Source organism: Sphingobacterium chungjuense (assembly GCF_011316935.1).
GTDB lineage: Bacteria > Bacteroidota > Bacteroidia > Sphingobacteriales > Sphingobacteriaceae > Sphingobacterium > Sphingobacterium chungjuense.
In genome coordinates, this window is sequence record NZ_WLYS01000002.1 from 634,387 (window position 1) to 692,057 (window position 57,671).

47 protein-coding genes (2 of these 47 only partly in view) are annotated in these 57,671 nt (G+C 42.4%); 30 read left to right on the forward strand and 17 right to left on the reverse strand.

Translation table 11 applies throughout. The annotated features are described in order from the left end of the window. The 6 genes from GKO22_RS07475 to GKO22_RS07500 all read left to right on the forward strand — a co-directional run. Nucleotides 1-118: the 3' end of a methylated-DNA--[protein]-cysteine S-methyltransferase gene (locus tag GKO22_RS07475; RefSeq protein WP_166333722.1), read on the forward strand. The gene continues 725 nt to the left of window position 1, outside the view; only the last 118 of its 843 coding nucleotides appear in the window; its start codon lies beyond the left edge, outside the window; the stop codon is at nucleotides 116-118. Then, on the forward strand, nucleotides 94-693 hold the full coding sequence (locus tag GKO22_RS07480) for an alpha-ketoglutarate-dependent dioxygenase AlkB family protein (protein ID WP_166333723.1): 600 nt from the start codon (nucleotides 94-96) through the stop codon (nucleotides 691-693). The genes GKO22_RS07475 and GKO22_RS07480 overlap by 25 nt, the downstream gene beginning before the upstream one ends. 87 nt (nucleotides 694-780) lie before the next feature. Then, nucleotides 781-2,628, forward strand: coding sequence for a mechanosensitive ion channel family protein (locus GKO22_RS07485; protein ID WP_166333725.1), 1,848 nt, complete (start codon nucleotides 781-783; stop codon nucleotides 2,626-2,628). Nucleotides 2,629-2,639: 11 nt separating this feature from the next. Beyond that, on the forward strand, nucleotides 2,640-3,203 hold the full coding sequence (locus tag GKO22_RS07490; protein ID WP_166333727.1) for a Crp/Fnr family transcriptional regulator: 564 nt from the start codon (nucleotides 2,640-2,642) through the stop codon (nucleotides 3,201-3,203). Nucleotides 3,204-3,308: 105 nt separating this feature from the next. After that, on the forward strand, nucleotides 3,309-3,941 hold the full coding sequence (locus GKO22_RS07495; protein ID WP_166333876.1) for a superoxide dismutase: 633 nt from the start codon (nucleotides 3,309-3,311) through the stop codon (nucleotides 3,939-3,941). 438 nt (nucleotides 3,942-4,379) lie between these two features. Beyond that, the gene (locus tag GKO22_RS07500; RefSeq protein ID WP_166333729.1) at nucleotides 4,380-5,372 is read left to right on the forward strand and encodes a beta-ketoacyl-ACP synthase III; all 993 of its coding nucleotides are present in this window, start codon (nucleotides 4,380-4,382) and stop codon (nucleotides 5,370-5,372) included. Between the two features lie 85 nt (nucleotides 5,373-5,457). On the opposite strand, the gene GKO22_RS07505 is transcribed toward GKO22_RS07500, so the two are convergent. Continuing rightward, nucleotides 5,458-6,288: a M12 family metallopeptidase gene (locus GKO22_RS07505; protein ID WP_166333731.1), complete on the reverse strand. Its 831-nt coding sequence runs from the start codon at nucleotides 6,286-6,288 to the stop codon at nucleotides 5,458-5,460. Nucleotides 6,289-7,334: 1,046 nt separating this feature from the next. Between GKO22_RS07505 and GKO22_RS07510 the strand changes: the two genes are divergently transcribed. Together GKO22_RS07510 and GKO22_RS07515 are read left to right on the forward strand one after the other, a co-directional pair. Further along, nucleotides 7,335-8,480 carry a metallophosphoesterase family protein gene (locus GKO22_RS07510; RefSeq protein WP_166333733.1) on the forward strand — a complete coding sequence of 382 codons (1,146 nt, stop codon included), beginning with the start codon at nucleotides 7,335-7,337 and terminating at the stop codon, nucleotides 8,478-8,480. Between the two features lie 689 nt (nucleotides 8,481-9,169). Then, nucleotides 9,170-9,847, forward strand: coding sequence for a YiiX/YebB-like N1pC/P60 family cysteine hydrolase (locus tag GKO22_RS07515; protein ID WP_166333735.1), 678 nt, complete (start codon nucleotides 9,170-9,172; stop codon nucleotides 9,845-9,847). A gap of 26 nt (nucleotides 9,848-9,873) precedes the next feature. Here GKO22_RS07515 and GKO22_RS07520 read toward each other — a convergent pair whose 3' ends face one another. After that, complete coding sequence (locus GKO22_RS07520; protein ID WP_166333737.1) at nucleotides 9,874-10,776, reverse strand: TIGR01777 family oxidoreductase; 903 nt, start codon at nucleotides 10,774-10,776, stop codon at nucleotides 9,874-9,876. Nucleotides 10,777-10,937: 161 nt separating this feature from the next. Continuing rightward, on the reverse strand, nucleotides 10,938-13,208 hold the full coding sequence (gene katG, locus GKO22_RS07525; RefSeq protein ID WP_166333739.1) for a catalase/peroxidase HPI: 2,271 nt from the start codon (nucleotides 13,206-13,208) through the stop codon (nucleotides 10,938-10,940). Nucleotides 13,209-13,414: 206 nt separating this feature from the next. Between katG and GKO22_RS07530 the strand changes: the two genes are divergently transcribed. The 3 genes from GKO22_RS07530 (at nucleotide 13,415) to GKO22_RS07540 (ending at nucleotide 16,219) form a co-directional block, all read left to right on the forward strand. Then, a complete protein-coding gene (locus GKO22_RS07530; protein ID WP_166333742.1) occupies nucleotides 13,415-14,548 on the forward strand; it encodes an NYN domain-containing protein in 1,134 nt (377 codons plus the stop codon). A 431-nt stretch (nucleotides 14,549-14,979) separates the two neighbouring features. Further along, on the forward strand, nucleotides 14,980-15,783 hold the full coding sequence (locus tag GKO22_RS07535) for a response regulator transcription factor (RefSeq protein ID WP_206367838.1): 804 nt from the start codon (nucleotides 14,980-14,982) through the stop codon (nucleotides 15,781-15,783). Between the two features lie 67 nt (nucleotides 15,784-15,850). Further along, nucleotides 15,851-16,219, forward strand: coding sequence for a diacylglycerol kinase (locus GKO22_RS07540; protein ID WP_166333744.1), 369 nt, complete (start codon nucleotides 15,851-15,853; stop codon nucleotides 16,217-16,219). A gap of 100 nt (nucleotides 16,220-16,319) precedes the next feature. Here the strand turns inward: GKO22_RS07540 and GKO22_RS07545 are convergent, their stop codons facing one another. Together GKO22_RS07545 and GKO22_RS07550 are read right to left on the reverse strand one after the other, a co-directional pair. Beyond that, a complete protein-coding gene (locus GKO22_RS07545) occupies nucleotides 16,320-16,823 on the reverse strand; it encodes a glutathione peroxidase (protein WP_166333746.1) in 504 nt (167 codons plus the stop codon). Nucleotides 16,824-16,908: 85 nt separating this feature from the next. Beyond that, nucleotides 16,909-17,415 carry a pyridoxamine 5'-phosphate oxidase family protein gene (locus GKO22_RS07550; protein WP_166333748.1) on the reverse strand — a complete coding sequence of 169 codons (507 nt, stop codon included), beginning with the start codon at nucleotides 17,413-17,415 and terminating at the stop codon, nucleotides 16,909-16,911. Nucleotides 17,416-17,534: 119 nt separating this feature from the next. Between GKO22_RS07550 and GKO22_RS07555 the strand changes: the two genes are divergently transcribed. Next, nucleotides 17,535-17,822, forward strand: coding sequence for a hypothetical protein (locus GKO22_RS07555; RefSeq protein WP_166333750.1), 288 nt, complete (start codon nucleotides 17,535-17,537; stop codon nucleotides 17,820-17,822). 58 nt (nucleotides 17,823-17,880) lie between these two features. Here GKO22_RS07555 and GKO22_RS07560 read toward each other — a convergent pair whose 3' ends face one another. Together GKO22_RS07560 and GKO22_RS07565 are read right to left on the reverse strand one after the other, a co-directional pair. Next, nucleotides 17,881-18,360 (reverse strand): copper resistance protein NlpE, encoded by a 480-nt coding sequence (locus tag GKO22_RS07560; protein WP_166333752.1) that lies wholly within the window; start codon nucleotides 18,358-18,360, stop codon nucleotides 17,881-17,883. A gap of 124 nt (nucleotides 18,361-18,484) precedes the next feature. Next, nucleotides 18,485-19,153, reverse strand: coding sequence for a metal-dependent transcriptional regulator (locus GKO22_RS07565; RefSeq protein WP_166333754.1), 669 nt, complete (start codon nucleotides 19,151-19,153; stop codon nucleotides 18,485-18,487). 205 nt (nucleotides 19,154-19,358) lie between these two features. Between GKO22_RS07565 and GKO22_RS07570 the strand changes: the two genes are divergently transcribed. From GKO22_RS07570 to GKO22_RS07580, 3 genes are read left to right on the forward strand one after another with little or no spacing between them, the layout of a single operon-like run. Then, nucleotides 19,359-20,558 carry a di-heme oxidoredictase family protein gene (locus tag GKO22_RS07570; protein WP_206367840.1) on the forward strand — a complete coding sequence of 400 codons (1,200 nt, stop codon included), beginning with the start codon at nucleotides 19,359-19,361 and terminating at the stop codon, nucleotides 20,556-20,558. Nucleotide 20,559: 1 nt separating this feature from the next. Continuing rightward, nucleotides 20,560-21,006 carry a QcrA and Rieske domain-containing protein gene (locus tag GKO22_RS07575; protein WP_166333756.1) on the forward strand — a complete coding sequence of 149 codons (447 nt, stop codon included), beginning with the start codon at nucleotides 20,560-20,562 and terminating at the stop codon, nucleotides 21,004-21,006. Further along, nucleotides 20,999-22,234 (forward strand): hypothetical protein, encoded by a 1,236-nt coding sequence (locus GKO22_RS07580; protein WP_166333758.1) that lies wholly within the window; start codon nucleotides 20,999-21,001, stop codon nucleotides 22,232-22,234. Before GKO22_RS07575 ends, GKO22_RS07580 begins: the two co-directional genes overlap by 8 nt. A 45-nt stretch (nucleotides 22,235-22,279) precedes the next feature. Here the strand turns inward: GKO22_RS07580 and GKO22_RS07585 are convergent, their stop codons facing one another. Then, nucleotides 22,280-23,563, reverse strand: a complete 1,284-nt coding sequence (locus tag GKO22_RS07585) for a sensor histidine kinase (protein ID WP_166333760.1) — start codon at nucleotides 23,561-23,563, stop codon at nucleotides 22,280-22,282. Between the two features lie 168 nt (nucleotides 23,564-23,731). Between GKO22_RS07585 and GKO22_RS07590 the strand changes: the two genes are divergently transcribed. Then, nucleotides 23,732-24,037, forward strand: coding sequence for a hypothetical protein (locus GKO22_RS07590; protein ID WP_166333762.1), 306 nt, complete (start codon nucleotides 23,732-23,734; stop codon nucleotides 24,035-24,037). An 85-nt stretch (nucleotides 24,038-24,122) separates the two neighbouring features. On the opposite strand, the gene GKO22_RS07595 is transcribed toward GKO22_RS07590, so the two are convergent. From GKO22_RS07595 to glmM, 3 genes are all read right to left on the reverse strand, one after another. Continuing rightward, nucleotides 24,123-25,550, reverse strand: a complete 1,428-nt coding sequence (locus GKO22_RS07595) for a RagB/SusD family nutrient uptake outer membrane protein (protein ID WP_240920185.1) — start codon at nucleotides 25,548-25,550, stop codon at nucleotides 24,123-24,125. 23 nt (nucleotides 25,551-25,573) lie between these two features. Next, nucleotides 25,574-29,053, reverse strand: coding sequence for a SusC/RagA family TonB-linked outer membrane protein (locus GKO22_RS07600; RefSeq protein WP_240920186.1), 3,480 nt, complete (start codon nucleotides 29,051-29,053; stop codon nucleotides 25,574-25,576). Nucleotides 29,054-29,314: 261 nt separating this feature from the next. Next, the gene (gene glmM / locus GKO22_RS07605; RefSeq protein WP_166333764.1) at nucleotides 29,315-30,697 is read right to left on the reverse strand and encodes a phosphoglucosamine mutase; all 1,383 of its coding nucleotides are present in this window, start codon (nucleotides 30,695-30,697) and stop codon (nucleotides 29,315-29,317) included. A gap of 198 nt (nucleotides 30,698-30,895) precedes the next feature. Between glmM and GKO22_RS07610 the strand changes: the two genes are divergently transcribed. Continuing rightward, nucleotides 30,896-31,498, forward strand: a complete 603-nt coding sequence (locus GKO22_RS07610; RefSeq protein ID WP_166333766.1) for a phosphatase PAP2 family protein — start codon at nucleotides 30,896-30,898, stop codon at nucleotides 31,496-31,498. Further along, on the forward strand, nucleotides 31,495-32,346 hold the full coding sequence (locus tag GKO22_RS07615) for a ZIP family metal transporter (protein WP_166333768.1): 852 nt from the start codon (nucleotides 31,495-31,497) through the stop codon (nucleotides 32,344-32,346). Before GKO22_RS07610 ends, GKO22_RS07615 begins: the two co-directional genes overlap by 4 nt. Here GKO22_RS07615 and GKO22_RS07620 read toward each other — a convergent pair. Next, nucleotides 32,343-32,807: a MarR family winged helix-turn-helix transcriptional regulator gene (locus tag GKO22_RS07620; protein ID WP_166333770.1), complete on the reverse strand. Its 465-nt coding sequence runs from the start codon at nucleotides 32,805-32,807 to the stop codon at nucleotides 32,343-32,345. The genes GKO22_RS07615 and GKO22_RS07620 overlap by 4 nt on opposite strands. Before the next feature lie 99 nt (nucleotides 32,808-32,906). Here GKO22_RS07620 and GKO22_RS07625 point away from each other — a divergent pair, with 99 nt between their 5' ends. Genes GKO22_RS07625 through GKO22_RS07640 form a run of 4 tightly spaced genes read left to right on the forward strand, consistent with a single transcriptional unit; the run spans nucleotide 32,907 to nucleotide 36,841 of the window. Then, nucleotides 32,907-33,146 (forward strand): FeoA family protein, encoded by a 240-nt coding sequence (locus GKO22_RS07625; protein ID WP_166333772.1) that lies wholly within the window; start codon nucleotides 32,907-32,909, stop codon nucleotides 33,144-33,146. Further along, nucleotides 33,146-35,248: a ferrous iron transport protein B gene (gene feoB, locus GKO22_RS07630; protein WP_166333774.1), complete on the forward strand. Its 2,103-nt coding sequence runs from the start codon at nucleotides 33,146-33,148 to the stop codon at nucleotides 35,246-35,248. Before GKO22_RS07625 ends, feoB begins: the two co-directional genes overlap by 1 nt. A gap of 16 nt (nucleotides 35,249-35,264) precedes the next feature. After that, the gene (locus GKO22_RS16865) at nucleotides 35,265-35,405 is read left to right on the forward strand and encodes a FeoB-associated Cys-rich membrane protein (RefSeq protein ID WP_116774358.1); all 141 of its coding nucleotides are present in this window, start codon (nucleotides 35,265-35,267) and stop codon (nucleotides 35,403-35,405) included. 11 nt (nucleotides 35,406-35,416) lie between these two features. Further along, nucleotides 35,417-36,841, forward strand: coding sequence for an amino acid permease (locus GKO22_RS07640; RefSeq protein ID WP_166333776.1), 1,425 nt, complete (start codon nucleotides 35,417-35,419; stop codon nucleotides 36,839-36,841). Between the two features lie 130 nt (nucleotides 36,842-36,971). On the opposite strand, the gene GKO22_RS07645 is transcribed toward GKO22_RS07640, so the two are convergent. Then, complete coding sequence (locus GKO22_RS07645; protein ID WP_166333778.1) at nucleotides 36,972-37,610, reverse strand: tetratricopeptide repeat protein; 639 nt, start codon at nucleotides 37,608-37,610, stop codon at nucleotides 36,972-36,974. Nucleotides 37,611-37,939: 329 nt separating this feature from the next. Between GKO22_RS07645 and lon the strand changes: the two genes are divergently transcribed. After that, nucleotides 37,940-40,417 carry an endopeptidase La gene (gene lon, locus GKO22_RS07650; RefSeq protein ID WP_166333884.1) on the forward strand — a complete coding sequence of 826 codons (2,478 nt, stop codon included), beginning with the start codon at nucleotides 37,940-37,942 and terminating at the stop codon, nucleotides 40,415-40,417. Between the two features lie 111 nt (nucleotides 40,418-40,528). After that, the gene (locus GKO22_RS07655; RefSeq protein WP_166333780.1) at nucleotides 40,529-42,034 is read left to right on the forward strand and encodes a cryptochrome/photolyase family protein; all 1,506 of its coding nucleotides are present in this window, start codon (nucleotides 40,529-40,531) and stop codon (nucleotides 42,032-42,034) included. 24 nt (nucleotides 42,035-42,058) lie between these two features. On the opposite strand, the gene GKO22_RS07660 is transcribed toward GKO22_RS07655, so the two are convergent. The 3 genes from GKO22_RS07660 to GKO22_RS07670 all read right to left on the reverse strand — a co-directional run bounded on the left by GKO22_RS07660 (nucleotide 42,059) and on the right by GKO22_RS07670 (nucleotide 44,029). Further along, a complete protein-coding gene (locus GKO22_RS07660) occupies nucleotides 42,059-42,556 on the reverse strand; it encodes a GNAT family N-acetyltransferase (RefSeq protein WP_166333782.1) in 498 nt (165 codons plus the stop codon). A gap of 86 nt (nucleotides 42,557-42,642) precedes the next feature. Further along, nucleotides 42,643-43,494, reverse strand: coding sequence for an alpha/beta hydrolase (locus tag GKO22_RS07665; protein ID WP_166333784.1), 852 nt, complete (start codon nucleotides 43,492-43,494; stop codon nucleotides 42,643-42,645). Further along, complete coding sequence (locus tag GKO22_RS07670; RefSeq protein WP_166333786.1) at nucleotides 43,484-44,029, reverse strand: hypothetical protein; 546 nt, start codon at nucleotides 44,027-44,029, stop codon at nucleotides 43,484-43,486. The genes GKO22_RS07665 and GKO22_RS07670 overlap by 11 nt, the downstream gene beginning before the upstream one ends. A gap of 349 nt (nucleotides 44,030-44,378) precedes the next feature. On the opposite strand from GKO22_RS07670, the gene GKO22_RS07675 reads away from it, so the two are divergent. The 5 genes from GKO22_RS07675 (at nucleotide 44,379) to GKO22_RS07695 (ending at nucleotide 55,766) form a co-directional block, all read left to right on the forward strand. Continuing rightward, nucleotides 44,379-45,647 (forward strand): Gfo/Idh/MocA family oxidoreductase, encoded by a 1,269-nt coding sequence (locus GKO22_RS07675; protein ID WP_166333788.1) that lies wholly within the window; start codon nucleotides 44,379-44,381, stop codon nucleotides 45,645-45,647. A gap of 9 nt (nucleotides 45,648-45,656) precedes the next feature. After that, nucleotides 45,657-49,049: a DUF1080 domain-containing protein gene (locus GKO22_RS07680; RefSeq protein WP_166333790.1), complete on the forward strand. Its 3,393-nt coding sequence runs from the start codon at nucleotides 45,657-45,659 to the stop codon at nucleotides 49,047-49,049. 491 nt (nucleotides 49,050-49,540) lie between these two features. Then, nucleotides 49,541-50,680 carry an ROK family protein gene (locus tag GKO22_RS07685; RefSeq protein WP_166333792.1) on the forward strand — a complete coding sequence of 380 codons (1,140 nt, stop codon included), beginning with the start codon at nucleotides 49,541-49,543 and terminating at the stop codon, nucleotides 50,678-50,680. A gap of 75 nt (nucleotides 50,681-50,755) precedes the next feature. Beyond that, nucleotides 50,756-53,827 carry a SusC/RagA family TonB-linked outer membrane protein gene (locus GKO22_RS07690; RefSeq protein WP_240920187.1) on the forward strand — a complete coding sequence of 1,024 codons (3,072 nt, stop codon included), beginning with the start codon at nucleotides 50,756-50,758 and terminating at the stop codon, nucleotides 53,825-53,827. A gap of 19 nt (nucleotides 53,828-53,846) precedes the next feature. Then, nucleotides 53,847-55,766, forward strand: coding sequence for a SusD/RagB family nutrient-binding outer membrane lipoprotein (locus GKO22_RS07695; protein ID WP_206367841.1), 1,920 nt, complete (start codon nucleotides 53,847-53,849; stop codon nucleotides 55,764-55,766). Nucleotides 55,767-55,841: 75 nt separating this feature from the next. Here GKO22_RS07695 and GKO22_RS07700 read toward each other — a convergent pair whose 3' ends face one another. Next, a complete protein-coding gene (locus tag GKO22_RS07700) occupies nucleotides 55,842-56,447 on the reverse strand; it encodes a DapH/DapD/GlmU-related protein (RefSeq protein ID WP_166333796.1) in 606 nt (201 codons plus the stop codon). 351 nt (nucleotides 56,448-56,798) lie between these two features. Between GKO22_RS07700 and GKO22_RS07705 the strand changes: the two genes are divergently transcribed. Beyond that, nucleotides 56,799-57,671, forward strand: partial view of a SusC/RagA family TonB-linked outer membrane protein gene (locus GKO22_RS07705; protein ID WP_166333797.1) — the start only. 2,241 nt of this gene lie beyond the right edge of the window; 873 of the gene's 3,114 nt are visible here — the first part of the coding sequence; the start codon lies at nucleotides 56,799-56,801; its stop codon lies off the right edge, out of view.

Consider the following 57,671-nt stretch of genomic DNA (forward strand, 5'->3'; position numbering starts at 1 on the left):
TGCATTTTTAATACCTTGCCACCGCGTCATTCAGACCACAGGCGGCATTGGCGGATACATGTGGGGAACAAACAGAAAAAAAGCAATCATCGGATGGGAAGCAGCACAAAGCCAATAGAATATTTACCGAAGGACGGTAGCAGCGTATATTATGGCATGATCTGCACGCAACAAGAAGCGGACAACTTTTTGAAAGAGCTCCTTGCGAATATCGAATGGAAAAACGACGAGGCTGTGATCTTTGGTAAACATATCGTCACGAAGAGAAAAGTAGCTTGGTATGGCGATCAGGCCTTCGACTACACTTATTCGAATACCACCAAACGCGCCCTAGCCTGGACGCCAGCACTATTAAAGATCAAAGACCAGATAGAACAACGTACCGGCGAAACATTTAATTCCTGCCTATTAAATCTGTATCATGATGGTAGCGAAGGCATGGCTTGGCATAGCGATGGCGAATCGGAATTGAAGAAGCACGGAGCTATTGCATCCGTAAGTTTTGGCGCGCAGCGCAAATTCTGCTTCAAGCACAAAGAATCCAAAGAAAAGATCGACATTCAGCTAGAACATGGTAGTTTGCTCGTGATGTCTGGCACGACACAGCAGTATTGGCTACACCGACTTCCACCCATCAAAAAAGTAAATAGTCCGCGTGTAAATCTGACTTTCCGAACCATGATAAAGCGATAAACAAATAAGTACAGGTTTACGCTGAATGTTTGAAATGTTGTACTTTTACGGCAGAATCCAGCGTTCACCATTCGGCATATACCTTATATGACAACTATTACCAAAATTTTCATTGCCCTTCTTTTCTTTTTTTGCGTTGCGATCGCATACGGATTTCAGCAGCCGAGTCAAGATACGTTGCAATCACGTGCCGATACCGTCACGGCGATCAACCAACGTTCTGTGGATCTGATGCAGCTGATGGAACAACAGCGACGCGACTCGGTAAAACGATTGGCACTCGAAAATCAGTTGCTCAGTTTGCAACTAAACGATCGGCAAGAAAACCAGCGTTTGGTAGCAGAGTTGCGCGTGCTGCAAAGTCGGGATTCCATTTTATTGGCTCGCAGAAAGCAAAAGGTGGATTCGCTCAAGCTCCTGAACGATGGCGTACCGGTTATACCATTTAGAGATACTATTTTTAGAATATACACCAGCTTGGGTAGTTACACCGCCAAAGATCGCGCTATGGCGATTGAAGAACGCATTCGAAATCTTGCCGCCAATCTCGATTTTCAAGTCGATTCACTGCGCGCTTGGGAAAATGAAAACAATTGGATCATTGCCTGGAATGACCAAATGATTATTAGCTTCAATGATCAAGATGCATTGTGGACGAATATTGATATCGCTTCGTTAGCGGCGATGAAATTGCAAGAAATCAAAGCCACCATCACTAAGCACCGGGAAGAGACGAGTCTAAAAAATCTGCTGATCTCCTTATCACGAGCCGCGCTAATCATTACGGTATTGTCGTTACTCGTGATCGGCATGAGCCGACTAGCGACCTGGACACGACGGAAGCTAATCGTGAATCGTGGGAAAAGACTACAGGGTGTTCAAGTCCGCGGTTATCAGCTGATATCTCCCGCAAGGCAAGTCCGCATTCTGTGGATCATCATCACGGCTGTGAAATGGATTTTAATTCTTACGGTGATCTATTTGGCCCTGCCAATGATGCTCAATTTATTTCCGAGCACGCGCGGTTACACGCCGGTATTGCTCGGTTATTTTCTGAATCCACTGCGTGATATGGGCGCATCGATTGTAGCATATTTCCCCAATCTCATTACGATTATCGTGATATGCGTGGTATTTCGCTATGCGCTCAAAGTATTGAAATTCTTTGCTGGCGAATTGCGTACCGGTGCACTGCATATTCCTGGTTTTTTTCCAGATTGGGCATTGCCTACCTACCATATTTTACGCGTATTGCTATTAGCTTTTCTGATGATTGTGATTTTCCCTTATTTACCAGGATCAGATTCTTCCATTTTCAAGGGCGTATCGGTTTTTATCGGTGTGCTTTTTACATTCAGCTCCGCTGGTGCATTAGGAAACATTGTAGCCGGATTGGTGCTTACCTATATGCGATCATTTTCGCTGGGCGATCGTGTAAAAATTGGCGATCTTAGTGGTGATATCATCGAAAAATCGTTACTTGTCACGCGTATTCGCACGACCAAAAATGAGGTTATTTCTGTACCAAATTCACAGGTGATGAATAGCCACACCATCAATTATAGTGCAGATTCGCAAGAAAAGGGCTTGATTATACATACCAACTTGACGATGTCTTACGAAACACGTTGGCAGACTGTGCATCAATTAGCTATCAAAGCCGCACTAAGAGTAGAATTTATCGAGGCCGAGCCCGCTCCATTTGTCTTGCAAAATAGTTTGGATGATTTTTACATTACGTACCAAATTAATGCCTACACCAAACATCCGAACAAACAAGCGCAAATCTATTCGGAATTGCATAAAAGTTTGATGGATGTATTTCACGAAGCCGATATTGAGTTGCTTTCACCGCATTACAACGCGATAAGAGACGGGAATAAGCGCGATCTACCGGACGCTTTTGGCACAAAATCTGACGATAAGCTTCACTAAGTAATATCCACATGAGTAGTCTGACGCTTTTATTAGAAAAGATCCATCCTTTGCCGCCCGATTCTGTCGCAGGACTAGAAGAGAAGATCAGTTTAATCACGCTCAAAAAGGGACATATACTGATGCGAGCAGACCGACAAGAGCCTTTTCTCTATTTAATCAAACACGGAGTGGTGCGCGCATATGCCGAAACTGAAAAGGGCGAGATTACGTTCTGGTTTGGTCAGGAGGGCGAAGCGGTACTATCGATGGCAAGCTATGTGATGGATATACCTAGCTATGAAAGCATCGCGCTGATCGAAGATTGCGAGCTCTATCAAATTGCCAAGGCAGATTTAAAGGCTCTTTACAATCAGGACATACACTGGGCCAACTGGGGCCGAAAGCTAGCAGAATACGAATTACTGAAAGCCGAGCGTCGTGCGATATCAAGAGAACTTCTCTCTGCTACTCAACGGTATAACGCCTTGCTAGCCGAACACCCGAAACTAATCCAACGCATTCCGTTGAAATTTATCGCTTCTTATTTAGGCGTTACGCAGGTAAGTTTGAGCAGAATTCGTAAAGGAAATTAGGGATCTTCTATAAAACTATCCCTATCTTTATTTGTTTAAATAACGAACAAAAACTAGAACATCATGAAATTTTTTAAAGCGACATTTTTACTATCGGCCTTGGTGATGGGCCAAGCAGCCATAGCACAATTCCAACAAGCACCACTTCCGTATGCTTACAATGCATTGGAGCGTGCTGTAGATGCGGAGACCATGGAAATCCATTACTCGAAACATGGCGCAGCATATACCACCAACTTAAATAAAGCTGTAGCAGGCACTGCCATGGAGAAAGAAAGTCTCGAAAAAATTCTTGCCAAAGTGTCGTCTGGTTCTGCTGCGCTTCGCAATAATGCAGGTGGACATTACAACCACGAGTTGTTTTGGACGATCTTGACACCAAATAAAGATACCAAACCAACCGCAGCATTGGCAGCAGCCATCAATAAGGACTTTGGATCAATTGACAAATTGAAAGAGCAATTAAACAAAGAGGGTGCTGATCGTTTTGGATCGGGCTGGGCTTGGTTGGCTGTAGATAGCAAAGGCAAATTATTCGTTTCTTCTACTGCAAACCAAGATAATCCTTTAATGGATATCGCGGAGCAAAAAGGTACTCCAATTTTAGGGATCGACGTATGGGAGCATGCTTATTACTTGAAATATCAAAATAAAAGAGCAGATTATTTAGGCGCATTTTGGACTATTGTGAACTGGCCTGAGGTGAGTCGTCGTTACGAAGCAGCAATTAAGAAATAATTTTTGCGACCTTATAACTACTCGTAAATAAATATAAGGCTTGTTTTCTCATGTCGAAAACAAGCCTTATTATTTTAAACCAGTTGGCGAACAGCAGGTCTGTTTATCCAAACAATATCTGTGGCTAATTCGTCAATTTGCGGTAATAGTTCGTACAGGTTTGATAACTGAATACCGTTATCTACCATACAAAATAACTGCAAAACAGTGGTAAACAGGTCATAATATTAGATATAACCTCGTTTGACATAGATAAAAATAACTTACGATTTACAATAACTTTTCACGATATTTGCATGTATTTTTGCACAGGCAAGTAAGTATGCACTTCCTTATAGTTGAGATGATAACGCATACTGGACAATCGAAGAAATTTGCGTCACAAAAATCGATAACTATACAGAATAAACGTTTACAGGAGAGATACAGTTGCAGAGCATGTACAATAGACAATACGCTTCGATCACAGCGATAGGTGGTTACCTTCCCCAACAAGTAAGAACAAATCATGATTTGGAGCAAGCGTGTGCTACCTCCGACGAGTGGATTGTAAAACGTACTGGAATCAAAGAACGACGCATCTTAGAGAAAGATCTAGCTACTTCGGATATGGCTGTGGCTGCTATACGTAATATGGTGACAGAGTATAAGCGCAATATCTCTGATATTGATGCGATATTGGTTGCTACCTCAACACCCGATATGTTGATGCCCGCAACCGCTAACTTAATTGCTGAAAAATTAGGGCTTACAAATATCTGGGCATTCGACGTGAATGCAGCCTGTTCTGGCTTTCTCTATGCTTTAGATTTAGGTGCTTCACTCGTTGAAACGAATCGCTATCGCAATGTCGTCGTTGTGGGTGCTGATAATATCAGTTCTTTCGTAAATATTGAAGATAGATCTACTAATATACTTTTTGGAGATGGGGCTGGTGTCGTTTGGCTAGAACCTACGCAAGAAGAAGGCATTATGGATGCGTTCTTGCAAAGCAATGGTATCGGCAAAGAGTACTTAAACATTGAAGCTGGTGGATCATTGTATCCATTTAATGGCGATGTAATCGTTGAAAACGAAAGAAAATACATTCGTCAAGACGGCAAAGTAGTATTTAAGCAAGCGATTCAGTCCATGAGCGATGCCTGCAAGCATGTGTTGAGCAGAAATAATCTAACGGTGGAAGATGTGCGCTGGTTAGTGCCACACCAAGCCAATAAACGCATTATCGACGCGGTTGGTAAAGAAATCAACATGGAAGAGGGTAAAACACTTTCTAACATCGAATATTTAGGAAATACCATTGCGGCTACTATTCCATTGTGTATTTGGGAAAACGTAAAAAAATTGAATAAAGGTGATTTAGTGATGCTAACTGCTTTCGGAGCTGGATTCTCTTGGGGGGCAAGCTTACTTCGCTGGATGATTGAATAGTGCAGCACGAGTGAGAAACTAGAGATATTAAATACAGGAACGGTGTAAGTCAAAACTTACACCGTTTTTTTAATTCTAAATCTATTTAGAATGGATACAGGATACCTGCCAACTCCTTATCACCCTCTGATAACGTCGTGTTATTAGGCGTATTTGTCGATTGGTTGATCAGTCTACCTAAGATCGCGTAATGCATAATAGAATACTGATCGTAATCATTAAAGGTGGTTTGCGCAACACTGTATCTATTTAATAGATTTATATCTACCTGTTGTCTATTCCAAAAATTGGGTGCACCTGCGTAATATTCGTATACAAAATCTCGATCCCAATCTAAGTTTGCTTCCGGATGTTGTTGTTCGTGTATTAATCCTAGGGCATGGCCAAACTCATGAATGGTGGTACGGCTAAATTCTTGTTCTGGCGTATTGTTAGTAAACCATCCGAAATTCATTGTCTCTTGGTTTTGAGCAATACGTAATGCATCTGTGCCTACATAAGAATAGGATCCCGCACCTTCTACAAATGAAACACGTAATGTACCCGCGTTACCTGATATAAAATTGAACTTAATATTCGCATGTTCTTCCCATTTTTTGGCGTAAAATATGACGCGCTCTCGCACAAAATCACTACCACCGATAAAGCTAACGGTAATAACTTGTCCTCGAGGCCAAACTTTCGACGTTAAGGCGGCACCTCTTGGATCCGTATTATTATCCACTGTTAATACTCGACATGCTTCTGCGCGCTTATCGCCACTGTATTTGCTATAGTCAACTACCGCACGATTAGCCATGTCATCATTAAGCAGTTCAGACCCTTCGTTTGACACTTCTTTCTGGCATGAGATAGCAAAAATAGACGAAAGCGCTATCACTCCCGACCATCTCAAAATACTCGATTTTTTAGTCATGATATTATTAGTTAGTGTGTGAAATTGCATAGATTATTTCCATGCGTTTAACAATATACACTTAAAAAATAACAATCATTATTTTTAAGCTATAAATTTATCAATATTGCCCAAAAAATTTACTTAAAATACTCCTTGATGATATTGAATTTGTATCACTACCGGTTGGCTAAACCGATATTTTATTGGCAGAAGCACGGCTAGAATATCTAATATAAATATCTCCATTAATTGTCTCAAAATCCGGACATGTGCCTAATAAAAATATTGCTGACATCTTCGGAGGCAGATCGATCCATTTTCATACCGCTATTAGTTAAGACCAATACCCAAATACTCGTTGATGATTTACAAACTAATAATCGCTTTAAAGAAATGTACGTACGTTCCTTTACTATGCAGGAACGGTGCAAAGATTAACATCTTTACACCGTCTTTTTATCTAAGAGAATTCATTAAAATGGATATAAGATACCTGCCAATCCCATAGCGTCATCAAACATCGAATTTTCGATGATCGCACTTCGATCTTGGGTAATCATCCCGCCCCATGTAGGACGATACAAACTATAACATTTATCGTAGGCAGTGTAGGTTTCTTTAGAAGTTTATCATTTGCAATAGCAACACGTTTAATCTGGATTTCTTTATTTATTTACACAAATTGACATATAGTGGAAAATCAAATAATCACGTTTACATCTACGAAGCTAGAAATAATTAATTAATAAAATATCTTAAAAGTGAATTTATTAATCAATTAAATCATTCGCTTAACGATGGTTATCATTTCATTTTAAGAGTTTTACACTTAAAAAGTTGCTTTATTGATCTTAAACTGGCACTTTGATGGGAATTTTTGTCTGATGATTATTTCACAATTATTTAACACGAGAAGGCCAAGCACATAGATCTATGTAACGTATATTTGTACTATCAAAATTTAGGTTTATAATTGGTTAGTAAAGATTTTCATTCTCCCCGTTTGAAAATCTTTCTTTTTTCCAATGTATTATATACCTTAAACCATAGAACAAATTGGTAACATGTCGAACTCAGAAAAATATAGCATACCCGTCCAATTAAACAGCGCGGTAAATGATGCACACAATTTCAAAGTCTTACCTCAACCTACGGGAATCTACCCTTACAAGCTGGAATTAAGCAAGCTACTTCCTCACGAAAAAATTGAAAAACTGCGAGAGTCGATGACATTTCATCTAGTTGGAGACACAGGAAGTGCAAGACATTCTCCTTTCCAGTCTGTACTAGCGGCAAGTATCAATACTCATCGTATCGATAGCGAGGATTCACCTGCTTTCCTTTATCATTTAGGCGATGTGGTGTACAATCATGGCGAAGCTTCCGAATATTTCAGTCAATTCTTATCGCATTACGATCACTATGATGCGCCTATTTTCGCTATACCCGGAAACCACGATGGAGATATCAATCCACTAGTAGAACCTTATGAGAGCTTAGAAGCATTTACACACGTTTTTTGCAGCAAAGAGCAAACTCCTATTCGGTTTGGGCAAAATAGCAAACGATTGACCGGCACGCAACCCCATGTGTATTGGACATTAGAGACACCATTAGCCCGTATCATTGGTTTGTATGGGAACATCAACAAACATGGAATGATTGACGATGAACAAAAATCATGGTTTAAGGAAGAGTTGCAACGCGCAAAAGCATCCGTCGATAAGCAGGCATTGATAATATGCCTCCATCATGCTCCTTATTCTTCGGATAGTAATCACGGTTCTAGCACGCGAATGATTGAGCTTTTGGATGAAGCTTTTCAGGAAATAGATATTCTCCCAGACGCGGTATTTAGCGGACATGTACATAATTACCAGCGATTTGTAAAGCATTACCCAACTAAAGACGTACCTTATATTGTTGCTGGAGCTGGCGGCTATGCTGACCTACACCAAGTGGCAGCACATGCTAACCCCACCGTTTCTCCCCTCGCTACAAAATATGGCAAAGTAGAACTTCAAAGCTATTGCGACACTCGCTTTGGATTTCTTGCACTGACCATTGAGAAAGTGGTCGAAAGTGATAACTTGAAGTTATCGGGATCTTATTTTGCATTAACTGGTGCATTCGATAGCCATGAGAAACCGGAATGTGTAGATCACTTCTCGTTTGTACTAAAGAACGGTAAGGTGGAATCGAATCTATAAAATCACAACCCACGTCAGTAAACGGTCAAGCAATTATTATGTTCGCATAATAGATTTATTAGATCAATAAAGGCATTATAACGCAAATTTCTCATTTAAAAATACAACACAACAGTTTAGCTAAAACTATTTAGTTAGTTAATTATCAAATAATATTAAAAAATAATTGATGTTTACACCTATATTATGTACCTTTGTGCATTCATAATTTTAGGTTAATAATTGGTTAGTTTAAAGACTTTCATCCTCCCCGGTTGAAAGTCTTTTTTTATGCTTATCATCTGACCATTCCAGTAAAAAAATCATAGAAATAGTATACTAATATTGTAGTCGCCGCGTTTATTATCTATAGGAAAAATATTGGCATGCTTGTTGCAAGTATGGGTTTGAGTTTAAAGGTTAGATACTTTAACGGGTTTACAAAAGACACTATCACACCAACTATAAAAGAAGGTGATCGCCATGCGATCACCTCTCTTTGCTTTATAGCGTTTGTTGATCAGCTGATTTAGCGTTTTAATTTCACATGGTTTTCTTTTAGAAATGGATGAGATGGATCGATTTATCTCCGCGCAATGGTAATGTGTAGGCCAATCTATCAGTAAAAACAAAAGCCGATTCCTCCCGAACCGACGAAACGAGTCTGCGAAAATCCACCAGTATCTGGGTGGAAATAGCGATATTTGGGCATGGGCAGCATAAGCAAACATCGGTTACACTATATTCTCTTTAGTGCATTATTGTCCCTGACTACGACATTAACAACGTTTGGACAATCGAAAACTATCCATCAAGCCCCGGATCTCATCATGCAAAATGGTGATTTACTTTTTGTTGATGCCTCGACGGTCAACCTTTCGGGTGCTATCGATCGTGTCACACAAACAAGTGCAAAAACAGCTTTCGATCATGTAGCGATGATAGAGATCTCGCGAGATTCAATTTTTATACTACATGCAAATCCCAAGACTGGAACTGTGCGAGAATCATTATCAGAATTCTTAGCTAATAATACTGATGACAACCAACATTTTGCCGTATACAGATTAAAAATACCATATCGGTATGCCATTGGCAATGCGCTTTTGCAGGCTAAAAAATGGTTGGGCCGCCCCTACAACTTCACTTATATACTGAATGATGATTCGCTGTATTGCTCGGACTTTGTAGAGCGGATTTTCCGTGATGATCAGATCTTTATGTTGGAACCTATGACATTCATCGATCCAACTACACAGCAAACAGATACGTTTTGGAAAAGTTATTATCATAAAATGAATCTGGAAGTACCAGAAGGATTACCCGGTTGCAATCCCAATGGACTTGCCGCTAGTGACAAATTAGAATATATCGGACAATGGCAGTAAATGCCTGCAGCTTATCAGAAAATGTTCTATAAATCGTCTAGCGTTGGATGAAGAAACGTAAAACCGGCCTCTTCTGCTTTCTTAGAAGAAACAGGAGCATGTTTCAATAATTCTTGCGATAACTCGCCCAAGCCAATTTTAAGCGCCAATGCTGGGATCGGCATACCGATTGCAAAACTTGAAGTCTTTTTTAGTAGTTTTTTGGTCAAGATCGCCTGCTGTTCGGGTTTTGGCGCTACCGCATTGAGTGCACCTGCTATTGTAGGAGTAACTGCAGCAAACGTATACAGACGAAGTAAATCATCCAGACTAATCCAGCTAAAAACTTGCTTACCATTACCAAATCGAGGCGCGACGCGAAAAGCAAATGCTTTCTTCATTTCTTTCCACATGCCACCATCTGGATGCAGCACCAAGCCCGTACGAATCCAAACAGTTCGTACATTAGTAGCAACTAGTGGTCTGGCGGCTGCTTCCCATTCGGCACATACATGCGCTAGGAAATCATTCGCCGCCGGATCTTCTTCGACGAAAGCGCGATCCGTAGTAGCTTCACCATACCAGCCAATTGCTGAAGCCGACACAAAGGTCTTCACTCGCTTTCCTGTTGTTTTGACCCAGTCAACTAATAATTTGGTGCTCTGCGTACGGCTTTCTAAAAGCACTTTCTTACGTTTCTTCGTCCAACGTTTCTCAGCAATACTTGCACCTGCCAGATGGATGATCGTATCAATATCGTTGGGTACATCGGAAGAAATAAAACCCTCTTTCACATTCCATATACAATAACGAACGCGCGATCGCTCTTGCCGATCTTTTTCATTACGAATTAGCACTGTAATCTGCACATCGTGAAATGCGTTTAAAAGATGGTTCACCAACTTAGTACCTACAAAACCGGTTCCACCGGATACGAGAATGTTTTTCATATATAAAAGTATCTATGCGAAGCGCCTGTCTACACGGAGAACACAACAGCTAATCATCCGGAATTGTTCTGTTTGATATTGCCGGCATCACATTGAGCCTGAACAAAAAAAAGCGCAGCAAAATTGCTACGCTTTCTCAAACGACAAAAACAGAAAACAGATTAGTCGAAGCGATCTGCATTCATGATCTTCGTCCACGCTGTAGCAAAATCTTGCACAAATTTATGTTGTGCATCAGCACTGCCATATACTTCTGCGATAGCGCGAAGCTCGGCATTGGAACCAAATACCAAATCTGCACGAGTAGCCGTCCAGCGAACATCTCCGCCAGAACGATCACGTCCTTCGTAGCGTTGTTTATCTGCCGAAAGGGCTTTCCACTCGGTTTTCATATCCAACAAGTTCACGAAGAAATCATTGGTCAATTTCCCCGGATTATTGGTAAATACACCATCAGCACCGCCGTCGTAGTTAGCTCCCAATACGCGCAAACCTCCGATAAGCACAGACAGCTCTGGACTCGTAAGCCCTAATAATTGCGCTCTATCTACCAACAATTCTTCTTGCGAAGCGCTGTATTGTTTTGGATGATAATTCCGGAAACCGTCAGCTATTGGTTCCAAATATTCGAAGGATTCTACGTCGGTTTGCTCCTGCGTAGCATCCATACGCCCAGGTTTGAAAGGAATTTGAAGCGAATGGCTAGCAGCTTGCTCAACCGCAGCGTCACCAGCTAGCACGATCAAATCGGCGAGCGATATCTTTTTACCGTCCGACTGTGTTTGCTGGAAAGAGGCTTGTATCTCTTCCAATTTAGACAACACCTTTTGCAGTTGAGCTGGATTGTTCACTTCCCAATCTTTTTGAGGCGCTAAGCGTATGCGTGCTCCATTGGCACCACCACGCTTATCGGATCCACGGAAAGTGGAGGCCGAAGCCCAAGCTGTACCTACCAGTTCTGCAGTAGATAATCCAGATTGCAGTATTTGCTTTTTCAGTTCTGCTATATCTTGATCATTGACCAGTGGGTGATCTACCGCTGGAATAGGATCTTGCCACAATAAAACCTCTTCTGGAACCTCTGGTCCAAGATACAATTCGCGTGGCCCCATATCACGATGCGTTAGCTTAAACCACGCGCGAGAAAATGCATCCGCGAATTCGTCTGGATTTTCAAAAAATCGTCGCGAAATCTTCTCGTATTCTGGATCGAAACGTAACGATAAATCAGTCGTCAACATGGTTGGCGCATGTTTTTTGCCTTCAATAAAAGCATCAGGAATGATGTTTTCAGCATTTTTAGCAACCCATTGGTGAGCTCCAGCGGGACTTTTGGTCAATTCCCATTCGTAATTGAACAAATTTTCGAAGAAGTTATTGCCCCATTTTGTTGGCGTTGTGGTCCATGTCACTTCCAATCCACTGGTAATCGTATCACCAGCTTTACCCGATCCAAAACTATTCTGCCAGCCAAAACCTTGCAATTCCAATCCAGCAGCTTCTGGCTCTGCTCCTACGTGCTCATCTGCCGGCGCAGCGCCATGCGTCTTTCCAAAAGTATGCCCACCCGCAATCAAAGCAACTGTTTCTTCGTCATTCATCGCCATACGACCAAAAGTATCGCGAATATCCTTTGCAGCAAGTATAGGATCAGGATTACCATCTGGTCCTTCCGGATTCACATAAATCAATCCCATCTGTACCGCAGCCAATGGTTTTTCTAGATCACGCGAATGCGTATCGCCATCGGCATCATCGTCGGAAACCACGACGCCATGTTGTTTATCGGCACCATCAGATCCATGTCCGTAGCGCAAATCTCCGCCCAACCATGTGGTTTCTGAGCCCCAATATACATCTTCATCCGATTCCCACACATCTGCGCGGCCACCTGCAAAGCCAAAAGTTTTTAATCCCATCGATTCTAACGCGACATTACCGGTCAGGATCAATAAATCTGCCCACGAAATGCTACGTCCATATTTTTGTTTAATAGGCCACAACAAGCGACGCGCTTTATCTAAACTTACATTATCTGGCCAACTATTTAAAGGCGCGAAACGTTGCTGTCCTGATCCAGCGCCACCGCGCCCATCACCGACACGATATGTGCCGGCACTATGCCAAGCCATACGGATGAAAAGTGGACCATAATGGCCGAAATCTGCTGGCCACCAATCTTGCGAATCGGTCATCAAAGCGTGCAAATCTTGTTTGACGGCTTCCAGATCCAAACTATTGAAAGCATCGGCATAATTGAAATCCGACTCCATCGGATCCGACAGCGAAGAGTGCTGTCTTAAGATGTTTAATTTTAGTTGTTTGGGCCACCAGTCTTTGTTCCCTGTACCGTTACCGGCGACCTCTTGTTTAATCGCTCCATTACCATTATGAAATGGGCATTTTCCTAAATCGTTCGATTCTTTTTCCATTCTTAATAACGTATGATTTAATAAATTTTACTCCTTATACTCCTCAATCTTCATAAAGATATGATATTATATAAACTAATGAAAATCAATTAACTCGATAGTATTATAGCTAAAAACTATTCATTTATCGTATTGTAGCCTACTTCGCTTGCAGGTTATCGCTTTTACGACTACCTTTAATCGCACTTACATATGAGCAGTAAACCATGGCGGATCGCAAAGACCAAAAAATAGCAATGCTAATAGACGCAGACAATGTGTCTTACAAAAAAATAGAGGAAATCCTAAATGAGGTCAACCGCTACGGCGTGCCTTCTATTAAGCGGATATATGGCGATTGGACTAGTCCGTTTGTAGAAAACTGGAAGTCAAGTTTGCTTACGCATGCGATCACACCGATACAGCAGTATAGCTATACGCAAGGTAAAAACTCTACCGACTCGGCTTTGATTATTGATGCGATGGACATCTTGCACTCGGATCGTGTCGATGGTTTTTGCATCGTATCTAGCGATAGTGATTTCACCCGACTGGCAACGCGCCTTCGTGAATCTGGAAAACTAGTAATCGGCATTGGTGAACGCAAAACGCCAAAACCCTTTATAGCATCCTGCGACAAATTTATCTATGTAGAGATTTTGGATCATAAGTCTGCTGCGAAAAAGAAAGCAACGGAAAGCACGAACAACATTCCAGCAGCTGGCACGAAAGCCACTCCGCGTCCAGCAGCGAAAGAAAGCACGCCACTGGATGATGATACTTTATTGCTATTGAAAGATACGGTAGACGATACGGCGGACGAAAGCGGATGGGCATTTTTGGGAGAAATTGGGAATTTGATCATCAAACGCAAACCAGATTTCGATGCTCGGAACTATGGCTTCGAAAAGATCTCGCATCTATTTAAATCACGTAAGACCGATTTTGAAGTTGATGAGCGCACCACAGAAAAATCGAAGAACAAGCTGTATTATGTACGCAATATCTTGACGAACGAAACAATAGCGGAAACCCCAGTGATCGCAGCAACGCCAGCAGTGGAAACCATCCTAGAGGAATTGACCTTGCCTTCGCCGGGCAATAAAATCACGGCAGATGATGTGCGCAAAAATCAGATTCGCATCACGAAAGATATCAAGTCTCTATTTCCAACGCGTACGCGCAAAATCTCCATTATTATTCAAGACAAATTTGAGTGCACCTTCTCACACCGCAGAGATCGCTCGGATGTGTTGAGTCTTGGAAAAGATGCCGCCGCACAATTAGGACTTGCTGAAGAAACGCATTATTTGGTACAGAAGCTAAATGAAACCACCTACAAGCTATCTAAAACCACCTAACAGTTGTTTGGATGTTAAAAAAAGTTAAGCAAAGCCAATGATTGTACTATTTTAAAAATACCGTCGTTTTATAGGCAGTAGTAATTTTTTCATAATAGGTTAATAATTGGTTAGTTAGTTAGAAGTCCTGAAGTTCCCCACTTCAGGACTTCTTTTTTGCTGCAACTTGTTGGAATTACCATGCTGATGTGTCCGCGGGAAATACTTGTTTTTTAGAGAAATTTGCGAATAAAAGGTTAAATATTAAAATTTCTCATAGTTGGCACAAATATTGTTTTATTCACAGTGTTTGGTTAATAATTGGTTTGTCGAAAGTCTTGAAACTCCCATTTCAGGACTTTCTTTTTTTGTAACGATTTCGCCTAACCTTTCTAAGCGGCACAAGCAATTCCAGAATTTTGATATATTTGTTGTAGCTACCTTATAAATCTATGATAAATTCGATGCATCCTTCTGAGGCAACCATCGTAATTGCCGACGACCATCAAGACATCTTGGACTTTATTGCCGAAGATCTGGAAGATCATTATCGTGTGGTAAAAATGACGAACGGTCAAGAAGCTTTAGAATATATCAAGCTGTATCCTGTGGATCTTGTCGTGAGTGATGTGATGATGCCGGTGATGGATGGCTATGAGCTGTGCACGGCGATCAAAGATGATTTGCAATACAGCCACATCCCTTTTATCATGTTGACAGCAAAGAATAGTCTGCAATCGAAGATTGAAGGATTGGAATATGGCGCGGATGCTTATATAGAAAAACCTTTTTCGCCCAACTTTCTGCAAGCACAGATCACTAGTTTGTTGCGCAATCGAAAATCGCTGCGAGCACATTATGATGCTACACCGTCTGCGCCGATGGATACAGAGAAAGAAGAGACGAGCGATCAGATTTTTTTAAGAAAATTGAATGCACTAATTTTAGAAAACATGTCGGAGCAGAGTTTATGTGTGGATATGTTGGCAGAGAAAATGTGCATGAGTAGGCCAACTTTGTATCGTAAAATCAAAGCGCTTTCGGATTTATCGCCCAATGAATTAATCAACATCACCAGATTGAAAAAAGCAGCGCAGTTATTGACCAATCAGGAATACAAAGTGTATGAGATTGCGAATAAACTGGGTTTCAGTACACCTTCCCATTTCACTCGCAACTTTCAAAAACAGTTTGGCATCAGCCCGAAGGAGTTTATTGGGAAAATGAGAAAATCGGCAACGCCAATTCAATCTTAATATCCATACATTTTTACCGCTTCGAAAATAGTACCTATCTTAGATCCAAGCTAAAAACAGTGAAAAGATGAAGCGGCTGATCGCAAGTTTTCGATATGCAGGACAAGGTTTGCGCACCGTATTCCGAAGTGAAACTAATTTTCGAATACATTTGGCGGCGAGCCTAATGGTGATAATTCTTGGCTATATATTGAAGATAGCAACCTTGGAATGGGTGGCCATATCGCTAAGCATTGGGCTGGTGATAAGTATGGAATGCCTTAATTCTGCGGTTGAATACTTAGCAGACTTCGTTTCTCCAGAAAAAAATGAACAGATAAAAAAAGTGAAAGATGCAGCAGCGGCAGCTGTGCTGATTAGTGCGCTGGCTTCTATAGGAGTAGGATTATTAATCTTTGCACCCAAGATGTGGTCTATCGTAAAACTTTATCTTTAAAGATCACTCGTACAAATTCATCAACTGCACAAATTTCAAAGTCATTATACACCGTGTTTTTTGAATAGCCCCTGTTTGATTGCTAAAAAATAGCCTGCTATTAGTTTGATTCCAGTGCATCACTATCTAGTAGTTTCCTTATTGTACTTTCTAACTTTTCTGGTTTGGTTATCGGTGAGAAGCGCTTAACTGGCTTTCCTTTTTTGTCCACCAGAAATTTGGTAAAGTTCCATTTGATGCGTGAGCCAAGGAAGCCCGAAAGCTCTTTTTTGAGGTATCGGAAAACAGGGTTTGTGTTTTCTCCATTGACATCTGATTTCTCAAGCAGTTGAAAGGTAACGCCATGATTGATCTGGCAAGCAGATTCCATGCTTGCATTGGTTTCTGGCTCCTGATTAGCGAATTGATCGCTTGGAAAGCCTAGTACGACCAAACCTTGGGGACTGTATTTTTGATGCAATAATTCTAATCCTTCAAATTGCGGCGCTAGTCCGCATTTTGTTGCCGTGTTTACGATCAAAACAACTTTTCCACGTAAGTCATCCATCGGCAACTTTTCACCGCTGGGCTTGTTGGCACTTAAATCATAAAATGTATCCATCATAGTCTCGTTTAAGTAAAAGAGTCAGATATCTGATATGGACGATCTGACTCTTTCATTTTGTCATTACAAATATCGGTAATTTGTACTAGATGTTAAGATCACCTTGACGACCTACATCTTTCTTTGCACCAGTAATTGCACTAGCAGCCACTTTAAAGAATGTGACCAATTTATTGGATTTATTATCCCAATAATGTGCCTCACTTGGTACTACGCGTAGTACACGTATACGTGGGTCTTCTTTTCCTTTTTCAAACCAACCTTCGATCATTTTATTCCAGTATTTATCAATCCGTTCTTGATCTCTGGAGACCTCCGCATGTCCATTAATACTCAAGAAGCTGTAGTCGCTCACATCCGAATACAACAAACTAACCTGATCATTGGATTCCAGGTGCGTGTGTGTATCACTTTCGGACGAAAATAAAAACCAAATGTTTCCCGATTCATCTACTTCTTGTCTACTCATCGGCACTGCATGTACGTAGCTACCATTTTCGGGATAAGTACCGAGCATTCCGATATCTATTTTGTCTACTAGTTCTTGTAGTTTATCTATAGCTTCTTGATTGTGAAGATTTTCTGTACTCATAGCAAATATGTTTGTTTGATAAGATAACATTCGAGATAAACAATTGTTGGAGTACAGTTGAAAAAATCAAAACTGGAAAATGGTTGTTTATTCTGTAGTAAACTGTAAACCTAGAAAACATGACACAAGAAGAAGCAATCCGCAAAGGCAAAACCTATTATCAGGAAAACGTGGCTGGCAATAGTATAGAAGAAGAGAAAGGATTTCACCTAGTGGAAGAAAATGAAGAATATTCGATATTCTTGGACAACAATACCGCAGATATATCTGATCCTGCTTTGCTCTCGATTAGCGATGCCGATGGACATGAAAAATTTATGGAGCGATATCAACAAATTGAGCAGAACAGCTCCTATTGCGAAACAATTGATTCAAGCACCTACCGAGTATGTGCCATTCCAAAATAAATGACAGCAAAAAGGGCGCTCTATCCAGATGCGCCCTTTTTGCTGCTGTATAGAAGTATTATTCTACTGGCAATTCCGCGTCTTTGATCTTTTTCAAGACATAATGTTCAGCAAGATTTGAAGTGATTTCCTTCTCGTCTTCATCTAATTGCTTTAGATTGTCATCACCAATTTTAAATTTCAAATTCACATTCGTCCCTTTCAAGTGCGCGACTTTACCACCGTCATGCCACATGATCCGTCCGTTGTCATCCACTTTTTGATCGCGATCTTCGTAATCTTGCGTGATGCGAAAGGTGTCATTATTGTTGAGCACGACCGTCGTTTTGATACCCGGACAATCTGCGCAAGGCACTACGCCTTCGTACGTGCCAGGCCAATCTCCTACAGTTTCAGCAATTGGCGCGGATTCGTCTTCGTTCTCCGAAGCTGCTGTTGTCTCAGCAGTCTCTGCTGGGTCATCTGCTGATTCTGTCTTGGATTGCCCGCATCCTGTTAAGATGGCTATACCTAATAAGTAACTAAAGATGTATTTCATATCCGTTCTTTTTTCTGCAATGTTTTACAAATTCCTTGCCATAAGATTATATACAATGTATATATGACTTTCCCGCATCACCAAGAACCTGATCTAGACATAGTAATTATTAATAGGGAAGGTTTTACGAAATGACGACCTTGCCTTTCACCAAAAGTTTATCACAGACCTTGCTACTTAGCAATTCATTCTTTTTGTCGGTATAGGATACCGACATCGTCCCATCAAAATTTTCTACAGATTCAATATGTAGAATTGTCCCTAGCGGCAATGATTTAGCATTGAGATAGTTGAGCAGATCTGTAGAAGAATCTCCAACAGCCATAAATTGCACCTGATCTCCCGCCTTATAGTCGCTAAGTTTTTGGTAATTCTCTATCGTGACATGGCCATGGTGATCAGGTATTGGTGAACCATGCGGATCTACATTTGGATAGCCTAATAATTCATCCATTTTATCGAAAAAAGCAGGCGATTGAATATGCTCAATTTGTTCGGCAATTTCATGCACTTCTTCCCACCCCAACCCCATTATTTCTACCAAATACATCTCTGTTAACCGATGCTTACGAATAATTAGTGCAGCTTCTTTTTTGCCCTTCTCAGACAACTTTACGGGTCTATAGCTTTCGTGAATTACCAATTTTTTCTCAGAAAGTCGTTTCATCATGCTATTTGCGGTCGGCAATTTAACTTGTAAATGCTTACTGAGATCAGAAATATTTACTTCTCCCTTGCTATGAGAGAGGTGAAACAAAGCTTTCAGGTAGTTTTCTTCTGTTCCAGACATCATAGGTTGAATGTACGCAATATTAGCATCATCTAACATATTAAAAAATAAATATTTGTTAGATTGATATAACTTTTTATCTTTACACATCTAATAATACTATTTACTACTTGGTAATAGTTTTAGATTGTTGAATTGTCAGAGCGACCACCTCCATTCGCTAGCAGACCGAGAAGAAAAACGCCCTTTTTTAAGATTTATAATTAGAATGATGAAAAAATCACACATCGTTATTGGAGTTATTGTAGCTCTAATTATCGGGGTTCAGTCTTGTGAGAGGTTCGAACCTAAATTACCGCCAGAAGACAGTCTATTAGACGGCCCAATAGATGGACTCAATTTTGCAGAAATGCGGCGTTTTCTGGATGGAGATCAGACTTTTGAGGAAGTATTCACCATCGAGAAAGGTCTTGGACCTTTGTTCGTAGCCAACAGCTGCGTGAGTTGCCATGCTGGAGATGGTAAGGGAAATCCCTTTAGTACGGTTACCCGATTCGGTCAGATCGATGCCACTGGCAATCAGTTTTTACATGTAGGTGGACCGCAATTGCAAAACAGAGCAATCCCTGGATATCAGCCAGAAGTTTTACCTGCTGGGGCAACGTATACACGTCTCACTCCGCCCGCTGTAACAGGAATGGGATTGCTAGAATTTGTACCGGATGCCGTGTTGCTCTCCCTGGCTGATCCCGAAGATTTAGATGGTGACGGCATCTCCGGTCGCGTGAATTGGGTAAACATTCCCGCTTTCATTAGACCTCGCATTGAAAGCATTTCCAAAGAAGGAAAATACATCGGGCGATTTGGTAAAAAGGCAAGTGTATATGATTTGCTTCAACAGACTGTCAGTGCATTTTCTGAAGACATGGGAATTTCTACCTTTTACAATCCTATTGACCTTTTTTCAGGTATGCCAATTGATCCAGAAATTGCTACGCAGAAAGTAAATAACGTCAGCTTTTATCTGCAAACCTTAAAAGCTCCTGTTCCGCGTAATCAAAATGATCCAGAAGTCTTGCGAGGCAAAGCCTTATTTACGCAGATTTCATGTTCAAGCTGTCATACACCGCAACTAAAGACTGGGAATGCATCGATTGACGCATTGGCGTTTCAAGAACTCTATCCTTATACTGACTTGCTTCTGCACGATATGGGACCAGAACTCGACGATGGCTATACCGAAGGATCAGCAGAAACGGCAGAATGGCGAACTCCTCCACTTTGGGGATTGGGACTTGCGCCAGATTCTCAAGGCGGGCGCTATTTCTTGATGCACGATGGCAGAGCCAACAGTATCGAACAAGCGATAGAACTTCATGGTGGCGAAGCCTCTCGGGTTCGCCAAAATTATAGGAGTCTTTCACCCGGTGAAAAGGAATCATTGATCAAATTCTTAAAATCACTTTAAGATGCATAGAAAGCAATTTATCAAGCACTGCGGTTTTGTCTGTGCTGGTGCAACAATAGGAATGTCATTGTTAAGTGGTTGTGCCTCGAGCAAAACAGTGACTGGCAAGATTGTAGATTCAGATCTTATCATATCGACCGAAAACTTTTTGGCGGAAAAATCAGCACAATCTACTTATCGCAAATACATTGTGGTAGCGCACGATCAGCTACGATACCCTATTTATGTATACCGATTTTCGGACAATGAGTACTACGCTGTACTGATGCAATGCACCCATCAAGGCGCCGAGCTTCAAGCCTTTGGAGATCGGCTCCAATGCCCGGCGCACGATAGCGAGTTTAACTTCAAGGGCGAAGTGCTCAATGGCCCTGCCAACGAAAGCTTAAGAGCATTCCCGATCGTTATTGATAACAATCTCCTTAAAATATCGCTAAAACATGTCTAAAATATCTTTTATAATACTCCTTCTTGGGCTGTACGCACCATCGTTATTACAGGCTCAAATAGATTCTTCTTTGTTCAAAAGAGTAGAAAACAAAGATTCACTCAAAAACACCATGAACATGGATGCTGTATACAACAGGCCGATGTTATTTGCTGGAAGATTGCCAGTTTCCATCGGTGGCTATATGGAGGCCAACTGGCAGCACATTGGCGTAGATGGTGTAAGTGAAGGGCATCAGTTCCAATTTCGAAGATTTACTATTTTCATGGCATCCACCATCAGCAAACGTATTAAATTTATGAGTGAACTGGAGTTTGAAGATGGTACCCGAGAGATCAGTATTGAATTTGCGGCATTAGATATGGAATTTGATCCTTTACTCAACTTACGCGGTGGTATTATTTTGAATCCGATCGGCTCATTTAACCAAAATCATGACGGGCCGAAATGGGAGTTTACAGATCGTCCAATCTCAGCGACTCAAATGCTGCCCGCCACATGGAGCAATGCGGGCTTTGGTTTGTATGGCAAGCGGTATAGCAATGATTGGATGTTTGGTTACGAAGCGTATATTTCAGGAGGTTTTGATAACACCATTATCAATAATGAACAGGGAAAAACCTACTTACCAGCAACCAAATCTAATGCCGACCGCTTCGAAGAAAGCCTGACCGGCCATCCACTCTACTCTGGAAAACTCGCCGTACGCAATAATAAAATTGGCGAACTTGGGGTGTCTTATATGGGTGGTGTATACAATCGATACATGGATGAAGGCGAGCAGATTGATGACAAAAGGACATTACACGTTTTCGCCGTAGATTTCAACACCACTCTCCCACGGCTCAATACATTTATTACGGGGGAATGGGCTTGGATAAATGTGCAAGTACCCGAAAACTATATCCAGACGTATGGAAACAGGCAGTACGGTGGATTTGTGGATATCGTACAACCGATATGGCGACGCAGTATCTTAGGCTGGGACAATGCTTCGGTTAACCTTGCCTGCCGATTAGAATATGTCGACTGGAATGTCGGAAGAGTACAAGAAACTGGTGACAACATTGGTGAAGATTTGTGGAGCGTGATCGGAGGTTTAAGTTTTAGACCGAATTCACTTACAATATTAAGGCTGAACTATCGGCATCAGCGTAGTCGGGATTTTTTGGCCAATCCTCCTGTGATGCTAGGTGGTTTTAGTTTCGGTATTTCGACCTATTTTTAATTTAATTTTTTAAGTGGTGAGGATCAACTATGGCAATATATCGCCTTAGTTGGCCAGCGGCATTGGAAAACCGACCGTAAACCGGCTTCCGCTTCCAGGAACGCTATCCACTTGCACAATACCGTCATTGTGTTTAATCAACTCACTACATAGTAATAAACCAAGACCAGCTCCCGGTTCGTTGCGAGTACCTACAGAGCGCTGCTGAATCGTATGGAAGAGATACGCTGCCTGATCTTTTTCCATACCGACTCCGTTATCTTGCACATGTATAAATCCGTACCCCAAATCTCTGGATACAGAGATCTTGATAACACCATTAGCATGACTAAATTTCACCGCATTACTGACTACATTCCTTAGAATAATAGTCAAATGATCTGGATCAACATACAGTGGAAAATACCGATCGACATCTACAATGAGTTTTATTTGCTTGATGTCACAGGATGATTGAAAAACAACCATCAAATGATCCACGATATCGGCAACTTGTGTCGTAGCGTTCACCTTCACCTGTCCGCGCATACTACGACTACTCCAGCTCAAAATGTCGTCGAGTACTTCCTTCTGCTTTGCAATCTGCCTTTGTAATTGTATGATATATTCTTCGGATACCGCACCGTCTATCACCTGCTGATGTAATAGATGCACCATTCCCTCTAGCGTAGAAAGTGGACTGCGTATATCGTGTGCAACAATAGAAAATATACGTTCCTTGTCCTGATTAAGCACTTGCAACTTCTGCCGTTGATCTTCGATCAACATCATATTGTTGTAGATGATATTTTTGAAGAAATGAACGGCCACTACGATAAAAAAAAGAGATCCGATGGTATTGATTAGGATTCTACTTTGAGGTACATGATCTGCATTTAACAGATCTACCGGAAAGAGCTTGACGGAAACAATTCCAGCGATTACCAATAGCCCCATTGACCATTGAATGACGCGATTGTCATACAATAACATACATACAATCATGATGCAGAGCAAAAAATTCTCACCGCCATTGCCATAGAATAGTGCTCCAAAGTAGAAAAAGAAAAAATTAACGCCCAAAAGGATGATTTTAGCCAATTCGAGCCGTTTGTAGTATTGTAAAAATAAAACAGAAAGGCAAGAAATTCCGTTCGACGCATTGATCATCGCCAAGAAATAGCGGCCTTCAAAAAAATTGACCACCGAAAATAAGAACATGGCCGGTATGCATATCATGGTAATCAGATTGACCATGTGCACCCGCTTAATTTCCATATAAGTCATTTGCGGACTCACACCTAGATAGGATAGCATCCGCCAAAGGCGAGAAAATACCGTCTTATTCATAATTTAACCGTGCAAAAATAGATAATATTATGAAACATGACGCAAGTAATATTGGCTTCTTAAAAAACTGATATTTAGTTTACATTCCTTATAAATAGCCATTGATGCCCTTCAGTTTGAGAAAACATATTGGCATGACAACCGTTGTATAACTTAAACGCAGATACCATGAAAAAACAGATCAAAATCGACGTCGCTTCATTCTACCAGTCCGACTTTAAAGAGCTCGCTTGGCATATTGAAGGCGGAAGCGAATCCGGCACCTCCACACTCGAAGGGCAACACACATCAGAAAAAGCCATTAGTCAAGTGGTACAAAAACATTTGCAACAGATAGGTAAATCACTGCCAGCATCGGATAATTTGAGTGATTACGAAATGTCTTTGTCTTTCAGCGAAGACCTAAAGGAGCAGCAAAAGGAGGATTTCACGGCAGCATTTAATGATTCGAATACGAGAGATGAGTCGTATTAGTTGCTAAGCAATTGTCCCTTATTATAAAAAATAAGCCAGCGATATGAACATCACTGGCTTTTAACTAGTTTATATCTTTTAGATCCTAGTTTTGACTGTAACCAGGGTTTTGTACCAAGGTAGGATCCACTTGAAACTGAGCTGCTGGTATGGGATAGATGAAATACTGCTCATCGGTCAGCGTACTATATCTGGTGAGCGCCAAGCCAGTACGGCAGAAGTCGAACCAAGTTTCTCCCTCAAACATCAATTCCTTCTCTTTTTCATCTTGTATTGCTACGATATAAGCCGCCAAACTGGTATATGTGCTTATAGGCGCCACCACTCCGGCTCTCGTTTGCACAGCTGCTAAAGATTGATACGACGCATCACTCACCGCATTATCTACACGCGCTTTAGCCTCGGCATGGATAAGATACACCTCTGCCAAACGAATAAGCGGAAAGTTTTGAGTTGCTGGTACGAGATTAGGATATTTGGCAATATACCAACGATCCGTAAGACCTGCACGCGTACCCAAACGCACGGTTGCTGCTTTTCTAGTATCTAAGGAATCGTATAAATTCGCTACAAAATTGCCTCGCGCAAAAGTCCGGTTACCATCGTTGTCACCAATCTCATTCGCCCACGGGTTGGTCGCTTGTTCATCAAACTGCAATTCAAAAATAGATTCAGTCGTATTTTCGGCCTGCCAAATATTGATATAATTACTCACCAAACTGTATGACCCATTCTGGATCACATCCTCAGAAAGCCGTACTGCTTCCGTGAAATCATTAGTAAATTGGGTAGCATGATACAGATGTACTTTGGCCAATAAGGCTTTGGCCGCCCATCGGTTTGCTCTGCCTTTTTCTGCTAGACCGGAACCTGCTGAAAGCGGCAATATCTCCACCGCTCGGGTCAGATCTTCGATGATCTGCGCATAAAGTTCTTCAGTGTTCGCCTGCGGCGCAAATTCATCATTTTGCTCACCAGATGGCGTAAGCTCTAAAGGAACATTACCAAAGGCTCGAGCAAGGAAGAAATAATGCATCGCACGAATAAATCTGGCTTCGCCTTCAAATTGATTTTTTCGTGCGTCATTAATCACAGAAGCATCCATTTGCGGCACCATGGCGATGATACCATTTGCCGCATTAATAGTTTGATAGGTCACTTGCCACATGTTGGCCAGCCAAATATTGGACGGCGGCAAGGGTTGCTGCGCTCCGCCATCAGGATCTATAATACCGTGTGTTGCAAAATTTTCAAATTCTGGAAAACTACTTACATGTCCTAAATGATTAGCCGAAAACTCAGGAATCATTAAGATAGCCTGTCCGTACGAAAAGCTATTCATCATCGAACGATACATACCGCTAACGGCAGCATTGGCACTCTCCTCTGAGGTAAAAATACTTTCGGGAGAACGTTGTGCGACCGGCATTCGATCTAGGAAATCATTACACGCTGTTGCAAAGGTCGTCACGACAACGGCAATGAATAAAGGGATGATATTTCTAATTTTCATAGTGTTCAAAGCTGATGAGTGATTTAAAAAGTGATATTAACGCCTGTCGTGAAAATACGCGGCTGTGGATAACTGCCATAATCATAGCCATAAATCAAACCGGTATTGGCACCGCCATGGCTTGAAGCTACTTCGGGATCATAGCCGCGGTATTTGGTGAATACAAAGGCGTTCTGTACCGTAAAATACCACCGAAATCCTTTGGTACGTAGCTTTGCGTTCACCGCATCTGAGAAAGTGTAGCCTAAGGTAATATTGCGCAAGCGGAAGAAAGATCCATCTTCTACAAAGCGATCGGAAATCGTCGCATTATTGAGATCTCCAGGAGACACACGTGGCACATCGGTAATGTCGCCCGGTTGGCGCCATCTGTCTACCCAATCTACCAGACCATTACTGCTATTATTAAAGCCTGATAATGCGGTAAATAAGTTATAATTGAAGATATCATTGCCGTACGAAAACTGTCCCATAATGCTCAGATCGAAATTCTTGTAGTAAAAATTGTTGGTAATGCCACCAAAAAAGTCTGGATTCGGATCTCCAATAACGGTACGATCGCGGTATTCGGTAGGCAGTACCACATTGCCATCTACACCTTGATAGTCGATCATTCCTGTTTGTGGGTTTACACCGATCATTTTCCAGCCGGAGAATGAACCTAGCGGCAATCCCGGTCTTGCAATATTAAGATCACCTACACCACCCAACATCTCATCAACGCCATCCGGCAACGAAATCACTTTATTGCGATTGAAGGTCATATTCAAGGAAGTGGTCCAGCGAAATTCGCCGACTAAGTTGCGGGAGGTTAGTTCAAACTCAAAACCTTTGTTTTCAATCTCCCCAAAGTTGGTAAAACGATTGATGAAACCTAAGCTATGGCGTACGGGCACGCTGATCAACAAATCGGAAGTGCGCTTGTAATAGTAATCCGCTAAGACGGAAATACGATTGTTGAACAAGCCAAAATCAACACCGATATCGGTTTGTGTGGTCGTTTCCCATTTCAGCTGATTGTCTCCCAGAATATTGGGAATAAAACCTGGTGAACCGATGTAATTGTTACCGGCAGAATACAAGGTGTAACTAGCATAGTTCCCGATGTTCTGGTTACCCGTTTTACCCCAGCTGGCACGTAGTTTCAGATCGCTGAACGTTTTCGAATCTTTCAGGAAATCTTCTTGTGAAAGACGCCATGCGGCAGCGAATGCTGGAAACACCGCCCAACGATTATCTGCGCCGAAGCGCGAAGATCCATCCCAACGTACATTAGCATTCAAGATATATTTATCTTGAAAAACATAGTTCACACGACCAAAACCCGATGCGATCGCCCACTCTTCTGGAAAAGCATTAGCCCCCGTAATAATCCCGCCGCCAACAATTTGATTGACATCATTGTCTACGAAATTAGAGCGCTGAGCGTGTACAAACTCCAGACGAGATTCTTGCAAGGAGAAACCTGCTAAGGCATTGATATGATGATCATCGTATTGTTTATCAAAGGTCAACGTAGTTTCATTGATCCATAGTTGATCGCGCGTATTGCGGCGCGCACCCAAACCGCGCTGCGCCGTGAAAGCACGTAAACCGGTAGGTGGCATGAAAAACGTTTCGTCGATAAAGCTCACATCTACTCCGAAGCGTGTCATCAAGGTTAATGACGGAATAAAATTGTAATCTACCTGTCCGTTGGCCAAAATCCGAAAAGTCTGCGCTTCATTGGTAGGTAGCTGCAACATAGCCACTGGATTTTCGCGTGAAGGTGTCACCTGATCGTATACATACCGACCAGTCTCATCGAACACCGGCAAGTTTGGCGGCGCAACAAAACCACTCTTAGTGGCTCCTTCGCGGGAGTTTTCTTCTTGCACGCGTTTGTTTATCGCACGGGTAATATTTACGGCAGTAGAGAAACGCAGCTTATCACTGTGTTGATGATCCAGATTCAACCGACCGCTTAGGCGATTGAAGTCCGAGTACAACAACGTACCACCTTGACGCATATACCCGACTGAAGTATAATACTGTGTGCGTTCGCCACCGCCTCGAGAAGAGATTTCGTAATTGCGTGTGGGCGCCGTACGAAAGATCTCATCTTGCCAATTGGTATTGATATTGGGATTGCTCAGGATCTGACCGGGAATAGTAATCATTGTATCCGGATTGAGCACTTGTGCTTGACGCTGCATTTGTCCGTAAAAATCACGCATATAATCCTGATACTGCGCGGTATTCATCATATCATAATAACGCTCGCGCGGAACCTGAGAAAAACCTTCGTACATATTAAAACTAAACTCGCTGCCGCCCGCAGTTCCTTTTTTTGTGGTAATCAATACCACACCGTTGGCAGCACGTGATCCGTAGATGGAAGAGGAAGCGGCATCCTTCAAAATCTCGACCGATTGTACATCAGAAGGATTGATGGACGACAAAATGTTGATCCCTTGTGTACCGCCGCCAAAATCAAAGTTAGATCCGCCCGTGAAATTCGTAGTACTATTCACTGGAATTCCATCTACTACGTATAGTGGATCCGAACTAGCGTTGATGGAAGTCGTACCGCGTACGCGGATGTTCAGTCCACCACCGGGTGAACCCGATTTCTGGGTGACCTGTACGCCGCCGGCTTTTCCTTGAATTGCTTGAGAAATACTAGGCAAAACTTCGTTTTCTATTTCATCAGAGCCAATGCTGGAAACGGCTGTTGGCAAGGTTTCTCGACGCATCGTACCGTATCCTACCGCGACGACTTTCACCGATTCTATCGTATTGGTTTCTGGCGTCATCACCACTTGGATATTGGCTCGATCACCGACTGGCTGCCGTACCGGTTGAAAACCTAAAGAGGTAAATTCCAACACCTGCTCGCTACTAGCCGCTATTTGAAAACGACCTTCATTGTCGGTCGAGACCGTGGTCGAAGTGCCTTGTATTTGCACACTGACTCCGCCCAAGGGTCCAGATGGACCGGAAACGACACCAGTTCGCGTGATTCCAGCGACCACCGTATCTGTTGCAGCAGTTGTTGTTACTACGGCAGTGCTATCTGTTTGGCTAGATTGATTGGCGATGGCTGTCGTCGTATCTTGTTGCGCAGCCGCAGCACTATCTGCTTGCACTTGGGCTGCTGATTCCGCTTCGGCGGCCGTCACGGTGAGGGCAATATCGAGTTGCCGTTGGTTGTTAACAAATACCTCTTTGACGGCATAGGGTGATTTTAATATCATCAATGCGCCATTAGGATTAGCGTCAATCTTATATTCTCCAGCCTCGTTGGATGTAACGGTATTGGACGTTCCCTTTTCGGTAATCACAGCGCCTGCAATAGCCATACCGACGGAGTCGGTTATTTTACCTTGTACTTGAATGGAGTCTGCCAAACTAGAAACTCTAGGTGGCGAGAAGGTGTTCGCTTGTAGCGCATTGACCGCCCACACGAAAAGGCAGGTCAATAGAATGGTGTAATAGCTGTGCTTCGCCATAGTTCTGTTCATAAATTACATTGGATGTCTTAATGGAGGTGGGTAAATGGTATCGCTACTTCCTTATCCTCAAACAATCATGCGAATGTTCGGATGACCTCTGAAATATATCTAAATTGTTACGTTAGTGTGTTTTTCTACCATCTAACCAACGGACGAGTATTTTGTTTGAAATATTAACATAAAAAAAAACACCTGAACCGAGCCAAAGATGCTCCGTTCAGGTGTTATATAAAGTGTAGCATTATTTTATGCTAGTGTGCGCCAAAAGTACTACGCAATAATAGCTTGTATCTCTTGGATGATTTTTTGTGCGATATCTTCCGCCGCTTCTGGCGTAGCGCCTTCGCTATAGATCCGAATAATAGGTTCGGTATTGGATTTACGCAAATGTACCCATTCTTGTTCGAAATCTATTTTCAAACCATCAATAGTCGTATGTGTTTCATGTGCATACCTTTCCTGCATCTTGGCAAGCAGGCCATCAATATCCAATCCTGGCGTTAGCGTAATTTTATTTTTAGACATGAAGTATTGTGGCAACGAAGCCCGGTAAGCAGAAGGCTTTTGTTGTAATTTGGCTAAGTGCGTCAGGAATAGCGCCACACCGACCAAAGCATCGCGACCATAGTGCGAATCTGGGTAAATAATACCGCCGTTACCTTCGCCGCCAATTACGGCATTTACTTCTTTCATCTTAGTCACTACGTTGACTTCGCCTACGGCAGCCGCATAATATTGCCCACCATGACGCAGCGTCACATCGCGTAAGGCACGCGTGGATGACAGATTGGAAACCGTATTGCCTGACTGCTGCGAAAGGATATAATCTGCCACTGCTACCAAGGTGTATTCTTCTCCAAACAATTGGCCATCTTCCATCATAAATACCAAGCGATCCACATCTGGATCTACGGCGATTCCTAAATCTGCCTTGTTGTCGATCACGGCTTGAGAAAGATCTACCAAATGCTCTTTTAAGGGCTCGGGATTATGTGGAAATTCACCATTTGGCGTACAGTGAATAGGATATATCGTATTTACTCCCAACGCTTCTAATAAAGCTGGGATATAGATACCACCAGAGCTATTCACCGCGTCAACGGCTACTTTAAAATTGGCTTGGCGAATCGCTGCTGCATCTACCAATGGCAATGCTAATACCGCATCAATATGTTTTTTCAGATAGCTATCATCTGTGCGCACTTTGCCCAATTGATTATACTCCGCAAAATCGAACTCCAAGCTTTCGCCCAAAGCCAATACTTCTTGTCCTTCTACGTCGCTAATAAATTCGCCTTGTGCATTCAGCAATTTCAACGCATTCCATTGTCCGGGGTTATGTGAAGCGGTCAGGATTATTCCGCCTGCGGCGGATTCCATAGGCACAGCTAATTCAACCGTTGGTGTCGTGGACAAACCAAGATCTACCACATCTACACCAATGCTTTGCAACGTACCAATCACTAATCTAGCCACCATATCGCCTGATACGCGCGCATCTCTGCCGACTACAATCGTACGAGATGTATTATTCTGAGTAATGATTTTGCCAAAGGCCGCTGTAAACTTCACAATATCTATGGGAGTCAGGTTGTCGCCAGCTCTGCCGCCAATAGTACCCCTAATTCCCGATATAGACTTTATTAATGTCATACACTTTAAAATAAGTTTTGGGGCTAAAATACACGAAATAATCCGGCAAATTGAAATTTAAATTTTGAAATTCAGATTGTCGGAGTATCTTTGTCGCAACATTGTTTCATTTAACAGCAAGAAGGTAATTGCATTGAAATATTTTATAGATTTGGAGTCCTTAAAGATCCAGCAACCATCTGTGAAATTTTTATCATTATGCTTGAAAGAATTATACAAATAGATCAGGAAATTTTTCTGATGTTCAATCAGGGTGCCAGCAATGCGATTTTCGATTGGTTATTACCAATTCTTCGAAATCCATTTACTTGGGCTCCCCTATACCTTTTTCTGGTTATATTTTTTATCAAACACTACGGTAAGGTCGGTATCCTGATCGTCGCGGTAACTTTGGTAAACTTTGGGGTATCTGATGGTATATCGTCGCACTTGATCAAGAAAACCGTCAAACGGGTGCGCCCTTGTAATGATGAAACATTCAAACAGAATATTAATCTGCGCGTACGATGTAGTGGCGGTTACAGCTTTACATCCTCGCATGCCACCAATCACTTTGCGATGGCATTTTTCTGGATCGTGCTGTTTCGCCGCCGCTGGAAGCATGTTTTTTGGTTGGGCTTCTTGTGGGCATTTATGATTTCTATTTCTCAGGTATATGTAGGCGTACATTACCCGTTGGATATTCTGTTTGGTGCCTTGTTAGGTACAGGCATTGGCGTGCTCAATGGCTATCTCTTTCATCGGTTTTTCCCGAACCTTCTTACGCCTAAACATCAAAATACAGTAACAACAACCATATGAGTCCGGCATCGATTATCTCTATTCTTTTTATTTCCGCTTTTGCGGCTGGTATCAGCGTGTTCTTTGTCAAACGGGACAATGCACAATTTCTGAAACTGATACTATCTTTTAGTGGAGCCTATTTGTTTGCCATTACGGTACTGCATTTAATACCGCATGCTTACTTAGGCGGGCAGACGGATCCAGAGATTATCGGGCTTTATATTTTAGGTGGTTTTATTTTTCAATTGCTCTTAGAGCAATTTTCACAGGGCATTGAGCACGGCCATATTCATCAACATGATTATAAGGTGTTCCCGTTGGGGATATTAATTAGCTTGTGTTTACATGCTTTTTTGGAAGGAATGCCTTTAGTGGCAGGCCATCAGACACAATTGGTATTTGGTATTGCGATACATCACGTACCAGCCGCATTTGCCTTGGGTAGTTTGTTGCTCAACACCAACTTGTCGAAGACAAAAATCATGCTATACATTGGTATTTTCGCTGCCATGACGCCGCTTGGGTTTATGACTAGTGAGACTATTAGTTCGGGTGGTGTCGGTGAAATTTCGAAACATTTCGACAAATTAATGGCGATCGTAATTGGTATCTTTTTGCACATTTCGACTACGATATTGTTCGAATCGGGTTCAGCAGATCATCACAAATTCAATCGCAAAAAAATGATCGCCATCGTATTGGGGATACTAGTATCATTAGCCAATTTCTTATTTGACGGTCATGACCATTCAAGCCACGGCCACGATGGACATTCGCACGAACACCATAATCATGATGGGCACTCACACGAGCATAGCGAAGGTCACAATCATAAGCACGAGGAAGAGCATAGTCACCCGCACTAAAGCGTATCCTTACCGCGAAATTTGTCTAGCAACTTATTGAGTTCCATGCATTGCTTTTCCGTAATATTATGGGGAAGTACGTCGGCAAGCATCATCTGATTTTCCATTTCTTCCAGCAGATCTAAGCCTTTTTGCGTAATCAGCAGATCGACGGCTCTTTTATCTTGATCGCACGAAGTGCGAGATACCAAGTCTTTGGCAATAATGCGATCAATTAATCGGGAAATATCCGAGGTTTTGGTGAGCATGCGCTCACGTAACAGAGAGTTCTTAACCGGCGACGGATATTGCCCACGCAAAATACGCAACACATTAAACTGCTGCAAGGTAAGATCATGCTTACTCGCACGCTCCTCCAGCAGATTGGTCAACCAGTTGTGTGTGTACACGATGTTGATGGTGGCCTTATGCCATTCGCTACTAAACTTTTTCGCTTGAATTTTATCTTCCAATCGTGCCATACTTAAATTATTTATACGTGATCTAAATAGCAAATAGTGGGCAATTATCTATATTTGCACAGGTAGTCTGTCATTCACGAAGTACTAAAATAGCAAAAAATGCAAAAGAATGTGAATCTGGGAAATTTAAATTCCGGAGAAAAAGCAAAAATCAGTCAGTTGGATACCGATTCTTTACCCGCTAAATTTTATGAGCTGGGCTTCGTACCAGGTGCGCTGGTAGAAATAAAACAAAAAGCGCCATTTCAGGGTCCAATCTGTATCAATATCATCGCAAACAACACACTCATTGCGCTACGCAAATCCGAAGCGCTACGCATCACGGCAGAAAGAATATAATGAAGAAAAAAGTCATCGCTTTACTTGGGAATCCAAACGTAGGGAAAACTTCTCTATTCAATCGATTGACCAAATTAAATCAAAAGGTCGGTAATTATCCAGGAGTCACTGTGGAGAAACGAGAAGGCACACTGGTATATCAAGACAAGAAATATCACATCATAGACCTTCCCGGCACGTATACCATTTATCCCAACTCGTTGGATGAAGAAGTGGTGTACGATACGCTTTCTGATACCAAAGGGTCTTATTATCCGGACTTAGTAGTGGTCGTGGCCGAACCGGCTACGTTGAAACGTGCAATCGTACTCTATCAGCAAGTGAGAGAAATGGGATTGCCTGCCATCTTTGTCGTCAATATGGTGGATGAATTGGCTCAAAAGGGTATTAGCATTGATTTTGATGCATTGCGACAGCTCCTACGCACCGATATTTATCAGACCAACGCACGCACCGGAAAAGGTATTCAAGAATTGATCGCAGGATTGGACAATGAACCTTCGCTGTACATCAGTTCTTTTCAAGTGCCGGCGGCATATGCGCCAGCATTAACAGAAGCGAAGCGACTTTTTCCTTTGGCCAAAGAATATAGTACGTGGCTCTTTTTGGCGCAAGAGAACTCAAAGGTGCTTACAAACGATCAACGAGCTGCCGTTCTACACATCCGCCAACAACATACGATCACACCGCAGCAATTGCAACGCGAGGAATCTTTGGTTCGTAGCCAAGAACTCGATCACGTGCTAGAACAAATCGTGATTCGCGGCGAAAGTAGTGCCTTAAAAACCACCGCCAAAATCGATCGTTTATTGATGCATCCATTAGTGGGCTACGCTATTTTCTTAGGCGTATTGCTATTGATTTTCCAAGCGATATTTGCTTGGTCGGCACCGTTGATGGATTGGATAGACGGTACTTTTAGTGACTTAGCGGCGTACCTTAGCACACAATTGCCCGAAGGGCCGCTTAGCTCTTTGCTCACCGATGGAATTGTGACTGGTATTGGTGGTATTGTGATTTTCTTACCGCAGATTGTGATCTTATTTATCTTCATCTCTATGATGGAAGAAACGGGTTATATGAGTCGCATTGTATTTCTGATGGATCGCTGGCTTCGTCCATTTGGTCTAAACGGGAAATCGGTCATTCCATTGATGTCTGGCGCAGCCTGCGCGATACCGGCAGTGATGTCGGCTCGTAATATTGAGAATCCAAAAGAACGCCTGCTAACCATGTTGGTAACACCTTTTATGACATGTTCGGCGCGCCTACCGATTTACATCGTGATTATCGGCTTGGTGATTCCAGAAGGCACTTTCTTGGGCTTCAACATACAAGGATTGGTACTTTTCGGTTTGTATATATTAGGCGTGGTGAGCGCGCTAGGTTCGGCTTGGATATTGAATATTTTCATCAAAAGTGTGCATAAAAGCTACTTGGTTTTTGAAATTCCGACCTACAAAATTCCAGATTGGAAAAATGTAGTGACTAATGTATGGGAAAAATCATCGGGCTTCTTGATTGGTGCCGGTAAAATCATTTTGGCAATTTCGATTATCCTTTGGGTGCTAGGCAACTTTGGACCTACTGATCGTTTTTACGATGCGGAGACTTATGTAACCACAGAACAACCATCACTAGAAGGTGATGAATTGGAGACGGCTATCGCTTCCTACCAACTGGAACACTCCTTCTTGGGTTATATCGGGATGGGAATCGAACCGATCGTGCGTCCGTTGGGTTACGATTGGAAAATGGGAATCGGTTTAATCTCTTCCTTTGCGGCACGCGAGGTATTCGTCGGCACGATGGCCGTGGTGTATAGCTTGGGCGACGATGTAGACATCGAAGACGATGGCGAACGAGCCACTTTGTTTGAAAGGATGAAAAGCGAAGTCAATCGCAATACTGGACTACCAGCATACAACTTTGCTTCAGGAATTTCCTTGTTATTGTTCTATGCTTTTGCGATGCAATGTATGGCGACTATTGCGGTAGTAAAGAAAGAAACTGGCTCTTGGAAGTGGACGCTGATACAACTTGGTTTTATGACAGGACTTGCTTATATTGCAGCATTAGTTGCCTATCAACTATTAAAATAAGGATCAACTATCAAAAATGATCGTACAATATATCATCATCGGCATCTTATTTCTTATTGCTATTGCAATGGTTGTAAAACATGTATTCCCTAAAAAGTCTACTGATGCGGGTTGTGGTGGAAATTGTAAATGTGATGCCGGACTTCAGAAGAAATAGCTAAACCAACTGTGCAAGAACAAAACGAAAACCAGCTTAAGCGCGGCTTAAGCAACCGCCATATCCAATTAATCGCGCTCGGTGGAGCAATCGGAACAGGCTTATTTTTAGGTGTTGGTCAAGCGGCCATACTGGCAGGACCTGCCGTGATTTTAGGTTATGGTATTGCCGGAATTATCGCTTTCTTGATTATGCGGCAGTTGGGTGAAATGGTGGTACATGAACCCGTATCGGGCTCTTTCAGCTACTTTGCGAATCGCTATTGGGGATCGTTTGCAGGATTTGCTTCTGGCTGGAATTATTGGATTCTTTACATTCTGGTGAGCATGGCAGAATTGACTGCCATCGGCAAATACATGAACTATTGGTGGCCAGAGCTGCCATTATGGGTTTCTAGCTTGGTATTTTTTGTGATTATCAATTTGATCAACCTAGCTTCTGTCAAGATTTATGGTGAAACGGAGTTTTGGTTTTCTATTGTAAAAGTAATCGCCATTATCGGTATGATTCTCTTTGGTTCGTACTTACTGATCAGTGGTACAGGTGGAGATCAGGCTTCGATTAGCAATTTATATCAAGATGGTGGTTTTTTCCCGAAGGGATTGATCGCACAATTACCCGATGGATCTTATGAAGGTTTGTTGGTCGCACTCGTAGTGATTATGTTCTCCTTTGGTGGTTTGGAACTTGTTGGTATTACGGCTGCAGAGGCCGAAAATCCAGAGAAAAACATCCCGAAAGCGACTAATCAGGTTCTATTTCGGATTTTGATCTTCTACATCGGTGCATTGGTTATCTTATTCTCTTTGCTACCTTGGCAGCAGATCGACCGAGATACTAGCCCATTTGTAACGGTTTTTGCGTCATTGGACGCGATGAAATTCAGCTTCTTCGGCATTAGCGTGTCTTTCTCTAATTTGATCGCGAATGCGTTGAATCTTATTGTACTTACAGCAGCTTTATCGGTGTACAACAGTTGTGTATACAGTAATTCGCGTATGCTGTACGGATTAGCTAAGCAAGGTAATGCGCCGCAATTCTTAACCAAGCTCAATAAAAGCCACTCTCCTATTAATGCGATTCTTGTATCGGCTATTTTCGTAGCGGTTACGGTAGTTATCAATAAACTGATTCCAGAACAAGCTTTGGAAATTCTAATGTCGTTGGTAGTTTCCGCACTCGTGATTAATTGGATCATGATTACGCTGACGCATATTTTCTTCCGCAAAGAAATGAAAAAGCAGCAGGCAGTGACGAAGTTTCCGACGATTCTGTATCCTTTTACGAATTATCTGTCGTTGGTTTTTCTGATCGGTGTATTGGTCATGATGTGCTTCACCGTATTCAAAATATCGGTGCTGTTGATGCCTATATGGATTCTGATTTTGTGGATTTGCTACCGATTTATCGTGCAAAGAAAAGCGAGCGCTGAGTAGTAGTTTTCCATATTGCCGCAGCCTAATGCATTGGCTTGGCAAAAGCGAAATCACTAAAAAGAAAAAGTGCCTGATGCGAAACATCGAGGCACTTTAACGTTTATTGGATTTTAATTGTTGACGGGTTGATCTATTTCAAGTTGTCGCGATATACTTTCGCTTTTTTCAATTCCGTTTGGATATCCTTGCGGGATGCATCAAACGTCAAAACTTTCTCGAAATCTGTTACTGCTTTGTTGTATGATTCAGTAGCAGCTGCTTTATTGTAACCGGCACCTGCATTACCTTTCAAAATACCCAAATCACGGTAAGCAGTTCCTCTATTTTGGTACAATTTAGCATCTTGCGCATCCATAGAAATCGCTTTCGTATAATCCGCAATCGATGATTCTAACAGCGCTTGGCGTTGTTTTGCATCAATCTTAGACTCTGTACTCACTGCCACGGCATTGTTTGCTTTAGCTTTGTAATAGTAAGCAGAAGTATTTTTAGGATTTAATGCCACTACTTTTGTGAAAGAATCCGCTGCTTTTTTGAAATCTCCGTTTTGGAAAAGCGCGTAACCTAACAAATAGTGTACATCTGCGTCAGCAGCTTCCGCTGGCATTGATTTTTGTAAATGCGTAATTGCCGTTTTAAAATCACCACCCATTAGGGCTTTTTCGCCCGCACGTACATTCGGGTTTTTATGTTCTGCCTGCTGTGCTTCCGCCGAGTAAACAGATAACGCAAGCGCTAAGGCTGCCATTCCAATTTTTACTTTTCTCATATTCAATCACTTAACTTTAGTTACAAAACATTTTTAAATAAACCCCCTGTATGGAGTAAAAATGAATTAAATAGTTTAACTGTACAATCAATATTTATAAACATTTCCACATTTGCTCCCACGGGCATCTAGTAAATAGCTAACTTACGTCAATTCGTCTGACATGCAACAGAACAAAACTGACGTATTTGCAGTTATTCCAGAGGGTGTAAGCATAAATAGTACCAAAATTAACTTTGGCACTTGGGTTGCACCATCTGCATTTTATCATTTAAAATTCGTAGCGGCATTTTTGCATAGACAAGATGTCAGCAAGCGTAAGCTATTATATGAGCAAAGACAATACTTTCGATTTCAATAACGTACTACCTATCATAAACGAAGAAACTGAGTTTTTCCCACTTCTTAGCCAAGAAGATGAGGATGAAATGAGTAACGCTGACATTCCAGAAATACTACCCATTCTTCCTTTAAGAAATACTGTTTTATTTCCAGGAGTGGTGATACCGATCACCGTTGGTCGCGACAAATCCATCAAATTGATCAAAGAGGCCTACAAAGGCGATCGTACGATTGGCGTTGTTTCTCAGAAGGATATGACGATCGAAGATCCACTTTTCGAAGAGTTGAATAGCGTGGGTACCGTAGCAAACATCATCAAATTGCTACAGATGCCGGACGGCAATACGACGGTGATTATCCAAGGTAAACAGCGTTTTAAACTCAATGCCGTCGTGCAGACAGAGCCTTATATGCTAGCGCAAGTAGAGCGCTACGATGAGGAAAAGCCGAAAACCAGTAGCAAGGAATTCAAGGCATTGATCTCTTCAATCAAAGAATTGGCGCAACAAATTATTCAGCTGTCGCCCAATTTGCCTAGCGAAGCAGGAATAGCGATCAAGAATATCGATAGCCCTACTTTTTTGGTGAATTTCATCTCGTCTAATCTTTCTTTGGAGCTTACGAGCAAGCAAGAATTGTTGGAGAAAGTGGATTTCGTAAAGCGTGCCAAGTTACTTTTGGAGCACTTGACGACGGAGATCCAGATGCTGGAGCTGAAAAATCAGATTCAGAATAAAGTTCGCGTGGATCTGGATAAACAGCAACGCGATTACTTTTTGCATCAACAACTGAAAACTATTCAGGAAGAATTGGGCGGCAATACGCCGGATCTGGAAATTGACAGTTTGCGTACGCGTTCTAAATCGAAGAAATGGCCAAAAGATGTGGGCACTCACTTCGATAAAGAATTGGAAAAGCTAGCAAGAATCAATCCGGCAGCGGCAGATTATTCGGTACAGCTCAACTATTTAGAACTTTTGTTGGATTTGCCTTGGCAAAGCTATACCAAAGATAACTTTGATTTGGCTCGCGCCGAAAAAACGCTGGATAAAGATCATTACGGCTTAGAAAAAGTCAAGCAACGTATTGTCGAATATCTAGCTGTGTTGAAGTTGAAAAACGATATGAAAGCGCCAATCTTGTGTTTGGTAGGCCCTCCGGGAGTCGGTAAGACTTCTTTAGGTAAATCCATTGCCAAAGCACTAGGACGCAAATATACCCGTATGGCATTAGGTGGCGTGCGCGACGAAGCGGAAATCCGTGGACATCGTAAAACATATATTGGTGCCATGCCCGGCCGTATTATCCAATCCTTGAAAAAAGCAGGATCGTCCAATCCGGTATTTGTACTGGATGAGATCGACAAAATTGGATCTGATTTTAAAGGCGATCCTTCGTCTGCCCTACTAGAGGTTTTAGATCCAGAGCAAAACACCAATTTCTACGATCACTACGTAGAGATGGAATATGATCTTTCTAAAGTAATGTTTATCGCGACGGCTAACTCGCTCAGCAGCATCCAACCGGCCTTATTAGATCGTATGGAGATCATCGAGGTGAATGGCTACACGATCGAAGAAAAAGTAGAGATTGGTAAGAAACACCTGTTGCCAAAGCAGCGCGAAATGCACGGCCTCAAAACGAAAGACATCTCCCTGAATGCGAAAAGCATCGAGAAAATAATCGATGAATACACGCGCGAATCTGGTGTACGTGGACTGGAGAAAAAGATCGGCAGCGTAGTACGTGGAATTGCGACAAAGATCGTGATGGAAAAACCATATCAAACCAATATTTCGGCCAAGCAGGTAGAAGAAATATTAGGCGCACCCATCTTCGATAAAGATCTGTACGAAGACAACAATACGGCTGGTGTGGTGACTGGTTTAGCGTGGACTGCCGTAGGTGGCGATATTTTGTACATAGAATCTAGCTTGAGCCGCGGAAAAGGTAAGTTGAGCCTGACTGGAAATCTGGGCGATGTGATGAAAGAATCTGCCGCGATCGCGATGGCTTATTTGCGCTCGCATGCCGAAGATTTTGGTATTGATTACCGCATCTTCGATGAATGGGATGTGAATGTGCATGTGCCAGCTGGTGCTACTCCGAAAGACGGACCATCGGCCGGTATTACGATGTTGACTGCCTTGACTTCCTTATTCACACAACGTAAGATTCGTGCGAACCTAGCAATGACGGGCGAGATCACATTGCGAGGCAAAGTATTACCTGTCGGTGGTATTAAAGAGAAGATTTTAGCCGCGAAACGCTCGAATATCGATACCATCATCTTGTGCAAATCCAACGAGAAAGACATCTTGGAGATCAAAGAAGATTATATCAAAGACATGAAATTCCACTATGTGAAGGAAATGCGAGAAGTGATTCAGATCGCCCTGCTTGATGAAAAGGTGAAGCATGCAAAAGATTTGACCTACGTAGGACACGATCATAGCAAGAAATAATAATTTTCAGCAAAAATAGATGAAAGACCCAGCGCGTACGCGCTGGGTCTTTTTTTTTGCGACGTGATTTATCTCTCCAAACCTAAATCGCCTGTTTTCTGTTTACTCCGCATGGACAATACGCACATCGCCCTCCTCTTTCCACATCAACTTTTTGCGAAGCATCCCGCATTAAAAAAATCTCGCCCGGTCTATCTTATAGAGGAAGCGCTATTTTTTAATCAATACGCATTTCATAAGAAAAAGCTTGTGCTGCATCGCGCTAGTATGCAGTATTATGCAGACAAACTACAGAAGCAGGGTTATACTGTGCACTACATCGAAGCGAACGAAAAAAATGCAGACGTACGCCAACTCTTAAAACAATTGAAAAAGAAAGGTCTAGAAACCATTTTCTATGCGGATGTGACCGACAATTGGTTGGCTGCTCGTATTGAAAGTACGTGTAAGCAAGAAGGTATTGTCCACGAAAAACTACCGACACCCAACTTTTTGAACGACGCTTCGGAAAATGAATTTTTCGACCAGAAGAAAAGGTATTTCATGGCTGATTTTTATGCAGCAGAGCGCAAAAACAGACAAATCTTGCTGGAACAAGATCAGACGCCATTGGGTGGCAAATGGTCGTACGATCAGGATAATAGGAAGCGATTTCCAAAAAACCAGATTATTCCTGATCTGGGTAAACTAAAAGAGAACTCCTACGTAACTGCAGCTCGACAATGGGTAGAAAAGGAATTTCCCAACAATTATGGAAGCGTAGAAGGAGCATTGAACGACGAAGTCCACTTTTACCCAACCACGCACGAGGAAGCAAAACAATGGTTGCACACATTTTTCAAAAATCGATTTGCTCAATTTGGAGATTACGAGGATGCTATGGTGATCTCTGAAGGTTTTTTGCATCATTCGGTCCTTAGCCCGATGCTCAACATTGGCCTGCTTGATCCGCAGGAAATTCTTGACGAGGCATTGGCCTATGCCAGCGAACACGAAGTTCCACTAAACTCGCTGGAGGGCTTTATCCGCCAAATTGTGGGTTGGCGCGAATTTATCCACCTTGTTTATGAACGGGAAGGATCAAAACAACGCAATCGGAATTTCTGGAATTTCAAACGTAAAATACCGAAAACCTTCTGGACCGGAGAAACCGGTATTCATCCGATTGATACGGTTATCAAGCGGGTTTTAAAATACGGATACTGCCATCACATCGAACGATTGATGGTATTGGGCAATTTTATGCTATTGTGCGAATTTGATCCAGATGACGTGTACCGTTGGTTTATGGAAATGTTTGTAGACAGCTACGATTGGGTGATGGTACCTAATGCTTACGGGATGACGCAATATGCCGATGGCGGCCTCATGACTACTAAACCGTATATTTCTGGCAGCAACTATTTGCTGAAGATGGGAAATTGGGAAAAGGGTCAGTGGCAGGAAACATGGGACGCACTCTTTTGGCGTTTTATGCATCAGCACCGCGATGTATTAAGCAAAAATCCTCGCTTGGGTATGTTGATCGGCACATTTGATAAGATGGATAGTGAGAAACGTAAAAAGCACTTGGATCTGTCTGCTGCCTTTTTAAGACAATTGTCAACGGATAACTAGCTTTAGAAAGTTCGAAAAAGTAGCTTATATTTTTGCCTTCTGCAATCTCAATTTTTCCGTCGGCAAATCATCCTCCACACCGACAAAATAGCTTTCAAAACCAAACTTCTGCAAAATACGTTTGGAAGCCGCATTGGCGGGATCAATAATCCCGATTATATCTCTGTCAGGAGCTAATTCGTCGGCTAATGCCAACATTTGCGCGCATAACTTCGTGGCAAATCCTTTGCCCCAAAAGGCTTCTTTCAAAATATATCCCACTTCAAGACAGCGCGTATCTTGCGGGTACGGTTCGAGCTTGCAGTCACCTACGAAAGTTCCATCTTGATCGCACACCTTAAAATAACCCAAGTGTTCGTGTCCGGCATTTACCTCCAACATGCTCTCAAATTTTTGCCTAGCTTCTGCTTCGCTCAATGCTCTTTCAGTAATGTATTGCATCACCGCATACTGGCTTACCATCTCGTAATAAGCGGCAAAGTCGCTAGTGTCATATTTTTTGAGTAAAATGGATTGATTCATGATATTGCCATCTATTTGAAGCTACTAATATAACATGCTACTCGTAAATAACCTGTATACCTTAGGTTAAAAAAGAAATAACACACTTATTCGGAAATTATGAATAGACCAATTCCTTGCAGAAAAGAAACCATAGCAACATCCATGTGTCCTAACCCCGCATAAACTTGGGAATGCACATTCTTTCCAGCCGCATGTGGCTCCAAAATCTGTAACAACTGATCAAATGGTTTCAGGCTCCATTCTGCATCCTCTGCCCCACCAATGCTTAAAAAAATCTTGTGCTCTCCCAAATTATCGTGCTCACCAAATCTCTTTTCCAGATAGAAATCACGATACCACAAAGATGGACTGGCAGCGATAAAACCAGCAAAATCATATCGCTGTAACTCAGCTTGCCTCAGCGAGCTGTACAGGGAGAAATATCCCCCAAAAGAATGGCCTGCTAATATCCTTTTCGCATTGGTAATACCATCCTTTTCCAATTTGGGCAATAATTCTTGCGTGAGAAATTGATAAAAATTTTCACCACCACCCGGAGTAGAAATTTCATCTGAAGCTAATGCCTCGGGATAGAGATAATCACGATTACGTAGTGAATCCATTCGCTGCAACGAGCCGTATCCTACACCTGCTAAAATCATAGCTGGCCAAATACCTACTTCCTCATACTGATGCACAATCGGTGCTAATAGTGGAAAATAAAGGTCTGCATCTACTAGTACCACGACTGGGTAATTTTTCAGGGTATCTTGATGAAATTCTTTTGGATACTGGACACTAATATTGAATGTATCTTTTACGTGATTCGAATAAATACGTTCGGTCTTCCAAGCGCTGTTAGATGCTTCTTTTGAAGCTTCATTGATTTCGTTACAGGAATATAAACAGGTGCTTATTAGTATTACACCAAAAAATAAGTGGTTATTAATCATCATGTTTAGATTTAATGTATTTCATCAATTCGTAGAGTACAGTATCAGAAAGATCATTGGCCGAAGGCCGCTGTAGGCGGACAAATTCTTGCAAGTCTGCCCCCGAAAGCCCAGTCATTCTCTTCACTAATGTAGAATCAAAGTGCTGCTCGATGTAGCGCTCTTTATTATTCCACATATCATCCGTTTGCTCCGATGAATTTTTCTTTGTGGTCAACCTACCAATGATCGATAGAAGGTCAAGCGATATCAAACTTGATGTACTACTTGCCCGATTGGGCAATATCGGGTTATTAGATGTGGTGCGTTCGATAAAAATACTTTTCCAGCTTGGCGATGCTTTTTGGGATAATGTTTTAAAATAATGATGCACTTGCAAGCTATCTGCATTAAATAATGGACGATTGATCTGGATTTCATCCAATACAATGGTGTCTGTATCCTGTCGGACAGGAAAGCGAAGATTTGAAGCTTGCAGACCAGAGGTGTCTTGCTGCCCGTAACAGGTAAGATTGAGCGTGCTACAACTTGCTCGCATATTTATTGTTGAGATGTACCCGCTAGGCCAACTTGCAGCACATATGATTATGAGAATAGGGTAATAATAAAGTAGCGATTTCAATAGGTTGTCGATTTGAATAGCAAGATAAAATCATATTATATTGATTGAAAGAACTTTAACGAACCTTAACACCGCTGATACCTACAGGCGATTAGAAGATCATGTCGTGCAGGAGCATTACGCCTCTGACCACCTACCCGTCACAGCCGTGTTACGGTGGATCCGCTAACTCTTTGTGATATTTTACCTATCTTAATACCTTCAATTAGAATAATCTACTTCTCTACCAATAGTAAACGGACGCATGTCTGAAAAACAGCTAAACATGACATCAAGTAAAATAATAAGACGCGATTTTATTAAGAAAGCGCTGGTTGGAGCGGCGGCCTTTGCCATCGTACCCAGACATGTACTGGGCGGAAATGGTTTCCTAGCACCAAGCGACCACCTCACCAAAGGCGTTATCGGCGTGGGCTCTATGGGTCGCGGGCATTTTGACTACGCGGGAACGAAAACAGTCGCTATCTGCGACGTCGATACACGGCATTTGGCGCTGGCGCAAAAACAATTGAAAGATCGTGCGACGGAATACCGTGATTATCGCGATCTGATCCAAGATGCACAAGTAGATATTGTACATATCGCTACGCCGCCGCATTGGCATGGAATTATGGCGGTAGATGCCGCAAGAGCAGGCAAAGATATTTGGTGTGAAAAGCCGATGACGCGTACTATTGGTGAAGGAAAAAGAGTAAAAGAAGCCATCGCTCAACATGGCAATATGTTTCGCTTAAATACTTGGTTTCGCTACGACCGCGATTTTTATGGTATGCAAGTACCCGTCAAAAAGATTAAAAAACTAGTCGACACGGGGATGTTGGGTTGGCCGCTCAAGGTGACGATCAGTAAGCATACAGGATTTGATTGGAAGTTTTACTGGGTGGGCAATGAAAATCTACCCGAAGAGCAGATTCCAGCAGAATTAGATTATGATATGTGGTTAGGGCCGGCTCCTTACAAACCATACAGCACACATCGTGTGCATACCACGTTTCGTGGTTATTGGGATTACGATGGCGGCGGATTGGGTGATATGGGCCAACATTATTTGGATCCGGTACAATATTTTTTGGGGAAAGACAACGAAAGTCCGGTCAAGATCGAAGTGGACGCACCGCAGCAGCATTATGATGCCGTGGGAACTTGGCGAAAGATCACCTACACCTATGCTGATGGTTGCCAAATCGTATTGGATGGAGCAGGCTCAGAAGTCGGAAAACCCTATATAGAGGGGCCAGATGGCAAGCTATTTAAAGGTTTTGTTTCCGATATCCCCAACTTGGAGCGGAAGCTGTCACAATATCCAGATCCTGCACCGCAGGTCGACGATTTCCTAGAGTCTTGTCGCTCTAGGCAGAAGTTTGCGCTCAACGATGAGAATGGATACTACTCGGCCACATTGGTAAACCTTGGCTTGGCCGCACTGCGACTGAATCGCACCTTACATTATGATTCCGACAAGCAAGAATTTGTGGGAGATCCGGGTGCCAATCGCCTAATTAATCAACCGATGCGTGGACCTTGGACTATTTAAAAGATGCTCATGAAAAGAATTAGCTATATATTATCATTTCTGTTGCTGCACAGCTTTGCCTATGCGCAACTGCCAACAGATCGTACGACCACGACTAAGATTGCGGATTTGCTCATGCAACAGCCTGCTGAAAAATTCGAGACATTCTCTGGTGCGATGCAGGAGCTCGAGCATTTCACAGTGGCGGAGATCACTACTTTGGTTAAAGAAATTGAAAAGAAAAATACCGACATTACCCCGATCACCTACGCGCTCAATTCTTATGCCTATGATGTGATGCAGGATGGCAAAGAAAGCCAGCGTAAAATATTCGTCGAAGGATTGAGCAAAAGCCTAAGCCAACTGCAACAAACAGAGAAAAAAGCCTTTGTCTTGGAATTATTAAAAAAGGTGGGAAATAATGAGAGTTTGACTATGATTGCTCCTTACCTATCGGATGACAATTTAGTAGATGATGCGACGTTAGTTATACATGCTATTGGCACTCCAGAAGCGGTAGAGACATTGATTAAAGCCTTGCAAAGTGCGAAAAGCGAGAAACAGGCTACTGCTGTGATCACCGCATTAGGTGATCTTAAAGCGAAGCAGTCAGAGTCGCTTATCATCGCTAGCCTCGATCAATACAATAATTCGGCATTTCGGCGCAACGCCTACATGGCACTCAGCAAAATCGCTGGCAGTACATCCGAAAAGATATTTTTAGAAAAAGCAGCAGAAGTAGCATATGTTTATGAGCCGACCAACGTGGCTTCACTTAGCCTAGATTATGCGTCCAACCGCTTAGCACAAGGAGATAAAAAAGGGGCAGAAAAAATCATCAATACCGTATTTCAACAAACCAACATCACCCAGTCTGCAGCCCTTAAAGGAAGAGCTTTGGCCTTATCTGCTGCCTTACATCCAGCAAAAGCCAAGAAAGAAATACTTCGGGGCATACAATCGTCCAACGCCACTTATCGCGGCATTGCCCTGCAATTATTAACGGAATATGGCTCGAAAAAAGAAAGTCGCGCGTTGATTGGAATGTTAAAAAAGGCATCGCCAGATGCGCAAGAGAGCTTGTTTGATTTCCTAGGCGAACAAGGTGAAGATCAATATGCTAAACCCATCGAAACCAGCTTAGCGGATACCAAAGATAGCCGTGTGAAGGTGGCCGCTTTGCGAGCCTTAGTGCGATTGGAAAATGAATCGGCCACGAAGCGCATGATACAAGAAATATCGCAGGTAGATCAAGAAGGAAAAGAGGCGATCAAAGATTTACTATTAAGTACGTCAGATCCGAAAGCGGTGCAGGAAGTTCAGGAAGCCTTATCCAACTCGGATGCAGCATCGCAAGTTATTTTATTACAATTTCTTTCTACACGCTCCAACAAAGAATCCTTCGAAGTGGTGATCCCTTTACTAGCATCTACGGATTCATTAACACGCAAAGAAGCATACAAAACACTACCTGCCTTAGCCAGTGCGGAGCAACTGGATCAGCTTCTTCCTCTTGCTAACAATGCGACGACTCCGCAAGAATTGTCGTACGTACAGCAGGCAGTGATCAATGCACTTAAGGCACATAACAGCACATCTGCAAGCATCCAACAATTGGCGACAAGCCTTTCGCTGGCAGATAATAAACAGGTCGCCTTCTTATTTCCGATTTTTGCGGGCGTTGGTGACGATAATGCTTTGTCATTAGTACAAGAAGCGTTGAATACTTCAAACAATCGGGCGATCGCAATACAAACGTTGGCAAATTGGTCTGAGCCAACGGCTCTACCAACCTTGATTATGCTTTCTCGTACAGAAAAGGGTGAATCCTTGAGTGTGGTATTAAGTGGATTGGTGAAGCAAGTAAACCGCAGCGTTGCCAAACCTGATCAGAAAACACTTTACCTAAAAGATGCCTTCGCGCGAGCAGAAAGCATTCCTCAAAAACGTATGATTTTACAAAGTCTGCAATCAACAGGCACATTTCAGGCATTGGCCTTCGCCGGCCAATACCTGACCGATCCGGATCTGAAACGTACTGCTACTGGCACTGTGATGAACATTGCTTTGGATAATCGTGCCTTTACAGGAAAAATGGTTAAAGCTTTGCTAACTCAGTGCATAGCAAACCTAGCTGGTGAAGAAAGCGCTTATCTCTCTGCTGCGATTGAACGTCATTTGGCAGAAATGCCTAACACGGAAAGTTACGTCTCCTTATTTAATGGCAAAGATTTAAGTGGCTGGAAAGGTTTAGTCGAAGATCCGATCAAGCGCAATGCAATGTCTACGCAAGAGTTGACCAAAAAGCAAGTCGCAGCTGATCAGGACATGCGCGCTAATTGGACTGCCGAGAATGGTATGTTGGTCTTTGGCGGAAAAGGTGATAACATCGCGACCGATAAACAGTACGGTGATTTTGAGCTATTGGTAGATTGGAAATTGGATCCGCAAGGTGAAGAACCTGATGCTGGGATTTATCTTCGCGGCACGCCGCAAGTGCAAATCTGGGATATCTCGCGTGTAAATGTCGGCGCACAGGTTGGTTCTGGCGGTTTGTATAACAACAAAACGCACGCAAAAGATCCTTTGAAAGTAGCTGACAACGCATTAGGCGAATGGAATACTTTTAAAATTAAAATGGTGGGCGATAAGGTATGGGTATGGTTAAACGGTGAGCAAGTCGTCGACAGCACCGTGCTGGAAAACTATTGGGATCGCAATCAACCGATCTTCCCGATGGAACAGATCGAATTGCAGGCGCATGGCTCCAAAGTATGGTATCGCGATATTTACCTCAAAGAGCTACCACGTAAGGAAGTTTTCCAAGTTACTGCTACGGAACAGCAAGAAGGTTTTGAGATGTTATTTGATGGCACGCACTTAGATAATTGGACAGAATCGACTGCCTACGAAATCACACCAGAAGGCCACTTACGCGCTAATCCAGATGCTAAGTTTGGCAAAAACCTGTACACCAAAGAAGAGTTTGGCGACTTTGTATATCGCTTTGATTTCAAACTAACCCCAGGAGCAAACAATGGTGTGGGGATACGCACGCCACTAGAAGGTGATGCCGCTTATGTCGGTACTGAAATCCAGATTTTGGATAACGATGCCGATATCTACAAAAACCTGAAAGAACATCAATACCACGGATCGGCCTATGGTGTTATCGCCGCTAAACGCGAAGGATTAAAACCACTAGGCGAATGGAATACGCAAGAAATCTATGTAAAAGGTAATCACGTGCGGGTCACCCTGAATGGCATCGTGATATTGGATGGTGATTTGGCCGAAGCCTCTAAAAATGGCACGCTAGATGGCAAAGATCATCCTGGATTGAAAAATAAGAAAGGACACCTGGGTTTCTTAGGCCATGGCTCGGAAGTCTTCTTCCGAAATATTCGGATAAAACGCTTATAGCATTTATTGTATTGACATGTAAAGTGGTTGTATCATAATTGAAACACCCGACAACAAAACAGAATATAATTTTGTCAGCCTGAATAAAAGTCTTGGTTACCCAAGAAAAGAGCCGAATCTACTCAGAATTCGGCTCTTTCAATACTAAAAGCATAGCCTCTCGAAATATTTGACCTCAATTAACCAAAATCTACTTTTCATACAACCTATTTTGTTTAACGGATTTAGGCTAGAGAGAACTTGATCCTTAATTTTTACTATAACTGGCTGAAAGACTGATTTTTTCAATAATTATCTCATGAAAAAGCAATTATTAGGTAATAGATAAAGACACTATGTAAATTTCCCACCTATGGGGTCATAAACTTTTTAAATATTTTCAATAAAACTTTGATTTGAGAGATTTATCAATAGATTTGTTACAACCGTTATTAATGAATAGTCTTTAACGTTAAGACACTACGCTTGTGAGTCAGACCAAAATCTCTATTATGAAGGCGCTATGCTTTCGACGCTTACAATCGGTGAGCGAAATCGCCTCGACAATAGATCGGAGTATTCCTAGCACGACCAAGATATTGCAGGAATTAGCTAGTGATGGCATCGTAAGCACGGTTGGATTGGCTCCTTCCACGGGTGGCAGGCGAGCATTGCAATACCAACTAATGATCAATAATCTTCCTTTAATCCTATCCGTAGCTGTTGATCAATATTATAGCAGTGTGGTGCTGTTGAATTTTGACCACAGCTACTTTGGCTCGGTTCTGACGATTGAAAATACCTTGAGTGATATTGATGCATATTCAAAACTCATAGTTTTAATAACCGACATGATAGCAAGCGCAGGCAAGAGGAAAATATTTGCCATTGGGCTAACAGCTCCTGGATTCGTCAATGCGGCACAAGGTATTAATGCCTCTTTTCCTGCAGACAATCCATTTCATAATATTAAGAGTCTTCTGGAGAATACGTTCGGAATACAAACCTTGTTAGAGAATGATTCCGCAGCTATTGCCATCGCAGAAAAGCGATTTGGTCGGCAGCGAGCATCAAAAGACATGCTCGTGGTCAATCTGAATTGGGGTATCGGTTTAGGGATGATTATTGACGGCAAACTATTCCGTGGACATAGTGGTTTCGCTGGTGAGTTCAGTCATATTCCACTTTCTGACAAAGGCACGCTGTGCTCTTGCGGAAAGCGAGGCTGCCTAGAAGTCGATGCCTCCCTTCTCGCTGCAGTAAGCTATGCACATGATCGTTTGCAAAAAGGAGAACCATCGTTACTAGCAGAAGAATACGAGCAAAGTGGGCATATTACGGGTGAATGCATTATTAATGCTGCGAAGCAGGGCGATCAATTGGCGCTTTCGGCAGTAGATCACATCGCATACGCCATTGGTAAAGGATTAGCCACCTTAATCCACATCATTAATCCAGAACATATCATTCTGAGTGGTCGTGGCGCTCGATTAGGAGATATTCTTCCGGGTACGATCCAGACTTCTTTGCGAAAGTATACTATTGAAAGACTACGGATGCAGACCCAATTTTCGATGTCGGAGATTGAATATCCGCAACTATTGGGCGGGGCGTGCTTAGCGATTGAGAACGCAGATTACCAGCTGCTATAATAAGAGAACTTAACTACACCAAATAACAACAACATGAGCAAATTTTACATCACCTGTTGCACTATGCTGCTGGTTATGCTTCTTAGCATATCGGCCGCTTTTGCACAGCAGACTGTTACTGGGAGGGTAACAGATGCAAATGGATCAATCGCTGGCGTTACAGTCAGTGTTACTGGTACAAACCGGCAGACCCAAACAGATGCCGATGGTAACTACAGTATTCAAGCGGCCAATGGTTCTACCATTCGTTTTTCAACGTTAGGCTACACGACGAGAGAAATAATGGTCACCTCGACCACTCAGGATGTACTGCTTACCGAAGGTACGGGCGATATTGGCGAAGTCGTGGTGACTGCCCTTGGCATTAAGCGAGAGCGTAAGTCCTTAGCGTATGCCGTACAAGAAATTAAAGGATCTGAATTATTAGAAACTCGCGAAGCCAACTTGGCCAATGCCCTATCTGGTAAGGTGGCAGGTCTTCAAGTCGCACGTTCTAGTAATGGTGCTGGGGGATCGGCCAAGATTATTCTCCGTGGATTTAGTTCCTTGACTGGTGACAATCAACCATTAATCGTAGTCGATGGTATTCCAATGAACAACTTTACAGGAACGACAGACAATGGCTATTTCGCGGCAGGCTTAGACCGAGGTAATGGTTTGGGCGACATAAGCTCGGATGATATTGAAAGTATGTCCGTGTTAAAAGGACCCTCTGCTGCAGCTTTATATGGTACACGAGCAGGTAACGGAGTCATCTTGATTACCACCAAATCTGGACGTGCAAAAGCTGGATTGGGCATCACGGCTTCATCCAACATGGGCATTGAATCCATTTTTATCCAACCTAAATTTCAAAATACCTTTGCACAAGGAGATGCTGGCGCCTTTGATCCCACGAGTCCTTCCAGCTGGGGACCAAGAATCGAAGGACAAACCGTGACTAAATGGAATGGCCAAGAAGAAGCCTTGTCAGCTCGTGACAATTTGAATTCGTATTTGCAAACTGGTGTAAATCAAAACCATAATGTGGCATTCCAGCAACAATATGGCAATACTAGCGTGTATACAGCCATTAATAGGTTAGAAAACCAAAGTATTTTGCCAACCAACCGATTTACACGTACCAATTTGACTACCCGTATGGGAACTAAATTTGGTACAGATGACCGTTGGTCTACCGATGTAAAAGTACAATACAACAACACCAAAGGGGTGAATCGACCAATCAATGGTCGGGATTGGAGCAATATTTATGCGCTACAAATGCTCCCTAGAACACTAAACATTTTGGATTTCCGGGATAACGTCAATGAGTTCGGAGAAATGATCTGGTACCGAGGTGGTGCGGCAACTTTTAATCCATACTGGAAATTAGACAATGAACGCAATGAAGATCAACGAGATCGTTTCTTGCTTAATGGTTCTTTGGGTTATCAATTCAATGATTGGCTAAAGGGCGAATTCAAAGCAGGGTCTGACATGTATACCAACAATTTGCAAAATCGTACACGTGCAGGCGGTCCTCAATCCAGAAATGGTAGTTTTAGTACTGGTAAAGAAACATTTAAAGAAACAAACTATCAAGGTTTATTGATAGCCCAGAAAGACAATATTTTTGGAAAATTTGGCGGTAGTGCAACATTAGGTGGTAACTTAATGCATCAGAAGTCTGACGGATTAACGGTTAACGTAGGTCAGCTACAAATTCCTAACCTATTTACGCCGGGTAACTCGGTCGGAGCGCCGAGTGTATTACCGTTCAACTCTGAGCGAAAAATTAATTCTATTTTTGGTGCATTCAGCGTAAACTACGATTCTTTTATTTTCTTAGAATCGACCATGCGGAACGACTGGACATCTACATTGAGCCGTGATAATCGTTCTTTCTTTTATCCATCCTTCAACTTATCTTATGTGTTGAGCGAGCACATTGAAAAAGCTGGAGGCAATTTGCCTTCTTGGATAAGCTATGCGAAATTCCGTGCATCCTATGCAGAAGTAGGTAATGATATGGGGCCTTATCAATTATACAATGTGTACGGTATTGGCAATGATCCTAACGGTAACGTTACTTCGAATACCGGCACCATCAATTTCAATCCTAATGTGCGCAGCGAGTTGCTTCGCAATATCGAATTCGGTGGAGAAGCCAGATTCTTCAACAATAAACTTTCTTTAGACTTCTCTTGGTACAGATCCAATGCATTTAACCAACTGTTAGATTTAGAGCTGGATCCGGCGAGTGGTTTCGGATTCCGAAAAATAAATGGTGGTGATGTCCAGAACCAAGGCTGGGAATTAATGGCAAGTGCGAACATTATGGATCGAGAAAGCTCTTTCCGTTGGGATGCAAGCCTCAACATCAGCCGCAACGTCAACTCCATAAACGATATTGCCAGCGACTTTCAGGTGGATAGATATCGGATTGGCGGGTATGATGATTTAGCATTCATCGCGCGTACTGGCGGTATGTATGGTGAAATCTGGGGACACCGTTACAATCGCGTAACGGACGAATCTAGCCAGTATTATGGGCAGCTGATTTTGAATAATCAAGGTCTCCCTACCAGATCTGGAACGCCAGAATACCTAGGTGAGCAGCAAGCTAACGAGATGGCTAGTTTAATCAACAATATCTCCTACAAAAATTTTGGCCTTACCTTTCAGGTTGATGCCCGCTTTGGAGGTATGATGTACGTAGGTACACATCGTGGTATGCAGAGCGTCGGTACGGCAGCGATTACTGCACCAAATGGTAACCGCGATAATTTCGTAGTAGACGGTGTCGTGGGTTCTAACGGTAACTACACGAAAAATGAAACATCCGTAACTCCGCAACAGTATTACACTGCGATTGCTACAGCTAACAACCTCGGTATCAATGAAGAGTATTTACGTGATGCGACCAATATCCGTTTGCGTAATGTGCAGTTAAACTACAGCTTCCCAAGAAAAGTATTGGGTAATTCTGTATTCCAAAGTGCTCGCCTTTTTGCTTCCTGCAATAATGTATGGATGATTCACAGCAAAATGGATGGTATAGATCCGGAATCAACATTTGCCACTGGCTCTAACGCCATTGGATTTGAGAATGGAGCGCCTCCAACCATGCGCTCCTTTATCTTCGGATTTTCACTAGGGTTTTAACGATTAAAGAAATATTGAAATGAAAATTACTATAAAAAAAGGGATGATGGGGATGCTGGCTTCACTGGCACTATTCTCATCGTGCAATGATTTTGAGGCGCTAAACATTGATCCCAATGGAGCCAATGATCAGCAAGTACAAGTAGAGTATCTACTTAATGGCTCCATCATTGGTGCGCAGCAAGATCCACATATTGCCGAGCGTATATTTGTTTTGTACTGGAAAACCGCTGGTCGTCAACAATTGGGCGGCGGTATTGTTAATGGTGCACATAATGATGGCTGGTCATCCGACTATTATAGCCGCGGCTACATGTCTGGATGGTTATCGGGAGTTTATGCAGCAGTTGACTTGGCTAATGAACGCATCGCAGCCGGTACACAAGCACCTTACACGAACAACTTGCTACAAGTGGCTCGGATCTGGCGCGCTTACTTGTTAAGTGAATTAAGTGATACCTTTGGTCCAGTTCCACTAGATGGTTGGCAAGGTGAAAATCCTAGCTATTCTAGCGTGCAGGAGGTCTATACATACTTATTGACAGAACTTCGCGAAGCTAGCGAAGCACTGGATATGGCAGTAACAGTACCTGCGGACATCCGTCGTTTTGACCCAGCTTATGGGTATGATTTTGTCAAATGGCAAAAGTATGCAAACTCCATGAGAATGCGCCTAGCGATGCGTATGTCGGAAGTAGATGCAGCAAAAGCACGCAGCGAATTTGAATCAGCAGCAACTAAACCTTACATCACAGCAGCAGATGATATGTTTTCGGTCGCAGAATTAGGCACAGCCTATAGTCCGCTGGCAGGTGTGATGACGCGGACGTGGAATGCGTTTATTTTGAGCTCAACGTTAAACAACCTATACCTTGGTTTAGGAGGTATTACCACTCAAACTGCTTTAGGTGCGTCGTATAATGACTACGTGAAACCGGCAGACTATATTGGCATCTACTACCCCAACCACTTCGCTACTGCTACGAATGACCCATCAGCAGGTTATTGGTTGGACGGACTACCGGAGGTAATTGATCCTCGTGCTTATGCATCTTTTGCTATACCGGGTGATTTTAATAACGCGCAATTTAATTTCAACCCTGATCAAACAACGGCACGGAACACCACCCGTAACCTGTTGAATGCTGATGGCACGACTACCTTTAAAACGATCAATGCCGCTTTTACATGGAATGCTTTCGCACCAGGCGACTGGGCAGCTAAGGGCTCTCGCAATCAAGTTAGATCTTGGGCCGGCAGTATGCCTCGCTTGGTTAACAAATTCAGAGACGGAAATAATCGTCGCGTTTTCTTTGCGAATTGGGAATCCAATTTCTTAATTGCTGAAGCAGCCGTGCGTGGATGGGCGGTACCGATGTCGGCTCAAGCGGCATATGAAGCTGGTGTGACTGCCAACTTCGCTTATTGGGGATTGTCCGCTCATGCAGCTAATTATTTGACAAGTACCGGGTATAATCGTGTAGGTACGTCAGTTGCTTGGACACATACCGCAGAGCCAGGTAATACGCACGCGATGCAGTTTGTGAATGGAGAAACAGGTACGTCTGGAACTGTGCAGATCCGCTATCCTTCCAATGGTTTGTACAAAGATGGTACGGTACGCAACGATCAATTGACTAAAATAATAACCCAGAAATTCATTGCGCAAAATCCGTATTTACCATTAGAGACTTGGAGTGACCACCGTCGACTTGGTCTGCCATTCTTTGAGAACCCTGCGGTAGAGCAACCTATCGTAACGTTACCGGATTTGACAGCAAGCAATTTTATGACAAGCAGCGTGAAGTTCTTCCCGCAACGTGTGAATTACCCTTCGACCTTACGTAATACCAACGAAGCTGGATACAATCAGGCAGTAAGCGCACTTGGCGGATCAGATGCCGTGCTGACTCCGCTTTGGTGGGCAAAGCAACAATAATCGAAATCTATTGAAACAACCAAAGGCCATCTTTTTCAGATGGCCTTTTTTCATATGCTTATTTTTTATTGATCACTATTTCACCTGCTCAACCAATTCAAGACGCTTAACCACACTAAATGGTTCTAGAATTGTTCCGGGCGACAAGACGGCGTTGGCTCCAATTTTCGAATGGTCACCTACCAAAGCCCCAAATTTTTCAGTTTTGGTGTCAATCATCTGATTTTTATGCTTGACCATAATTCGCTTGTCTTGCCTTTCATTATAATGATTGGCGCATAATGAACCGGCTTCAAAATTGACATATTGCCCAAGTATACTATTCCCAATAAAGTTGAAGTGAGCTACTGCGGAATGATCAGCTATAATGGATTGCTTTATTTCAGAACTAGGTCCTATAGTGACAGAATTACTTAAAAATATGGCACCGCGTAAGTATGCATGTGCGCCAACAAAACAGTTTTCAGAAATGATGATTGTGCCTTTGAGTGTCACGCCTTCTTCTATCGTCGCCGTCTTATGTATGGCAATATTATTCTCTATTACATAATCATTTCCTAATGTGGCAATATGTGCTGCCAATATGCGCTCTAGGTGTTCCAAGACTTCCCAAGGTTGAAGAGTGCTGTTTTGTAATAATATTAGATCTATGCTGTCTATATATTGTTTTAAATCTATCATAATTCGTAAATTTTAGTGAGTACGCTTCATGGTAAAGAACGTCATTTATCTTTGTTTAAAGATATTTTATGAATGGCTATTTCTCATTAACAACAAATAAGCAAGTTACAATTTTATCTTAATTGTTAAAATTTAAAGTGTCTTTTTCGCTAAATAAGTATATGATCATTTTTTAACCCAACCTAACCCAATATTAACACTAAACGCTTATTATCAACACAATACACCCGTATAATTTATAGTGAAATGAGTTACAATTGAGCTTACTTCTGCTAAAATATGGTTGATCATCATTCTGATGAATAGTTAGTTTAGCTTATTAATTAACCAAACCAAAAATTTACAAATAGTATGAATTATGCAGGTCTATTATTAGCTCTCTTATTCTTGTCTGTTCATGTTTGTGCGCAACAAATTACGGGCGTCGTTCAGGATGGTTCGAGCAAACCAATTCCAGGCGTTACGATTAGAAATTTAAGTACGCAATCAACAACACAGACGGATCAAAAGGGAACGTTTCAGCTCGCTGGCCAAAAGGGACAAGTCGTTGAAGCAAGTATGGTAGGATACGAATCTAGTCGCCTCACCATAGGATCCGAAACAGTCTTAAAATTTCAAATCACAGAGAAGTTTTCGAATTTGGAAGAAACTGTCGTTATCGGATACCAAACCGTATCACGTAAGAAAAACACAGCCGCCATGTCAACAATCTCTGGTAAAGAGCTTGAAAACATACCGGCGGCGAGTTTTGAATCCATTCTTCAAGGACGGTTGCCTGGTGTCAATGTGCAAAACATTTCGGGCTCTCCGGGAAGTATGGGAACCGTTTACGTGCGAGGTAGTACCGGACTAAGCAACAATTTTGACGAAGCACAAATCTTGAGCAGTCCGCTTTATGTGGTAGACGGTGTACCGCAGCCGACAGAGCAGTACACCAACTTGAATACCGGTACGGGCACCAATTTTTTGGCCGGAATAAATCCCAATGATATAGAATCAGTTTCTGTACTCCGAGATGCTTCGGCAGCGGCTATCTATGGATCGAGAGCTGCGAATGGTGTCATTCTAATCACCACAAAAAAAGGTACAGGTCGAGAACCCGTCGTCATGGTGTCTGGCTATTCCGGATTAACCATGCGCCCCGATCTACGACCTGTAGCATTGGGAGCCGCCGAAAGACGGCAAAAAATGGATATTGTGAGAAACCAATTGAGTTATGCCGAG

What these genes read in the sequence shown, in the direction of transcription:
- feoB (WP_166333774.1), top strand. Translation starts at nt 33,146, where the DNA reads ATGAAGAAAAAAGTCATCGCTTTACTTGGGAATCCAAACGTAGGGAAA.
- GKO22_RS07675 (WP_166333788.1), top strand. Translation starts at nt 44,379, where the DNA reads ATGACATCAAGTAAAATAATAAGACGCGATTTTATTAAGAAAGCGCTG.
- GKO22_RS07490 (WP_166333727.1), top strand. Translation starts at nt 2,640, where the DNA reads ATGAGTAGTCTGACGCTTTTATTAGAAAAGATCCATCCTTTGCCGCCC.
- GKO22_RS07670 (WP_166333786.1), bottom strand. Translation starts at nt 44,029, where the DNA reads ATGCGAGCAAGTTGTAGCACGCTCAATCTTACCTGTTACGGGCAGCAA.
- GKO22_RS07560 (WP_166333752.1), bottom strand. Translation starts at nt 18,360, where the DNA reads ATGAAATACATCTTTAGTTACTTATTAGGTATAGCCATCTTAACAGGA.
- GKO22_RS07680 (WP_166333790.1), top strand. Translation starts at nt 45,657, where the DNA reads ATGAAAAGAATTAGCTATATATTATCATTTCTGTTGCTGCACAGCTTT.
- GKO22_RS07555 (WP_166333750.1), top strand. Translation starts at nt 17,535, where the DNA reads ATGACACAAGAAGAAGCAATCCGCAAAGGCAAAACCTATTATCAGGAA.
- GKO22_RS07600 (WP_240920186.1), bottom strand. Translation starts at nt 29,053, where the DNA reads ATGAACAGAACTATGGCGAAGCACAGCTATTACACCATTCTATTGACC.
- GKO22_RS07485 (WP_166333725.1), top strand. Translation starts at nt 781, where the DNA reads ATGACAACTATTACCAAAATTTTCATTGCCCTTCTTTTCTTTTTTTGC.
- GKO22_RS07595 (WP_240920185.1), bottom strand. Translation starts at nt 25,550, where the DNA reads ATGAAAATTAGAAATATCATCCCTTTATTCATTGCCGTTGTCGTGACG.
- GKO22_RS07645 (WP_166333778.1), bottom strand. Translation starts at nt 37,610, where the DNA reads ATGAGAAAAGTAAAAATTGGAATGGCAGCCTTAGCGCTTGCGTTATCT.
- GKO22_RS07665 (WP_166333784.1), bottom strand. Translation starts at nt 43,494, where the DNA reads ATGATGATTAATAACCACTTATTTTTTGGTGTAATACTAATAAGCACC.
- glmM (WP_166333764.1), bottom strand. Translation starts at nt 30,697, where the DNA reads ATGACATTAATAAAGTCTATATCGGGAATTAGGGGTACTATTGGCGGC.
- GKO22_RS07550 (WP_166333748.1), bottom strand. Translation starts at nt 17,415, where the DNA reads ATGAGTACAGAAAATCTTCACAATCAAGAAGCTATAGATAAACTACAA.
- GKO22_RS07685 (WP_166333792.1), top strand. Translation starts at nt 49,541, where the DNA reads ATGAAGGCGCTATGCTTTCGACGCTTACAATCGGTGAGCGAAATCGCC.
- GKO22_RS07510 (WP_166333733.1), top strand. Translation starts at nt 7,335, where the DNA reads ATGTCGAACTCAGAAAAATATAGCATACCCGTCCAATTAAACAGCGCG.
- GKO22_RS07625 (WP_166333772.1), top strand. Translation starts at nt 32,907, where the DNA reads ATGCAAAAGAATGTGAATCTGGGAAATTTAAATTCCGGAGAAAAAGCA.
- GKO22_RS07520 (WP_166333737.1), bottom strand. Translation starts at nt 10,776, where the DNA reads ATGAAAAACATTCTCGTATCCGGTGGAACCGGTTTTGTAGGTACTAAG.
- GKO22_RS07620 (WP_166333770.1), bottom strand. Translation starts at nt 32,807, where the DNA reads ATGGCACGATTGGAAGATAAAATTCAAGCGAAAAAGTTTAGTAGCGAA.
- GKO22_RS07660 (WP_166333782.1), bottom strand. Translation starts at nt 42,556, where the DNA reads ATGAATCAATCCATTTTACTCAAAAAATATGACACTAGCGACTTTGCC.
- GKO22_RS07540 (WP_166333744.1), top strand. Translation starts at nt 15,851, where the DNA reads ATGAAGCGGCTGATCGCAAGTTTTCGATATGCAGGACAAGGTTTGCGC.
- GKO22_RS07590 (WP_166333762.1), top strand. Translation starts at nt 23,732, where the DNA reads ATGAAAAAACAGATCAAAATCGACGTCGCTTCATTCTACCAGTCCGAC.
- GKO22_RS07570 (WP_206367840.1), top strand. Translation starts at nt 19,359, where the DNA reads ATGATGAAAAAATCACACATCGTTATTGGAGTTATTGTAGCTCTAATT.
- GKO22_RS07655 (WP_166333780.1), top strand. Translation starts at nt 40,529, where the DNA reads ATGGACAATACGCACATCGCCCTCCTCTTTCCACATCAACTTTTTGCG.
- GKO22_RS07580 (WP_166333758.1), top strand. Translation starts at nt 20,999, where the DNA reads ATGTCTAAAATATCTTTTATAATACTCCTTCTTGGGCTGTACGCACCA.
- GKO22_RS07615 (WP_166333768.1), top strand. Translation starts at nt 31,495, where the DNA reads ATGAGTCCGGCATCGATTATCTCTATTCTTTTTATTTCCGCTTTTGCG.
- GKO22_RS07480 (WP_166333723.1), top strand. Translation starts at nt 94, where the DNA reads ATGGGAAGCAGCACAAAGCCAATAGAATATTTACCGAAGGACGGTAGC.
- GKO22_RS07565 (WP_166333754.1), bottom strand. Translation starts at nt 19,153, where the DNA reads ATGATGTCTGGAACAGAAGAAAACTACCTGAAAGCTTTGTTTCACCTC.
- GKO22_RS07515 (WP_166333735.1), top strand. Translation starts at nt 9,170, where the DNA reads ATGGGCAGCATAAGCAAACATCGGTTACACTATATTCTCTTTAGTGCA.
- GKO22_RS07530 (WP_166333742.1), top strand. Translation starts at nt 13,415, where the DNA reads ATGGCGGATCGCAAAGACCAAAAAATAGCAATGCTAATAGACGCAGAC.
- GKO22_RS07535 (WP_206367838.1), top strand. Translation starts at nt 14,980, where the DNA reads ATGATAAATTCGATGCATCCTTCTGAGGCAACCATCGTAATTGCCGAC.
- GKO22_RS07575 (WP_166333756.1), top strand. Translation starts at nt 20,560, where the DNA reads ATGCATAGAAAGCAATTTATCAAGCACTGCGGTTTTGTCTGTGCTGGT.
- GKO22_RS07585 (WP_166333760.1), bottom strand. Translation starts at nt 23,563, where the DNA reads ATGAATAAGACGGTATTTTCTCGCCTTTGGCGGATGCTATCCTATCTA.
- GKO22_RS07695 (WP_206367841.1), top strand. Translation starts at nt 53,847, where the DNA reads ATGAAAATTACTATAAAAAAAGGGATGATGGGGATGCTGGCTTCACTG.
- GKO22_RS07545 (WP_166333746.1), bottom strand. Translation starts at nt 16,823, where the DNA reads ATGATGGATACATTTTATGATTTAAGTGCCAACAAGCCCAGCGGTGAA.
- katG (WP_166333739.1), bottom strand. Translation starts at nt 13,208, where the DNA reads ATGGAAAAAGAATCGAACGATTTAGGAAAATGCCCATTTCATAATGGT.
- GKO22_RS07610 (WP_166333766.1), top strand. Translation starts at nt 30,896, where the DNA reads ATGCTTGAAAGAATTATACAAATAGATCAGGAAATTTTTCTGATGTTC.
- GKO22_RS16865 (WP_116774358.1), top strand. Translation starts at nt 35,265, where the DNA reads ATGATCGTACAATATATCATCATCGGCATCTTATTTCTTATTGCTATT.
- GKO22_RS07690 (WP_240920187.1), top strand. Translation starts at nt 50,756, where the DNA reads ATGCTTCTTAGCATATCGGCCGCTTTTGCACAGCAGACTGTTACTGGG.
- GKO22_RS07700 (WP_166333796.1), bottom strand. Translation starts at nt 56,447, where the DNA reads ATGATAGATTTAAAACAATATATAGACAGCATAGATCTAATATTATTA.
- lon (WP_166333884.1), top strand. Translation starts at nt 37,940, where the DNA reads ATGAGCAAAGACAATACTTTCGATTTCAATAACGTACTACCTATCATA.
- GKO22_RS07495 (WP_166333876.1), top strand. Translation starts at nt 3,309, where the DNA reads ATGGGCCAAGCAGCCATAGCACAATTCCAACAAGCACCACTTCCGTAT.
- GKO22_RS07500 (WP_166333729.1), top strand. Translation starts at nt 4,380, where the DNA reads ATGTACAATAGACAATACGCTTCGATCACAGCGATAGGTGGTTACCTT.
- GKO22_RS07505 (WP_166333731.1), bottom strand. Translation starts at nt 6,288, where the DNA reads ATGACTAAAAAATCGAGTATTTTGAGATGGTCGGGAGTGATAGCGCTT.